This window comes from Mongoliitalea sp. (genome assembly GCF_054166905.1).
In genome coordinates this window covers 1-57671 of sequence record NZ_JBSZCK010000028.1, presented here as the reverse complement: position 1 = coordinate 57671, position 57671 = coordinate 1, and the positions used below count along the sequence as shown (strand labels likewise).

At 40.1% G+C, this 57671-nt stretch carries 52 protein-coding genes (1 of these 52 running past the window's edge); 33 read left to right on the top strand and 19 right to left on the bottom strand.

All coding sequences use genetic code 11. The features are described from left to right. Window positions 1–1465, top strand: partial view of an acyl-CoA dehydrogenase family protein gene (locus ACXIUD_RS10630; RefSeq protein WP_458052615.1) — the 3' portion only. 860 nt of this gene lie to the left of the window's left edge; 1465 of the gene's 2325 nt are visible here — the last part of the coding sequence; the start codon falls outside the window, past its left edge; its stop codon occupies window positions 1463–1465. Window positions 1466–1841: 376 nt separating this feature from the next. Here the strand turns inward: ACXIUD_RS10630 and rlmH are convergent, their stop codons facing one another. Then, entirely contained in the window at window positions 1842–2315 is a 474-nt protein-coding gene (gene rlmH, locus ACXIUD_RS10625) for a 23S rRNA (pseudouridine(1915)-N(3))-methyltransferase RlmH (RefSeq protein ID WP_458052614.1), read from the bottom strand. Between the two features lie 186 nt (window positions 2316–2501). Between rlmH and ACXIUD_RS10620 the strand changes: the two genes are divergently transcribed. Continuing rightward, a complete protein-coding gene (locus tag ACXIUD_RS10620) occupies window positions 2502–3002 on the top strand; it encodes a fasciclin domain-containing protein (RefSeq protein ID WP_458052613.1) in 501 nt (166 codons plus the stop codon). 260 nt (window positions 3003–3262) lie between these two features. On the opposite strand, the gene ACXIUD_RS10615 is transcribed toward ACXIUD_RS10620, so the two are convergent. After that, the gene (locus ACXIUD_RS10615) at window positions 3263–3736 is read right to left on the bottom strand and encodes a YcxB family protein (protein ID WP_458052612.1); all 474 of its coding nucleotides are present in this window, start codon (window positions 3734–3736) and stop codon (window positions 3263–3265) included. Between the two features lie 154 nt (window positions 3737–3890). Between ACXIUD_RS10615 and ACXIUD_RS10610 the strand changes: the two genes are divergently transcribed. Next, window positions 3891–4118, top strand: a complete 228-nt coding sequence (locus ACXIUD_RS10610; RefSeq protein ID WP_458052611.1) for a hypothetical protein — start codon at window positions 3891–3893, stop codon at window positions 4116–4118. Between the two features lie 7 nt (window positions 4119–4125). Here ACXIUD_RS10610 and ACXIUD_RS10605 read toward each other — a convergent pair whose 3' ends face one another. Together ACXIUD_RS10605 and ACXIUD_RS10600 are read right to left on the bottom strand one after the other, a co-directional pair. Continuing rightward, window positions 4126–4545, bottom strand: coding sequence for a Fur family transcriptional regulator (locus ACXIUD_RS10605; protein WP_458052610.1), 420 nt, complete (start codon window positions 4543–4545; stop codon window positions 4126–4128). A gap of 90 nt (window positions 4546–4635) precedes the next feature. Further along, a complete protein-coding gene (locus ACXIUD_RS10600) occupies window positions 4636–7167 on the bottom strand; it encodes a zinc-dependent metalloprotease (protein WP_458052609.1) in 2532 nt (843 codons plus the stop codon). A 19-nt stretch (window positions 7168–7186) separates the two neighbouring features. Here ACXIUD_RS10600 and ACXIUD_RS10595 point away from each other — a divergent pair, with 19 nt between their 5' ends. Then, window positions 7187–8401: an NAD(P)/FAD-dependent oxidoreductase gene (locus tag ACXIUD_RS10595; protein ID WP_458052661.1), complete on the top strand. Its 1215-nt coding sequence runs from the start codon at window positions 7187–7189 to the stop codon at window positions 8399–8401. Here ACXIUD_RS10595 and ACXIUD_RS10590 read toward each other — a convergent pair whose 3' ends face one another. Beyond that, window positions 8402–9295, bottom strand: a complete 894-nt coding sequence (locus ACXIUD_RS10590; RefSeq protein ID WP_458052608.1) for a UbiA family prenyltransferase — start codon at window positions 9293–9295, stop codon at window positions 8402–8404. It abuts the gene before it with no gap. A gap of 82 nt (window positions 9296–9377) precedes the next feature. Here ACXIUD_RS10590 and ACXIUD_RS10585 point away from each other — a divergent pair, with 82 nt between their 5' ends. The 3 genes from ACXIUD_RS10585 to ACXIUD_RS10575 are packed head-to-tail and all read left to right on the top strand — an operon-like array spanning window position 9378 to window position 12037. Beyond that, window positions 9378–10454 carry a type III polyketide synthase gene (locus ACXIUD_RS10585; RefSeq protein WP_458052607.1) on the top strand — a complete coding sequence of 359 codons (1077 nt, stop codon included), beginning with the start codon at window positions 9378–9380 and terminating at the stop codon, window positions 10452–10454. Next, window positions 10451–11164, top strand: coding sequence for a methyltransferase domain-containing protein (locus tag ACXIUD_RS10580; RefSeq protein WP_458052606.1), 714 nt, complete (start codon window positions 10451–10453; stop codon window positions 11162–11164). The genes ACXIUD_RS10585 and ACXIUD_RS10580 overlap by 4 nt, the downstream gene beginning before the upstream one ends. Before the next feature lie 30 nt (window positions 11165–11194). Next, window positions 11195–12037, top strand: a complete 843-nt coding sequence (locus ACXIUD_RS10575) for a mechanosensitive ion channel family protein (RefSeq protein ID WP_458052605.1) — start codon at window positions 11195–11197, stop codon at window positions 12035–12037. Window positions 12038–12064: 27 nt separating this feature from the next. On the opposite strand, the gene ACXIUD_RS10570 is transcribed toward ACXIUD_RS10575, so the two are convergent. Both ACXIUD_RS10570 and ACXIUD_RS10565 read right to left on the bottom strand, forming a co-directional pair. Further along, window positions 12065–12241 carry a hypothetical protein gene (locus ACXIUD_RS10570; RefSeq protein ID WP_458052604.1) on the bottom strand — a complete coding sequence of 59 codons (177 nt, stop codon included), beginning with the start codon at window positions 12239–12241 and terminating at the stop codon, window positions 12065–12067. A gap of 1 nt (window position 12242) precedes the next feature. Beyond that, complete coding sequence (locus tag ACXIUD_RS10565; RefSeq protein WP_458052603.1) at window positions 12243–12686, bottom strand: hypothetical protein; 444 nt, start codon at window positions 12684–12686, stop codon at window positions 12243–12245. Window positions 12687–12869: 183 nt separating this feature from the next. Between ACXIUD_RS10565 and ACXIUD_RS10560 the strand changes: the two genes are divergently transcribed. Genes ACXIUD_RS10560 through purE form a run of 3 tightly spaced genes read left to right on the top strand, consistent with a single transcriptional unit; the run spans window position 12870 to window position 16339 of the window. After that, window positions 12870–14627: a MutS-related protein gene (locus ACXIUD_RS10560; protein WP_458052602.1), complete on the top strand. Its 1758-nt coding sequence runs from the start codon at window positions 12870–12872 to the stop codon at window positions 14625–14627. A 48-nt stretch (window positions 14628–14675) separates the two neighbouring features. Beyond that, window positions 14676–15827 (top strand): 5-(carboxyamino)imidazole ribonucleotide synthase, encoded by a 1152-nt coding sequence (locus tag ACXIUD_RS10555; RefSeq protein WP_458052601.1) that lies wholly within the window; start codon window positions 14676–14678, stop codon window positions 15825–15827. Beyond that, a complete protein-coding gene (gene purE, locus ACXIUD_RS10550) occupies window positions 15824–16339 on the top strand; it encodes a 5-(carboxyamino)imidazole ribonucleotide mutase (protein WP_458052600.1) in 516 nt (171 codons plus the stop codon). Before ACXIUD_RS10555 ends, purE begins: the two co-directional genes overlap by 4 nt. A 244-nt stretch (window positions 16340–16583) precedes the next feature. On the opposite strand, the gene ACXIUD_RS10545 is transcribed toward purE, so the two are convergent. Both ACXIUD_RS10545 and ACXIUD_RS10540 read right to left on the bottom strand, forming a co-directional pair. Beyond that, window positions 16584–17036, bottom strand: a complete 453-nt coding sequence (locus ACXIUD_RS10545) for a hypothetical protein (protein WP_458052599.1) — start codon at window positions 17034–17036, stop codon at window positions 16584–16586. A gap of 70 nt (window positions 17037–17106) precedes the next feature. Beyond that, window positions 17107–17463, bottom strand: coding sequence for a DUF3127 domain-containing protein (locus ACXIUD_RS10540; protein ID WP_458052598.1), 357 nt, complete (start codon window positions 17461–17463; stop codon window positions 17107–17109). Window positions 17464–17617: 154 nt separating this feature from the next. Here ACXIUD_RS10540 and ACXIUD_RS10535 point away from each other — a divergent pair, with 154 nt between their 5' ends. Then, window positions 17618–18220 carry an RNA polymerase sigma factor gene (locus tag ACXIUD_RS10535; RefSeq protein ID WP_458052597.1) on the top strand — a complete coding sequence of 201 codons (603 nt, stop codon included), beginning with the start codon at window positions 17618–17620 and terminating at the stop codon, window positions 18218–18220. Then, entirely contained in the window at window positions 18195–18428 is a 234-nt protein-coding gene (locus ACXIUD_RS10530) for a hypothetical protein (RefSeq protein WP_458052596.1), read from the top strand. The genes ACXIUD_RS10535 and ACXIUD_RS10530 overlap by 26 nt, the downstream gene beginning before the upstream one ends. Before the next feature lie 86 nt (window positions 18429–18514). Here the strand turns inward: ACXIUD_RS10530 and ACXIUD_RS10525 are convergent, their stop codons facing one another. Both ACXIUD_RS10525 and ACXIUD_RS10520 read right to left on the bottom strand, forming a co-directional pair. Continuing rightward, entirely contained in the window at window positions 18515–18739 is a 225-nt protein-coding gene (locus ACXIUD_RS10525) for a hypothetical protein (protein WP_458052595.1), read from the bottom strand. Then, a complete protein-coding gene (locus ACXIUD_RS10520) occupies window positions 18736–19596 on the bottom strand; it encodes a prolyl oligopeptidase family serine peptidase (protein WP_458052594.1) in 861 nt (286 codons plus the stop codon). Before ACXIUD_RS10520 ends, ACXIUD_RS10525 begins: the two co-directional genes overlap by 4 nt. Before the next feature lie 94 nt (window positions 19597–19690). Between ACXIUD_RS10520 and nth the strand changes: the two genes are divergently transcribed. From nth to ACXIUD_RS10505, 3 genes are read left to right on the top strand one after another with little or no spacing between them, the layout of a single operon-like run. After that, on the top strand, window positions 19691–20368 hold the full coding sequence (gene nth / locus ACXIUD_RS10515; protein ID WP_458052593.1) for an endonuclease III: 678 nt from the start codon (window positions 19691–19693) through the stop codon (window positions 20366–20368). 1 nt (window position 20369) lies between these two features. Continuing rightward, window positions 20370–22151 (top strand): asparagine synthase (glutamine-hydrolyzing), encoded by a 1782-nt coding sequence (gene asnB, locus ACXIUD_RS10510; RefSeq protein WP_458052592.1) that lies wholly within the window; start codon window positions 20370–20372, stop codon window positions 22149–22151. A 2-nt stretch (window positions 22152–22153) separates the two neighbouring features. Next, window positions 22154–23362, top strand: coding sequence for a glycosyltransferase family 4 protein (locus tag ACXIUD_RS10505; protein ID WP_458052591.1), 1209 nt, complete (start codon window positions 22154–22156; stop codon window positions 23360–23362). Here ACXIUD_RS10505 and gldB read toward each other — a convergent pair. Then, window positions 23331–24326 (bottom strand): gliding motility lipoprotein GldB, encoded by a 996-nt coding sequence (gene gldB, locus ACXIUD_RS10500; protein WP_458052590.1) that lies wholly within the window; start codon window positions 24324–24326, stop codon window positions 23331–23333. The two genes, ACXIUD_RS10505 and gldB, sit on opposite strands and share 32 nt — an antisense overlap. Window positions 24327–24447: 121 nt before the next feature. Between gldB and ACXIUD_RS10495 the strand changes: the two genes are divergently transcribed. The 11 genes from ACXIUD_RS10495 to ACXIUD_RS10445 all read left to right on the top strand — a co-directional run bounded on the left by ACXIUD_RS10495 (window position 24448) and on the right by ACXIUD_RS10445 (window position 38606). Further along, the gene (locus ACXIUD_RS10495) at window positions 24448–25797 is read left to right on the top strand and encodes a fasciclin domain-containing protein (RefSeq protein WP_458052589.1); all 1350 of its coding nucleotides are present in this window, start codon (window positions 24448–24450) and stop codon (window positions 25795–25797) included. A gap of 1 nt (window position 25798) precedes the next feature. Then, window positions 25799–26809 (top strand): radical SAM/SPASM domain-containing protein, encoded by a 1011-nt coding sequence (locus tag ACXIUD_RS10490; RefSeq protein ID WP_458052588.1) that lies wholly within the window; start codon window positions 25799–25801, stop codon window positions 26807–26809. A 189-nt stretch (window positions 26810–26998) separates the two neighbouring features. Beyond that, a complete protein-coding gene (locus ACXIUD_RS10485; protein ID WP_458052587.1) occupies window positions 26999–29605 on the top strand; it encodes an SLBB domain-containing protein in 2607 nt (868 codons plus the stop codon). Window position 29606: 1 nt separating this feature from the next. Next, a complete protein-coding gene (locus ACXIUD_RS10480) occupies window positions 29607–30674 on the top strand; it encodes an exopolysaccharide biosynthesis protein (RefSeq protein ID WP_458052586.1) in 1068 nt (355 codons plus the stop codon). Between the two features lie 18 nt (window positions 30675–30692). Further along, the gene (locus ACXIUD_RS10475; protein WP_458052585.1) at window positions 30693–32009 is read left to right on the top strand and encodes an oligosaccharide flippase family protein; all 1317 of its coding nucleotides are present in this window, start codon (window positions 30693–30695) and stop codon (window positions 32007–32009) included. Next, on the top strand, window positions 31966–32904 hold the full coding sequence (locus ACXIUD_RS10470) for a glycosyltransferase family 2 protein (protein ID WP_458052584.1): 939 nt from the start codon (window positions 31966–31968) through the stop codon (window positions 32902–32904). Before ACXIUD_RS10475 ends, ACXIUD_RS10470 begins: the two co-directional genes overlap by 44 nt. Beyond that, window positions 32895–34292: an O-antigen ligase family protein gene (locus ACXIUD_RS10465; RefSeq protein ID WP_458052583.1), complete on the top strand. Its 1398-nt coding sequence runs from the start codon at window positions 32895–32897 to the stop codon at window positions 34290–34292. The genes ACXIUD_RS10470 and ACXIUD_RS10465 overlap by 10 nt, the downstream gene beginning before the upstream one ends. Further along, on the top strand, window positions 34289–35410 hold the full coding sequence (locus ACXIUD_RS10460; protein ID WP_458052582.1) for a glycosyltransferase family 4 protein: 1122 nt from the start codon (window positions 34289–34291) through the stop codon (window positions 35408–35410). The genes ACXIUD_RS10465 and ACXIUD_RS10460 overlap by 4 nt, the downstream gene beginning before the upstream one ends. A gap of 4 nt (window positions 35411–35414) precedes the next feature. After that, entirely contained in the window at window positions 35415–36317 is a 903-nt protein-coding gene (locus tag ACXIUD_RS10455; RefSeq protein ID WP_458052581.1) for a class I SAM-dependent methyltransferase, read from the top strand. Next, window positions 36310–37464 carry a glycosyltransferase family 4 protein gene (locus ACXIUD_RS10450; RefSeq protein ID WP_458052580.1) on the top strand — a complete coding sequence of 385 codons (1155 nt, stop codon included), beginning with the start codon at window positions 36310–36312 and terminating at the stop codon, window positions 37462–37464. Before ACXIUD_RS10455 ends, ACXIUD_RS10450 begins: the two co-directional genes overlap by 8 nt. Beyond that, complete coding sequence (locus ACXIUD_RS10445; protein ID WP_458052579.1) at window positions 37446–38606, top strand: DUF1972 domain-containing protein; 1161 nt, start codon at window positions 37446–37448, stop codon at window positions 38604–38606. Before ACXIUD_RS10450 ends, ACXIUD_RS10445 begins: the two co-directional genes overlap by 19 nt. Before the next feature lie 33 nt (window positions 38607–38639). On the opposite strand, the gene ACXIUD_RS10440 is transcribed toward ACXIUD_RS10445, so the two are convergent. Next, the gene (locus ACXIUD_RS10440) at window positions 38640–39203 is read right to left on the bottom strand and encodes a 2'-5' RNA ligase family protein (RefSeq protein WP_458052578.1); all 564 of its coding nucleotides are present in this window, start codon (window positions 39201–39203) and stop codon (window positions 38640–38642) included. 127 nt (window positions 39204–39330) lie between these two features. Here ACXIUD_RS10440 and ACXIUD_RS10435 point away from each other — a divergent pair, with 127 nt between their 5' ends. Then, complete coding sequence (locus ACXIUD_RS10435; protein WP_458052577.1) at window positions 39331–40242, top strand: universal stress protein; 912 nt, start codon at window positions 39331–39333, stop codon at window positions 40240–40242. Here ACXIUD_RS10435 and ACXIUD_RS10430 read toward each other — a convergent pair. Both ACXIUD_RS10430 and ACXIUD_RS10425 read right to left on the bottom strand, forming a co-directional pair. Beyond that, window positions 40239–41171, bottom strand: coding sequence for a class I SAM-dependent methyltransferase (locus tag ACXIUD_RS10430; protein ID WP_458052576.1), 933 nt, complete (start codon window positions 41169–41171; stop codon window positions 40239–40241). The genes ACXIUD_RS10435 and ACXIUD_RS10430 overlap by 4 nt on opposite strands. Further along, window positions 41161–42531, bottom strand: a complete 1371-nt coding sequence (locus tag ACXIUD_RS10425; protein WP_458052575.1) for an exopolysaccharide biosynthesis polyprenyl glycosylphosphotransferase — start codon at window positions 42529–42531, stop codon at window positions 41161–41163. Before ACXIUD_RS10425 ends, ACXIUD_RS10430 begins: the two co-directional genes overlap by 11 nt. Before the next feature lie 182 nt (window positions 42532–42713). Between ACXIUD_RS10425 and ACXIUD_RS10420 the strand changes: the two genes are divergently transcribed. The 4 genes from ACXIUD_RS10420 to ACXIUD_RS10405 all read left to right on the top strand — a co-directional run bounded on the left by ACXIUD_RS10420 (window position 42714) and on the right by ACXIUD_RS10405 (window position 47582). Continuing rightward, on the top strand, window positions 42714–43385 hold the full coding sequence (locus ACXIUD_RS10420) for a class I SAM-dependent methyltransferase (RefSeq protein WP_458052574.1): 672 nt from the start codon (window positions 42714–42716) through the stop codon (window positions 43383–43385). A gap of 216 nt (window positions 43386–43601) precedes the next feature. Next, window positions 43602–45326 (top strand): single-stranded-DNA-specific exonuclease RecJ, encoded by a 1725-nt coding sequence (recJ, locus tag ACXIUD_RS10415; protein WP_458052573.1) that lies wholly within the window; start codon window positions 43602–43604, stop codon window positions 45324–45326. Window position 45327: 1 nt separating this feature from the next. Beyond that, on the top strand, window positions 45328–46065 hold the full coding sequence (gene lptB, locus ACXIUD_RS10410) for an LPS export ABC transporter ATP-binding protein (protein ID WP_189582160.1): 738 nt from the start codon (window positions 45328–45330) through the stop codon (window positions 46063–46065). Then, window positions 46065–47582 (top strand): GH3 auxin-responsive promoter family protein, encoded by a 1518-nt coding sequence (locus ACXIUD_RS10405; protein WP_458052572.1) that lies wholly within the window; start codon window positions 46065–46067, stop codon window positions 47580–47582. The genes lptB and ACXIUD_RS10405 overlap by 1 nt, the downstream gene beginning before the upstream one ends. 70 nt (window positions 47583–47652) lie before the next feature. On the opposite strand, the gene ACXIUD_RS10400 is transcribed toward ACXIUD_RS10405, so the two are convergent. From ACXIUD_RS10400 to ACXIUD_RS10385, 4 genes are all read right to left on the bottom strand, one after another. Further along, window positions 47653–49476 carry a phosphoenolpyruvate carboxykinase (GTP) gene (locus ACXIUD_RS10400; RefSeq protein WP_458052571.1) on the bottom strand — a complete coding sequence of 608 codons (1824 nt, stop codon included), beginning with the start codon at window positions 49474–49476 and terminating at the stop codon, window positions 47653–47655. Window positions 49477–49669: 193 nt separating this feature from the next. After that, on the bottom strand, window positions 49670–50842 hold the full coding sequence (gene solA / locus ACXIUD_RS10395; RefSeq protein ID WP_458052570.1) for an N-methyl-L-tryptophan oxidase: 1173 nt from the start codon (window positions 50840–50842) through the stop codon (window positions 49670–49672). A gap of 233 nt (window positions 50843–51075) precedes the next feature. Beyond that, window positions 51076–54111, bottom strand: coding sequence for a histidine kinase (locus tag ACXIUD_RS10390; protein ID WP_458052569.1), 3036 nt, complete (start codon window positions 54109–54111; stop codon window positions 51076–51078). Beyond that, window positions 54104–54814 (bottom strand): LytR/AlgR family response regulator transcription factor, encoded by a 711-nt coding sequence (locus ACXIUD_RS10385; RefSeq protein ID WP_458052568.1) that lies wholly within the window; start codon window positions 54812–54814, stop codon window positions 54104–54106. The genes ACXIUD_RS10390 and ACXIUD_RS10385 overlap by 8 nt, the downstream gene beginning before the upstream one ends. 273 nt (window positions 54815–55087) lie before the next feature. On the opposite strand from ACXIUD_RS10385, the gene ACXIUD_RS10380 reads away from it, so the two are divergent. Then, window positions 55088–56230: a DUF4221 family protein gene (locus ACXIUD_RS10380; RefSeq protein WP_458052567.1), complete on the top strand. Its 1143-nt coding sequence runs from the start codon at window positions 55088–55090 to the stop codon at window positions 56228–56230. A gap of 24 nt (window positions 56231–56254) precedes the next feature. Next, window positions 56255–57412: a DUF4221 family protein gene (locus tag ACXIUD_RS10375; RefSeq protein WP_458052566.1), complete on the top strand. Its 1158-nt coding sequence runs from the start codon at window positions 56255–56257 to the stop codon at window positions 57410–57412. The last annotated feature ends 259 nt before the right edge of the window (window positions 57413–57671 follow it).

Sequence of the window (57671 nt, the reverse complement as noted above, 5' to 3'; positions counted from 1 at the left end):
AGGCTTGGAAACTACCGCAACCTATAATCATGATACAAAAACCTTTACCATTCACACCCCCAACCCCGATGCACGAAAGGAATACATCGGCAATGCAGCATTGCATGGTCAGATGGCTACTGTTTTTGCCAAACTGATCATCGATGGAGAGGACTTTGGAGTGAATGCCTTTATTGTTCCTTTGAGAAATGCGGAAGGAAAACTACATGATGGTGTTCGCATTGAGGACTGCGGACGAAAGATGGGGCTCAATGGGGTAGATAATGGAGTGATTTATTTTGATCAGGTTGAAATCCCGAAGGAAAATATGTTGGATAAATTTTCTTCTGTTAATGAGTCAGGGGAATTTGAAAGTCCAATCAGCTCTGACAATCGACGGTTTTTCACCATGTTGGGAACCTTGGTTGGCGGTAGAATTGGAATCCCACGATCTGCCTTGTCTGCTACTAAAACAGGTTTGACAATAGCCATCCGTCACGGTGAAAAGCGAAAGCAGTTTGGGCCTGAAGGAGGAGAAGAGGTGTCTATTTTGAACTATCGCATGCATCAGCGTAGATTGATGCCGCCTTTGGCCACTAGTTATGCGCTTCATTTTGCTCTGAGGTATCTGACGGACCGTTTTATGAAACGTGAGGAGGAAGATGCGCAGGAGATCGAGGCCTTGGCTGCTGGATTGAAGGCTTATACTACCTGGTTTACCACAGCCACTTTGCAGGAGTGCAGAGAGACCTGTGGAGGTAAAGGGTATCTATCAGAAAATAGGATTGATGCGCTCAAAAATGATACAGATGTGTATACCACCTTTGAAGGTGATAATGTAGTCTTGATGCAATTGGTAGCTAAAAATAGATTGACTGAATTCAGACAGGAGTTCAGTGATATGAATTTGTTTACGGTTTTCAATTATGTGAGCAAACAGGCGAAAACGAGTATTACGGAAAAGAATCCACTGATTATTAGAAGTACTGAAAAAACACATTTGTTGGATTTCGATTTTCATCTCAGTGCCTTCCGCTATCGGGAGCGGGCAATTTTAGCAAGTGCTGCCAAACGAATCAAAAGGCATATTGATGAAGGAATGGACTCCTTTGATGCCTTCAATGTCGTGCAGCACCACCTAGTCAATGTGGGTCAGGCATATATTGAGCGTGTCATTTTAGAGGAGTTTCAAAAAGCGGTGATCGGAGCGCATGACAAAGGTGTGCAAGATGCCTTGACGCAGCTTTGTCAATTATACGCTTTGCATACCTTTGAGAAAAACAGAGGTTGGTACTTGGAACAGGGCTATATGGAAGGTGTTAAAACCAAGGCTATCCGGAAGGAAGTCAATCAGCTTTGTTGGGAGATCAGAAAAAATGCCTTAGCCCTTACCGATGCTTTTGACATTCCCGAAAGTTGCATCGCCGCTCCTATTGCTCACAGAAAACACAGAAGCCACGGAAGTGTTATTAAAGCCACTGATTAACACAGATTTTTTTGCTGACGCAAATTGGTAGGTTAAGCACTATCCAATATTTCCCTTTGTTTCAAGATTATTTCCACTTTATTTCGCTCAACCGCTAAGAAGCCAAGTTCACGCAAAGCACCCAAAGTTTTGCTACATCCTCGGTGCCCTCAGCGTCAATCTTTGTGTCCTCTGCGGTTAGCCTGCGACGAATAAGCATTTATTCTTCATTAAAACATTTGTCTCAGTAGTGCTGGAATTTCATCCTTCATCCCTCATCCTTCATTTCCACCATATTCCAATTCAGCCGATAATCATACTATCCACTAATATCCCAATATCTCAATATCCCAATATCCCAATATCTCAATATCTCAATATCAACAAATATCCCTACCTATTGATGATGATAAGGCTCATTTCTTAAGATGGTATGTGCCCGGTAGATTTGTTCCACGAAAAATAGGCGGACCATCTGATGTGAGAAGGTCATGGCTGAAAGTGAAAGTTTGCCGTTGGCACGTTTATAAACCTCATCCGAAAAACCATATGGACCTCCAATGACAAAAATTAAGTTCTTTAATCCAGCATTCATTTTTTTTTGAAGGTATTCCGAGAATGCAACGGAACTGTACTGCTTGCCCTGCTCATCAAGTAAAATCAAGTCATCGGATTGCTGTACCTTTTTGAGGATAAGCTCTCCTTCTTTTTCTTTTTGAGCAGCCTCGCTTAGGTTTTTGGAGTTTTTAATATCAGGAATGATATCCAACTCAAACTTCGTGTAGAAGCCCAAACGCTTGACATATTCCTGAATCAATTGTTCCAGTGCTTTACTGTCTGTTTTCCCGATGGCGATCAGCTTGATGTGCATGCTACAAAGGTACAACTTACCAATCATATAAAAAGAAAACCCAAAGGGGTACATCAACCCGTCTATTTTGACAACCAACGGTCTACATGCGTCAATAAATTATAAACTGCTCATATTCATCACTTTTATGTAAACAAAAGTCTAGTTTATCGTCTTGTAACGGTACTAACCAAATCTATATTTAACATGAAAAAATTATTGTCTTTCGTGGCTCTAGTTACATTTTTTGTGACTTCCGCATTTACGCTTAACAACAACTCAGAAATCTATGCTGATGAAGACATCGTAGATTTAGCGGTAAAAACTGAGTTTCTTTCTACATTGGTAGCAGCTGTGCAAGCTGGTGAACTAGTAGACGTTTTGAAAAGTGATGGTCCTTTCACTGTGTTTGCTCCCACTAACGAGGCTTTTGCAAAATTGCCTGCTGGTACTGTAGAAAACTTGTTAAAGCCTGAAAACAAAGCTCAATTACAAGCGGTATTAACTTTTCACGTAGTACCTGGAAAAGTATATGCTAAAGATCTTTCAGATGGAATGACTGCTAAAACAGCTCAGGGTTCTGAAGTAACTTTTAAAGTGTATGATGGTAAAGTGAAGGTGAACGGAGCAAAAGTTACAACAGCTGATATCGAAGCGAAAAATGGTGTTGTGCATGTGATCGATACAGTGATCCTGCCTGGAATGTAATTAGTTGTCTGTCTATTTTGAATCTAAAGCCTCAGAAGTTTTTTGGGGCTTTTTTTAATGTCCACGAATGGCGCCAATTTCACGAATCTTAATTCTACCTTCTAAAAATCAATAAGTTCACAGATTTACACTGATGAGTCTTGTTTATTCCCTCCGTTCACCTTCATTCTAAATACTCTTCCCCTGCATACAGCAGGCAAGTCTCGCTTCTCATTTCTAAAAAAAGTCCCTCCATTTCTGAAGGGACTTTTCTTGCAATCTTACTTGATAAATCCTTTTCGCTTCAGGATTGTTTCGACAAACTTGATGTCATTGTCGGAATAAAAAATCGTGAAAGGGAGGTAGATGAACTGTGCTTTTGATATGGTTAATACATAAGCATCTTTTTTTATTTCGGCAGTTTTGATCATACCCCAGTTGATAGGCATTCCTTGTTTAGCATTAAGCTTCATCAATACCTGTCTGCTATCAATTTCATAAGCCATTTTTTCAAAGATCACTTTGTTTTGTTCCATTTGGGAAACACCTGCAAATTGAATTACCCAGAAAAGAAGGTACAGCACATAAGCCAAGATAGCCATGCTGATCCACCACCAAGAAGGAATCCAAAAATAACCGCAGGCAATTGCTACAGCAATCAAGACTACCCACCACTGCTCTTTCAGCACATTTACAAGACCCATTTTGATATAGGTACCAGTGTCTAATTTGTATTTTTTCGTTTTAACTATCATTCGCTTGATTTTTCAGGACGCAAATATCCGATTATAAGTCCTATTTCACAAATTCTTAGGTTTTTTGCTCCAGATTTCAACAAAAAAAAATAAAGGATGTTAAAAAAATTGACATGCTTTTCAAATGTTGTTAAATTAAAGCAAATTTCAGAATATGAGTAGTTTAGTAGTAGACTTGATGTTATGCGGAATGGCCTATGTGGTGTTGATATACTTCATCGCTACGCTAACAAAGGCAAGAATCCCTCGCAATAGAGATAATGGGGATGACGGAGATGGAGGTGTAGAAGATCTGACTCCTCCCAAAATCGATTTGCCTCCTGGAGTTATTTGGCCTGCTGATGGTCCCGTTAAGCGTATCAAAGACCCGGTTGACGCGTAGTCTAAGTTTAATTACATTTATCGCAAACCCCTTGGACCAATAGAGAAATCTCTTTTTTTGAATAACCTTTGGGTAATTCTATAGATGGTAAGCTAATTTCATCAATACAAGTAGTATCTCCACACTTTTCACACTTGAAATGCACGTGTTCATGATGATGAGGTGTCTTATCTTCATGGGAATGTGTGCACAAGGCATATTTGGTTGCCCCGCTGTCATCTAATACTTTATGCACGAGATCTGAATCCAGAAAAGTTTTTAGCGTACGATAGATGGTCACCCTGTCGAAATCATCCTTTAATTTTTCTTCTAGGTCAGCATGTGTCAATGCCACCTGTCTATCCAAAAAAGTTTTTAATACATCCTTTCTGCACTTTGTGACACGTAACTGATGCTGCTGTAAGAGTTGAAGTGGAGTTTTTCCCATGGGTTCATTGTGATTACTGCGCATTCAAAAATAGGAAAGAAAATCAGGGAAGACAAAAAAGCCGGCTCAATTGTGAGCCGGCTATAATCCTTATTTGGGATCTAAGATTTTTTTGATCCTTGCAAGTGCATCTTCCAAATGCAATCTGCTAGCTCGATCAGACGTTCTTCCGATAGCAGCAGAGATCTGTCTCTCCAAGGTTTTCAGTTCACCACGTGCCATAGGACGGATGTCTGATTGGGAAGCGTTGATTTGAGGTCCGGCAAATGCTCTAAAATTAGCCGGCAAGTTTGGTTCATTGCCTGTTAACAACAGTTCTAAGCGCTCGATGTGCGCACGCTGTAAGCTTCTTCTATGAACATCGATGGTTCTTCCGCTGCTTAGTTCGGTCCAAATGCCTGCTCTCAAGTCATCAAATAGCTCGAACATGGTGTATGCGTCCTTACCGTTGAGCGCTTCATTTTCGATCATACGACCTAAGCGACCCCACTCTAATATGCCATTTAAGGTTCCTACTTGTACACCACGGATTCTTTCTAAGGCCCCAAAATCACCTGTTCTGGAGATAATTTTCTCATCCATCAACCAGGTCGGTGTAGCAAAAAGCTCTTTGTTGATAAACTGAACAGCACTTTTTTGCTTGGCTTTGTCCACATGTACATATACTTCTTCTCCTTGACCGGCAGATTTATAGTATTCGTAAACCCCACCTACATTGGTACGTACGTGACCCATGTAACGGTTGTACTGACCGATTACCTGACCGTACATTTCATTTAGGTCAGCATAATCTTTGAATGGCTTATCTTCTTCTGCTGTCCACTCCATCAAATTAGGAAGGATGATTTTCAAGTTTTTGATACCATAGTCCGAAGCTTTCATCGCATCATCTCCTAAGTCTTCGCTCTGTGTACTTGGATCATAATTATTTCCCTGTCTACCAAATCTGTAAACCGGATCACCAGCCTTTTCCAAAATCCATTGATTCAAGATTGGTTGCTCATCTTCTGGGGTTTTGGCATCTAATATTGGCTTATATCCCCACATAATGGAGTATTTATCATATGGACCTACATCCGGCATCAAACTTACATCCTTATCACCTGGCTGAGCGATGTAATTGAAGCGAGCATAATCCATAATAGATGGAGCTGTTCCAAATTCCTTAGTAAAAGTTGCAGAGCGCAAAGAGTCCACAGGATAAGCATGCGAAGAAGCAAAATTATGTGGTAAGCCCAAGGTGTGCCCTACTTCGTGCGCAGACACAAATCGGATTAATCGACCCATTACTTCCTCTCTGAATTTTACACCTCTAGCCTCAGGATTGACTGCTGCAGTTTGAATGAAGAACCAGTTTCTCAACAAGTTCATCACATTGTGATACCATCCGATGTCAGATTCGATGATTTCACCGGAACGTGGATCAGATACGTGTGGTCCGTATGCGTTCTGTATGTCAGAAGCAAAGTAACGAATTACTGAATACCGGGCATCTTCCGGACTCCAGTCAGGGTCTTCTTCAGGACTTGGAGGATCCATTGCAATGATGGCGTTTTTAAATCCGGCTTCTTCAAAAGCTGTCTGCCAGTCTTCTACACCCTGCTTCAAGTATGGTCTCCATCTGTCTGGAGTTGCAGGGTCAATATAAAATACGATTGGTTTTTTAGGTTCTACTAATTCACCTCTTCTGAACTTATCATAATCCTCTTCTTTCACTTCCAATCTCCATCGGTCCAAGAAAGTTCTTCTAGTCGCCTTTTGTTCATCCAATCCATAATCCACTACAGATCTACTAAACCAACCTACACGTCTGTCTGATAAACGTTGCATCATAGGCTCTTTTGGAAGAAGTACCATGGAGGAGTTCATTTCCAAAGTAATCAACCCTGTACTTGAATTGGAAGGAGGGTTAGTCGCCGCATAGGTCATTACATAGCGGGCTTCGATATTAATTGGATAAGGAGAGATTCTATCGATGTAAGAACGCTCATTGTCTAATCTTGTGACACGAAACTGTTCTCTTCTATTTCTCGGAAGTCCGATGGCTTGTACATCTTTAGAAAACAAATCCGTCACTTCTATTACCACACCATTTCCATCTTTGGCTTTTGCTTTAATATCAAATTTTTGAAGGATAGGCTCCAAGTTGGAGGCCTTTACAGCTGTGAAAATAGGTAGTGAGTCAGCAGCAGTATTGCTGTAAGAAACCACCTTTAGAAGGACATCATTCATGTTTTTATCCCATCTCACCAAAAGTGTATTGGTACGCTCCCCTCCGTAACCAATGCCATCAGCAGTTTTGGCAATGGTGGTTACGATTAGCATTTCCCTTCCCAATAAGGAATCAGGGATTTCGTAGAAATACTTGCTGTCAATTTCGTGAACCTTGAATAGACCTTCTTTGGTCTTGGCTTTGTCAGTAATGACTTCGCCATAAGGTTTTGGCCCAGGTCTGTTTGCCTGAGGTCTTGGGGCAGGCGCTGCCGCAGGTGCCGCTGCCGGAGTATTTTTGGCATCCTTTTTCTTTCGTTGAGCAAAAGCATCCTCTGCAAAGAAGAATGCTGTCAGCACAAGAAGTAAAGAAAGCCCCTTTCGGCAATAATCGATTGTAAACTTCTTCATGTAAATTTTGGTTGACTAGATAATAAGCTTTGAATTAACTCACTTCGGAGCTATTTTCTTAAATTTCCTCCATACAATTTTACAAGCGGTTACACATACAAATAAAAGGTTCAACAAAACGATGCAGTACAGGGATATAATCATCATTGGCGGAGGATTGGGAGGGTTGATAGCTGCATGCATGTTGGCAAAAAAACAACGACAGGTTTTGGTAATTGAGAAAAAGGCCTATCCTTTTCATAGGGTCTGTGGGGAGTATATTTCCAATGAAGTAAGGGCTTTTCTTCAGCGTGAAGGGTTATTTCCCGCTCATCTGGAACCGGCTGAGATCAACACCTTTCAATTGTCTTCCATTGATGGAAGTCTTGCTGAGTTGAAACTTGGACTTGGTGGATTTGGAATCAGTCGCTATGCTTTGGATTTGTTTTTGTATGAAAAAGCCAAGTCCTTGGGAGTGGAGTTTCTCTTACAAACTCAGGCAGAGGAACTTGTTTTTAATGCAAAAGAAAATAGCTTTACTATACACCTGCAGCATGGACAAGTATTCACTGCTACTCATGTAGTAGGAGCATTTGGAAAGCGCTCTAAAATTGATAAAGCGATGAGCCGGGAATTTATGAATCAACGCTCTCCTTACATAGGTGTAAAGTATCATATCCGTACAGATTTTGATCCTCATACAGTAGCTTTACATAATTTTGAAGGAGGATATTGTGGTGTCAATAGGGTTGAAAATGATGTTTATAATTTGTGTTACTTAGGTTCTAGGGATTCGCTAAAGAAGTATGGAAACATCCCCGATATGGAAGCAGCTGTCTTGCATCAAAACCCACATCTTAAAAGGATTTTTAGCGAATCTGAATTTTTATTTGACAAAGCAGAGGTCATCAATGAAATCAATTTTGAACCGAAATTACCCGTGGAAGGGCATGTTTTGATGGTAGGAGACGCTGCAGGCTTGATAACGCCTCTGTGTGGTAACGGAATGGCTATTGCCATGCATACAGGAAAGTTGGCTGCTGAGCAAATTATTCACGGAGGAGCAAGAGTAGTGATTGAACAGAATTATTCGAATGCTTGGAATGGCTTGTTTAAGCAACGATTATGGGTTGGTAGGACCGTTCAAAAGCTATTTGGTGCCCGTTGGGTTTCTTCGCTTGCGGTAGGTCTAATAAATAGTTCCAGGTTTTTGGGCAATCAGATTGTCAAGCAGACACACGGCAGACCCTTTTAATCAATAGAACACTTGCATGATTTGGGTATTTTCGAGAAAGTACCAAATGAAAAAAGTATTTAATGCAATGCCTGAAATTCTGTTCATCCACATGGCCCAATCGTAGTTGATGTATTTTTCTGGGGATTTTTTGGCAAACATGAACCAAACCAAGAAATATACCATCACCGGAGCTAAAGCCCCTAAGAAAACAAAGAAAGCCTGATCTTGATTTCTGCTCAAGAAGTACCAGCCAAAGGAGGCGCCGGCTATCAAAAACCAAATCGCTGAGAAAGCAAAGGTTCCTTGTATACCTAATTTTAAACTGAGGGTTTGGTCTCCTCTTTTGGCATCTTCTTCATGTTGATAGATTTGTGTCAAAGGATAGGAGCCCCAAAGCATTACCGAAGTCAACATTCCCGGAATCAAAACATGACTTTTGGTGAAAATATCCCAACCAAAATCACTTAAGCCAGCATAAGCCATGCAAAAGGTAAAACAGCCCTGAAAGAATCCTGCAATTATCCAGCTTCCGTAGGCATACTTTTTCAAACGGATGGAAGGATGGGAATAAGCCATGGAAACTAAGCTGTAGACCAATAGCATGCTGGCAAACTGCCAATTGATCATTGCTCCCAACCCAATTGCTATGGCAGTAAAGATTAAGGATAAAAAGTATAGGCCTTTGCTAACTTTTGGGGGATTTCTTAAGCCCCCGATACTTTTTTCATCTTTATCAAAATAGGAGTTATATCCATTGCTTGCGGGATATAAAAACAAGTGTAAGCCAATGAATACCAGCAGTAATCGCTCGGGATTATGGTTTGGGGTAAGAGCCAAGGCGAAAAAAAATACAGGCATTAAGTAGAAGGAAAAAGGAATGCGGAGATGTTTCCAGCTTGCTAAAGTGAACATAAATCTATTTTTATTCTTAACTTTTGTCCGATGCTCTTGTTTTAACTGAGTTGTCGAAGATAGCGATAAAAAACGATTTTAAATGAATAATAGCATAGTGAGCATAGGTACGGCGAATCCAGGCTCTGGAATTCCCCAAATGAGGATAGCCGATTTTATGAAAATGGCTCACCGGTTAGATGACTTGGATGCTCGAAAGCTGCAATTTGTATACAGACAATCTGGGATTGAGAAAAGACACAGCGTACTAGAGGATTTTAATTATTCAGATCCACAAAAGTTTACCTTTTTTCCATCCAATGAATCTTTGACCCCCTTCCCAAGCACAAAAGCTCGGATGGAAGTTTTTCGTCAAGAGGCACTTCCTTTGGCAAAAAAGGCTGTTGCAGAATGCCTGATTGGAGGGGAAACTTATCCTAATGAAGTTACGCATTTGATACTGGTTTCCTGTACTGGGATGTATGCACCGGGTTTGGAAATTGATATTATCCAAGAGCTTGGACTCCATTCATCTGTGGAGCGATATGCCATTCATTTTATGGGCTGTTACGCGGCCTTCAATGCCATACGATTAGCGGACCGTTTGTGTGATGCTAGCTCGGATGCTAAAGTATTGATTGTCTCTGTGGAATTATGCACCATTCATTTCCAGCGGGAGTTTACGGAAGACAATCTATTGGCTAATGCTATATTCGCAGATGGAGCAGCTGCGGCATTAGTGTCCAAAACAAACGAAGGATTGAAAATTAAGGACTTTGATTCTAAATTATTTCCAGAGGGTGCCTCCGATATGGCTTGGTCTATTGGAGACTTTGGATTTGAGATGCGCTTAAGTAAATATGTTCCCGAGCTACTGAGTAAAGGGCTTCAACAAATCAACGATTATTTGGAAAGTACCTTTAAACTCTCATCCATTCGCCATTTTGCCATCCACCCTGGAGGCAAACAAATCCTTCAAAAAGTTGAGGAGGCTTTTGGTATTGAGGTATCTCAGGATAAGTTTTCTCATGAAGTTTTGAAAGAATTTGGAAACATGTCATCCACCACCATTTTATTTGTTTTGAACAAATGGTTATTGGATGAAAAATCCGAAGGAGATATTTTAGCCATGGGTTTTGGACCTGGATTGACTTTGGAAACCTTATTGCTGGAAAAATGAAACATGATTTCAAGCATAGAAGTACCGAAAAAGAAATCATGGATGACCTAGCGGTCGGTGGAGAGGTGCTGGATCAAACACTTCATGAGCTTCGGGTGATCAATAGACTTTTGGGAGGCAACTATGTTAGCACTTCTGGCTTGGAAAAGTTAATGAAACAGGTACCCCAACCACATTATTCCATTGCCGACTTGGGTTGTGGAGGAGGAGATATGATTCGGGTAATGCATAATTGGGCAAAACTAAATAAATTAAACTGCTCATTTATTGGGATTGACGCCAATCCCCATACCATTGCATTTGCAAAGGAGAACCTCAAAGATCTCAAAGGAGTAGATTTTGAGGTGATGAATGTGTTTGATGAAAGTTTTTCTGATGGACAAGTAGATATCATTACCTGTACCCTTTTTACCCATCATTTCACCGATGAGGAACTAATTTCAATTTTTAAGGCTTGTAAAAAGAAAGCAAAAATTGGTCTAGTAATCAATGACTTGCATCGTCATCCGCTTGCTTTTTACAGTATTTCTTTACTGACCCGGTGGTTTTCAAAATCACCCATGGTTAAAAATGATGGCCCCCTTTCTGTCAAAAGATCCTTTAAAAAGAAGGATTGGGAACGGGTTTTGCATGCTTCCGATATATCAAATTTTACCTTATCTTGGCATTGGGCTTTTCGCTGGAGAGTGATTATCCCGATTATCCAATAATTTTATAACCATTAAATTTTATAAGCTACTATGGAAACAATAGATCTGCAAGAAATCAATGTTTGGAAAGATAAAGCCATAGATATGGCCTTTCAGTTGGGCCCTGTTTTACTGAAAGCAACAATCCTGCTTTTGATTGGTAGATGGGTTATTCGGTTTTTACTAAATATGCTAGGAAGAACTTTAGATAAATACGAAATCGATGCATCCCTAGCTACCTTCTTTAAAAGCTTTTTATCTGCTGTTTTATGGGTGGTTTTGTTGATAAGTGTAGCCACTACCTTGGGTATGCAAATGACTTCCTTTGTTGCTATTCTTGGTGCAGCAGGTTTGGCTGTTGGTTTGGCCTTGCAAGGCTCCCTTTCAAATTTTGCCGGAGGAGTGTTGATACTAGTTTTCAAACCCTTTAGAGTTGGAGATGCTATAGAGGCTCAAGGACACTTGGGAGCTGTGGAAAGTATAGATATCCTCTACACCAAAATCAGAAATTTTGATAATCGCGTGGTAACCGTTCCTAATGGGGCATTGGCTAATAACAGTATTGTTAATCTTTCACAAAAGCCAACAAGACGTGTGGAAATGAAAGTTGGCGTAGCTTATGGTACTGATTTAACAAAAACAAGAGAGGTTATTTTGAATGTCTTGAAAAAGGATGATCGCATACATGAAGATCCCGCTCCTAGTGTTCATTTCATGAGTTTTGGGGATAGTTCATTAGACCTGACGATTCGTTGTTGGGCGGATGCTGCAGATTTATGGCCTGTGTATTGGGATAGCATGGAAGCAATTAAGATTGCCTTTGAAGAGCATGCTATTGAAATTCCTTTCCCACAAAGAGATGTCAATCACTATTACCCGGAGGGGAAAAAATAAAAAAAGGGAGCAATTTGCTCCCTTTTTTTATTCTGCTTCTTTCCACTTTTTCTCTTGTGCTTTCGACTTTGTGTTTGAAGCACAACCAATATTCTTGGTCAATGATATGTCCGAAGGCAAACCGCCAAAATCAAAGGTGATTTCCTCTTCAAGGGAAGAGTTTTGTTCACTGTTTTTCGGAGGGTTTTTTTTCTTGGATTCCATATCAGTTTACGAATTCAGCATCTACAAGGATAAAGTTTAGCTCTTCAATATCTTCTTCGTTGAGTTTGAGCTTTCCTCTGATTTTTACAATTTCATCTGTCTTGAAACGCTTGTTGGGTTTGTTTTTTAAGTAACCTACTACAATACTTTCAGGACCTGCACCACCACAGAAAAAGCACTCTGCCATCGGGAATTTAGATACAATGGCTATATTCGAATTATTCATATCCAATGGAATATAAAAGCCTGATACCGTAACCGTTTTTCCTTCAATTTCTTTTAACTCATCCGGGAATCGTGGATACAGGAAATACATACCAAACTCCCGATTAAGTTTTTCGACGAAACGTGTTTTGGAAAAGAGTGCCCACATATCCGGGTCCTGATTTACCGTCGCTCCCATTAATAAGACAGAAGCCAAAGCCGCAACTAGTAATTTTCTCATCATTTTCAGTTTAATGAATAAAGACTCCGCAATATACGGAGTCTTCTTGTCAACCACCATCATTCAGATGAAGAGAACACTACATGAATGAGATAGTTCAAAGCTAGCTGTAAATTTTAATAAATGCAATAATGTTGCATAAAAATTAACTAGATGCCGTCGAGGGATGCTTATCTTTGTACCATGATTTCATCTTTTGATTCTGCGTATCTCCGTTCCTTAAAGAAAAAAAGCAACCAAAAAATAGCATTCTTGGCCATTTTGAGATTGTTGTTCTTTATTTTACTTATCACATTCTTGATTTTAGCATTTGCTGAGCACCCGTTGTACATCTTGGCGGTATTGGCGACTTCTTTTGGATTTGCCTACCTCATTAAGTTATTCAATAGCGAGCAGGACCTGCAAGGCCTGATTCGAGCATTGTTACAGATGCAGGAAGAACGTGTATTGAGGGCAGCACGCGATCTTTCCAGCTTGGATGCTGGGGAAGAGTTTACAGATAAGGAGCACCCTTTTGCAAGTGATTTGGATTTGTTTGGTAAGCATTCTCTTTTTCAATTGTTAAATCACACCGTGACCAAAGGAGCAAGACAACTCCTCGCGAGCCGCTTACGCATGCAGCAACCGGATTCTGATTCCTTGTCAATTCAGCAGGCTATTCCCGAATTAAGTCAGAAGTCAAACTTTCTCCAATTATTTGAAGGCTTGGGAAAAGCACATCACCAAGATGCGCGTGATTTTCAGCTTTTTGAAAAGTGGTTAGGTAAAGAAGAGCATTGGAAGGCCTTTTATTGGCTACCCATGGTACTTGGTCCGCTTGGTGGAGTTGCTGTATTGCTTGCAGCGGTTTTTGGTTGGATGCCGCCTGCCTTAGTGGGAATATGGATTCTGCTTGGTGTAGCTATGATGGGGGTTTCGCATAGCTATTTGAAGGAGGTTGCAGCGTTACTGCCAAGTTTTTCACAGACAAAAATGTATCGCTTATGGGCTGAGCAAATTCACCAAGAGCCGTTCACAGACTCCTACTTAGTAAACCTTTCTCAAGAATACAGAGCCAAAAAAAATCCGATATCCAAAGGACTTTATTCCTTGGAACAGTTGACATTTTTGATTCAAAACCGCTTCAATTTGATGTACATTGTACTCAATGCTTTTTTTTGGTTGGATTTTATTTTGGTCAGGAGGATTTTTAATTGGAAGCAAGTTTTTGCTTCTGGCTTGGGTGGGCTCAGGGAAAACCTGGATCGTTGGCAATTATTGGTTTCCTATGCCATTTTTGTTAACGAAGAAGGCCTGACTTGTTTTCCTACATGGATTAATGAATCAAGTTTACAGGTCACTCAATTGAAACATCCATTGATTGGAAAAGATGTTGCAGTGGGCAACGATTTTTCTATAGATTCGAGCACCCGGACCATCTTACTTACCGGAGCCAATATGTCCGGGAAAACCACCTTTATGCGAACCATAGGTATCAACTTGGTCTTGGCTAATCAAGGTTTACCTGTTTTTGCCTCCTCATTTCAAGCCTATCCTTTTCAACTGTTTACCAGTATGCGCAATTCTGATAATTTAGGAGAAAGTGTCAGTTCTTTTTATGCAGAGCTTGCACGGATCAAAAAGATTCTATCTGAAAGTGAACGGGCTAAACCTGTATTTTTCCTGATGGATGAAATCCTAAAAGGGACCAACACCACCGATCGAATTATGGGTTCTGAAGCGTTGATTGAACAGCTCGCAGCCACTTCCGCCAAAGGTATTATTTCTACCCATGACATAGAATTGAGTGCTTTGGAAGAAAAACATTCGTATTTAAAGAATTTCAGTTTTCACAGCGATATTCAAGATAATTCCATTCATTTTGACTATACGATCAAAATGGGTCCATGTCCTGCCTTCAATGCTAAAAAACTGATGCAATTGATGGGGATACGACTGTGAGGCTGAGTTCTGAATTTTTATCGTATTTTTGAGCTTTCAAACCTGTCCATGAACCAGCAAAACTATCAGCAGCAGACCTTAGGTATTCTTGGCGGAGGCCAATTGGGACGCATGGTGATCCAATCTGCCATTTCTTATAATATCGATGTACACATCTTAGACCCAGATGAAAATGCACCTTGCAAAACCATTTGCCAAAAGTTTGTACATGGGAATTTGAAGGACTTCGATACGGTCTATGCATTTGGTAAGGATTGCGATGTGATAACCATTGAAATCGAGCATGTCAATACGGAAGCATTGGAAAAGCTGGCTGCCGAAGGCAAAAAAGTGTATCCACAACCGGATTTGATTCGGTTGATCCAAGATAAGCGAGTTCAAAAGACCTTCTATCGGGCGAATGGTATTCCCACCGCTGATTTTATCCTGACAGACTCTAAGGAGCAGGTTTTGGCAAATGCAGATTTCTTACCAGCAGTCAATAAATTAGGTAAAGAGGGCTACGATGGTCGTGGTGTGCAAATTTTACGTTCATCGGAAGATTTACAGAAGGCATTTGAAGCACCTAGCCTATTGGAAAAGTTGATTCCTTTTGAGCAGGAGTTGGCAGTAATCGTTGCAAGAAACGAACGAGGGGAATTGAAGGCTTACCCACCTGTGGAATGTGCCTTTCATCCAACAGCAAATCTTGTTGAGTTTTTATTTGCTCCCGCCGCTGTATCGGATGTGATTGCAGAAAAGGCAAAACAGGTAGCCATACAGGTGATAGAAGCGCTGGGCCTTATCGGGATTTTAGCAGTGGAGCTTTTTGTTACCAAAGAAGGAGAAGTACTTGTCAATGAAATAGCTCCCCGCCCACACAATAGCGGACACCATACCATTGAGGCCAACTTTACCTCACAGTTTGAGCAGCACATGCGTGCAGTGATGAACATGCCATTGGGAAATACTGAATTACGAATGCCTGCTGCCATGGTCAACCTATTGGGAGAAGAGGGTTTTTCAGGAGATGTTTTGGTAGAGGGTCTGGATGAGGCAATGGCAGAGAAGGGAGTGTATGTGCATTTATATGGTAAAAAGACCACCAAGCCATTTCGTAAAATGGGCCATGTGACCGTTTTGGATGAAGAAGTGGATCAACTCAAACCACGTGCATTGGCAATTAAAAATCTCATAAAAATAAAATCTACAAAAGCATGAACCCTCAGGTTGGAATCATCATGGGCAGTCAGTCAGACTTGCCGGTAATGGCCGAAGCGGCTGCATTTTTGGAAGAAATAGGCGTTCCATTTGAATTGACAGTGGTATCTGCCCACAGAACCCCGGAGCGTATGGTGGATTATGCTACTACTGCTCGTGAAAGAGGTTTGAAGGTAATCATCGCCGGAGCGGGAGGAGCAGCACATTTGCCTGGAATGGTAGCATCCATGACTTCATTGCCGGTGATCGGTGTTCCTGTCAAATCATCCAATTCCATTGATGGTTGGGACAGTATTCTATCCATCTTACAAATGCCTTCGGGGATACCTGTAGCAACGGTAGCATTGAATGGAGCGAAAAATGCTGGAATTTTGGCTGCTTCTATCGTAGGTGCTTATGATCAGGAAGTTGGCAAAAGGATGGATGATTTTAAAGCAGGACTCAAGAAAAAAGTTGAGGATTCCGCTGAAGAAATTGAAACTAAAGGCTGGAAGGCCTCGTTAAAAAAGTAAGATTGTAAAGAAAGTTTACTAGATTGATTGGTGGGGCGGATCTCTTCGGAGGTCCGCTTTTTTTATGAAAGTGTGTACCTTTGGGAAAAAGACAGATGGACTTAAAGAAGAATATTAAATTCAAAATAGGATCTGAGGATTGGGAGATGCCCCTAGGAACATTACTTTTGCTAGGTGGCATCACTTTATTGCTGATGATTGGAGGTGGCTATATGGGTTTCAAGTTAGGTCAAAGCCTTCAACCTTAATCCTCAAATATTCCCCAACCATCGGGATATTTTTCGAACTGTTCAAAACTTTTAACCCAAGGCAAAAATAAGAGCCTGATTTCTTCTATTCCATCCCGCAATAACTCCAAATGATCTTCGGTATCTGTTTTATTCAATACTAGTTTGAACGATGTTGCATACATTTTTTTAGCAGTGATTTTAAAAAGCACAGCATAGTCCATTTTTTCCACAAAGTTTTCATTGGCCTCTACTTCATGATAGGTTTTTTCCAAGGTATCACAGCAGTCTAGGAGTTCTATTCCATAGAGTTCTCTGCGCGCTTTATCCAAAAGGCTCACCAAAAACTTGGTGAGTATTTTAACCTCTTGGATTTTTGCTGGAAGTGGATTCATAGGCACTCCTTGTACAGGGTCCACAGAAATTGGAGTTGTTGCTCGTTGTTCCGAAGGGCTAATTCTTTCTTCCATAAAAACTAAAATTTAAACAATACAGGGATTCAATTAGAGATAAAATGAGGGCTTAGCCTTTGACTACATGTTAGAAAGGTAACACGTCGTCTGCACTATCATCCGAGAAGGATGTCACGTCAGGACCACTACTTTTGGTAGCATTCACAGCCTGTTGTTGGGCAGATCCTTTCTGCACTTTCCATGCTTTCACATCGGTGTACCACTTACCATTATACTCTCTACTTTCTACATCAATAGAAATAGTCACTTGCTCGCCATTTTGTAATGAAAACGAATCAATATTATCTCCCCATACAGTTACACATACTTTTTTAGGATATTGTGCATTGGTTTCCAGAATGTAGTCTTGTTTCTTCCAAACTCCATTTTTCCCATTACCGCTCTGTAAGGGCATAATTTGAATGATTTTTCCGCTTAGTTCCATTGAATGTTTTTATTTATCTACGAAATTAATAAAAAATTCGCTGAACTATTGCACGTAGACAAGGGATTCAATACATTTGGTTTTAATCTTTTCATCTTTCACACAAACAATATACTATGGCATAAACCTCTACGTTATTTAACAGTCATTAAATATGAATAAGAGGATTAGTCCCAAAGACTCTGACCTAATCAGACAGTATAGAAGCGGTTCTGAACACGCATTTGAACAATTAGTAAACAAGTATAAGTCAAGAGTGTATACTACAATCTATCTGATTGTCAAAGATCAGGCGATTGCAGAAGATTTACTTCAGGATGTATTTGTTAAGGTAGTTCAGACCTTAAATGCAGACGGATATAACGAGGAGGGGAAATTTCAGCCATGGTTGATGCGGATTGCACATAATCTAGCTATTGATCATTTCCGAAAACGTAAACGCTACCCTACCATTTTGATGGAAGATGGCAGCAATGTTTTCAATACCATGGAGTTTGCCGAACGAACCATTGAGGAAATCCGTATCCAAGAAGATACGACCCAGTTGGTACGTAGACTCATTGATGAATTACCTGAAACGCAAAAAGAGGTATTGATCATGAGACATTACATGGATATGAGTTTTCAAGAGATTGCCGAGCAAACCGGCGTCAGCATCAACACAGCATTGGGCAGAATGCGTTATGCTTTGATGAACTTGAGGAAAATGATGAAACAATTAAATGTTGCCTATGATAAAACCTTTTACCCCAAATGACCTGGTACGATACATCTATCAGGAAATGAGCGAGGGAGAAACAGAATTGCTAGTGCAGGCCTTACACAGAGATGAAGTACTGATGGAAGCGTATATGGAATTGCTGAGCACGATGCAACATCTCGATCAAGCCATGATTACTCCCTCGGACGTTGTAGTAAAGAGCATTCTCAGGAAAGCTAAATCTACCGGACTTGAAAAAGTTTAATGTAATTTAAACATGGTAAGGAGCAGATAACCTCCTTAAAATCAAAGGCCAATCTGAAAAACAGATTGGCTTTTTCTTTTATGATTTTAACCTCTCCTTCGTCTTTTCATGTAGATAAAATCTCTAGTCCTAGGCTTGTTGGTAACACTGAAATAAATTAATGGTCCAATTACCGGCACCGCAAGTATTACCCAAAACCAATAGAATTCATGCTTGCCTAAGTTCCCGTGTTTGATGGCTAACCATAGATGACCAATTCCATACAAAGTGGCAGAGATGTAAAGGGTCAAGATAAACAATTCTGTAATCATGGTATATGCTGTTTAATAAATGCTTCAGTATCTCTCAAGAGCTCAAGATACGTTTGATCACTGAATCCATGACCCTTGCCAGGGAAATATTGTACGAGTTTGGAAACGTTATTTTCACCAAGTACCCGCTCCAATTCTTGACTTTGGGATACAGGGACAACCGTGTCAACCGTGCCATGAAAAAAAGCTGTTGGCACTGAATTGTTGGTTATAAAATTAAGCGGGGAGCTGTTGATATACAATTGTTGTTGGGTATTTATATCTCCAATCATACTGTTAAATAATATTCCTGCAAAAGCATTGGTCTGAGCTAGCATGATCAAATCTGTCGGTGGAAAAAGTGCTACGCATACGTCTACAAAGCTGTTATCATTTTTATAACTATGTAGCAAAGCTAAATGACCGCCAGCACTGGCACCTGCCAAGACTACCTTGTCAGATAGATTCCATTCCCTCAATTTGGATTTGATAAAATTGATGGCAGCTTTCACATCTTCTTCCTGAGCGGGAAATCTATTGATATTTCCAATCAAATTGAACAGGCGATAATTGATAGCGATGTAGGCATAATCCTCCTGTACGGATTCAAACAATGGTTTGAAGTCTCTAAATTCTGCTTTGTCACCATCGATCCATGCACCTCCATGAATCCAAATCAGCACTTTGGTTCTGTCTTGTGAGCGATTGGCAGGCAAATACACATCCATCTTTTGGCGATCAGCCATCCCATAAGCTAAATCTGATAGTTCTATCGCTACCGATGGGTCCAATACAGGCTCAGAATCTTGTTGACAACTACTGAATACAAAAGCTATCAAAAAGCCAGCAAACAGAGATCGAGTGAAGAATTTTTTCATGAACAAAGAATTTAAAAACCACAATTTACAAACGTTGCTGAGAAAAACTTGTTATTAAATTGATAATTTGCTTTCCAAAATAACTGAGTAGCCCATGCTGAAGAAAGAACGATACGCCGCCTTTATCAATTATTTTTCTGAAAATATGCCCGTTGCAGAAACTGAATTGGAATATGACGATCCATTTCAGCTGTTGGTAGCCGTCGTCTTGAGTGCACAATGCACCGATAAGCGAGTGAATATTGTCACTAGGAAACTCTTTCCGGCTTTTCCCACACCGGAACATTTGGCTTCATCCAATTTTGATGAACTATTTCCATACATTCGATCGGTCTCCTATCCAAATAACAAAACCAAGCATCTCCTGGGTCTAGGGAAAATGTTGGTGGAGGATTTCAACTCGGAAGTACCATCAACTGTGGAGGACCTTATCAAATTACCGGGGGTGGGGAGAAAAACAGCTAATGTAATTACTTCGGTTGTTTGGAACCAACCCAACATGGCGGTAGATACACATGTGTTTCGCGTTTCTAAGCGCTTGGGATTGGTACCTCAAAAATCCAAAACCCCGCTTGAAGTAGAAAAACAGTTGGTGAAATTTATTCCTAAGCAGCACATTCATGTAGCACATCATTGGTTGATTTTGCAAGGACGTTATGTTTGCCTTGCCCGAAGACCTAAATGTGAGGAATGTAAAATCACACACTTCTGCAGGCATTTTGAGAAAAATGTACAGCCCAAAATGCTAGAAAATCCAGAAAACCAGGGTTGAGATGTGTGGGATTAATCTGCTCATTCGAAAAAATAATCTGACAGAAGGTATTCAACACATGATGCAGGCCACAGCTCATCGTGGTCCTGACCATTCCGCATTTCATGTGCATGCGCAACAATTAGCTTTCGCAGGTAATCGCCTGAAAATATTGGATATGAGCGATGCTTCCAATCAACCTTTTTGGTCGGAAGATCGACAGCAGGTGTTGATTTGGAACGGTGCTTTGTATAATTACCAAGATCTAAGGAATCTTTTACTGGAAGCAGGGTATACATTCAAAACCAACTCTGATACAGAAGTACTGCTCTATTGGTTGAGCTTCAAAGGAGTAGATGGATTGAAGGCCTGCAAAGGGATGTTTGCACTAGCATTTATTGATTTTCGTTCTCAGCAAGTGATTATCTTACGGGACTTTTCGGGTGAAAAACCACTATACTATTGGAATGAAAGGGACGAGTGGATTTTTTCATCGGAGCAAAGAGGGATTGTAGCTGCACTCACAGAGCAGCCGACAATTGCTTTGGATCAATTGGAGGCATTCTTTACTTTGAGGCACACAATTCCTAATCAAGGGTTTTTTAAAGGAATTGCTCAGGTATTGCCTGGTCATGGATTGGTATTGGATTTTGATGGCAAAGTCATTCAATCGGTACAACTCCCCTTACCTACCTTTGAAGGTCAACGAACACAAGAGAATTTTGAAGAGCTACTAAAAGATGCCGTTCTTCACAATTTTCATACAGAGCGAGCCGTGGGAATGGTGTTAAGTGGAGGAGTAGATTCATCCTTGCTCTATGCACTGTGGTATGAGGAAACCATGCAACCCATGCCGACATTTACCGCTACTTTTGAGAAGCGATACCAAAAAAAATATACGGATCCAGGTTTTGTAGAAAAATTGCAAGGGCTGTATCCCAGTCTCCATCATCCAGTTTTTATTTCATTATCAAAGGTTCAGGAATCGTGGGATCAATATATCGAAGATTTGGATATGCCAATTGGGGACAGTGCAAGTTTCCTTACTTGGATGATAGCCAAGGAAGCCAAACAAGAAGTTCAGGTGCTCATATCTGGAGCTGGAGCAGATGAATTATTTGGTGGTTACAATCGACATGCTGCTTATGCAAAATATCTAAGAAACTCTTCATTTTATAGCTCTTTGAAATGGACACGTCCACTTTTGGGAAAAATTCCTTCGGTACACAAATTTCTTTCAGCTGTAGATTCAAACCCTTCTAAAACTTTCCTGCGAATGGCTGCTTTAGAAAATCCAACAGCTGATTTTGAGGATAGGTTATTGGAATTTTATCCCAAAGAAATGAGTCCATATAAGGCAGCCTTGGAATGGGATCGAACGGTTTATCTAGTGAATGATATTTTAAAAATTCACGATAATGCCTGCATGGCCCATGGCATCGAAGGAAGAGCTCCATATCTTTCTCAAGACTTGATTGCCTTAAGTCAACGAATGAATGAAGAAGAGCATTTGAGGCTCTTAGGCAAGCAGTGGTTAAAAGAAGCATTGATCAAACGAGGGTTAGGAAGGACTGCTAGGCGGAAAAAACTGGGTTTTGGCCTTCCTTTGCAGGAATGGCTGCAAGAGGGGGAGTTTAGAAATTGGGTATTTTCTGAAATTAAAAGATTGGCCCCAGCTTGGGAAGCGCATTTTCCTGAACAAATTCGTAGGTTTGTACATGAACCGGAGCGAATAGCAAACAGGCAGTTTTTGCAGGTTTGGAATTTGTTCTTGATCCTTTCATGGCTTGAAAAACACAGCTAATTATGCGTATTTTCTATATCCACCAGTATTTTGTGACTCCTAAACAAGGGGGAGCTACCCGCTCTTTCCACCTTGCTAAAGGTATGGTGCAGCATGGTTTGGATGTGGAAATGATTACCTCCCATTCGGAAGATTTTTATGATTTTAAAATCATTGATGGGATCAAAGTTCATTACCTTCCAGTGGCTTATTCCCAAAAAATGGGGTTTGTTAAACGAATATGGGCATTTCTAGGATTTGTTCGTCAAGTCAAAAAGTTGATTTTAAAGATTCCGCGTCCAGACTATTTGTATGTCACCTCTACTCCGCTGACTACTGGTTTGATTGGATTGTGGGCCAAACAAAGACTAGCCATTCCTTACATCTTTGAAGTACGGGACCTTTGGCCAGATGCTCCTATTCAGGTGGGTGTTATTAAAAATCCTTTTCTGAAAAGGTATCTATGGGCCTTGGAGAAAAAAATCTATCGACAAGCACTAAGGATTGTGGCATTGTCTCCAGGAATAGCTAACGCTATTCGTGGAAAAGTTCCCTCAGCAGAGGTTTCAATTATTCCCAATTTTGCAGATTTATCCATTTTCCAAGTAGCTTCCAAAGCACCGGAGATTCTTCAAAAATTTGATATACAGGATCAATTGACCATCATCTATGCAGGCGCCATTGGTAAAGTAAATGCCTTGCCTGAATTATTGGAGTTAGCCTCCCGCACTCCCCATCAATTTCTGATCATGGGCGAAGGTTCAGAGTTAAACTCCCTGAAGCAACAAGCAGCCAATAGAGGCCTGAAAAACGTCCGTTTCTTCCCCTTTGGATCCAAGCAGGAAGTGCAGGAATTGATGACCTGTGCAGATGTTGCCTTTATTTCATTTGAGAGATTGCCTATATTTAAAACCAATAGCCCGAACAAATTTTTTGATGCCTTGGCTATGGGAAAAGCCATGTTGATCAATCAAAAAGGTTGGGTGTGGGAATTGGTCAAAAACCAAGAGCTAGGCTTTTATCATGACGCTGACAACCTTGATAAAACAATCCGCCAATTGGAAGAATTATCCCAAAACCCTGCTTTGTTAAAGAATATGCAAAGGAATGCCCGGCAGTTGGCGGAGGCTTACTTTAATTCGGATATAGCTATTGCAAAGGTCTTGCACGTCATTGACTCGCAACAGTTCCCGGCATCTTTCAACGACGAGGTTTATATCCGGACTGCCTGAAAATCTTATTTTTGTCAGACTCTCGCATCAGGTCTGGTAAAGACAACTTATTATTGAAGCGGTAATCATCTACAATATTCCAGCCTAGCCAACGTCCGATTCTTCCGGGTGCATCTGGACTGATTTCATCAGTGAAAGGAGCCTCACCTGTATATTTTCTGATTTCAAATGGATTGGTTTCAAAGAATAAGTCATTCTCTACAAAATGCGCCCAAATAAATTCTTCATTTGCCCAACACGCGGCAATTTCCTCAGGTGTGTAGCCAATGATATAATCATCTGATGTACAGGGCAATATGCTTTTGGTAAAATGATAGGCTTTGCCATAGAAAATCATTTCAGCCAAAAGAGAATTTTGGCTCATGTCTGTCTCATTGAAAAAGGAAGAAATTGCTGTGACAATGTTAGGAATGATATATTCTTTTTGGTAACGCTTACTGATATATTGGGGTAAATCTGGTGGTTGGAATCTATGGGTAAATGGTAAATAATAATCCAAACCAATGACCAAAAGATCATCCGTAACTACCAAATCTGAGCTGAATCCACTTACAAAGGTGTATACTTTTGGGATTTTGAATTCGGGGAAATAAAAGCTGATGTATGCAAATGCTTTCTCCAATTCACTTTCTAGATCCTCAATGTCTCCAAACTCCTGTTGTACTTCCTCATACAGCTCCATCATCAAGGAGTCCTGATGAATCATCCACAGTTCGGCAGCTAACTCCTCTTTGGAATTGTAACTATTGATTAGCAAATATTTTTCGGCGAATAAAGGATGTTCTTCCAGTAGGTATAGCAACTCGGCCTCATCTTTTGCTTGAAAAAAGGAATTTTCCAAGCGTTCGATCATGATGGAAGGCTTGACAGCCAAAATTTCTGCATCAAGCTCACAAGATTTCTGTCCTTGTTTGCAGGAAAAGAGTAAGAAAAAAAACAATGCCCAAATCCAAGTTTTTCCCATGTTTTGTGGTTTTTGCCTTCAAATCTACACTTTAACGATGATAAATCAGCAATAAGTTTAGGAGTGTACAATTTTCTCACGAGATTTGTTACCTTCAACCATTGGGTAATTGATCATGTTCATGCGTTTTTCCGCTGCCTTTATTCGCTTTACGGGCCTTTTCTTGGTAATTAGCATGCTTTTTTCATGCTACAATGAAGACCTGCCACCAACTCAGGAAGGCTCGCTTTGGGAAATTATAGAAGTTGATCCAGAATTTTCTTTGTTGCGGACGGCTGTAATTCGTGCTGGCTTGGATTCAGCTTTGAGAGCTGTTGGTCCGATTACATTATTTGCTCCTGATAATGCTGCCATGCAACAAACTTTGCAAGAACTGGGTGTGCCATCCATCAACTTGGTACCAATTGATTTTCTGCAAGCAGTTTTATTGTACCATTTGATTCCAGGGAGGAATTTAAGAGCACAACTTAACACTGGTCCGAGGGAAACATTTCTGCCTGGCTTTGTTTTGAATATTCGTGTGGAGGGCTCTGCGATTACCTTGAATGGGGAATACCAGGTAACTACTCCTAATCTTGATGCAAGGAATGGGGTCATGCATGTGATCGACCGAATGATGATTCCGCCTACCAATACGCTTTTAGATGTAGCTCAGGATAATGGTTATACAGCTTTTATTGCAGCAGTAGTAGCAGCAGGTTTGGAAGATCAGCTGGTACAAGGGGGACCATTTACCGTCATGGTACCTACCAATACGGCAATTAATGCATACTTGGCAGCCAATGACCTGACTATAGAGGAGTTTCTAAGTTCTCCTCAGCTCCAATCTATTATAGGCTATCATGTGATTCCGGGTCTTCTGCAATCTTCTGCTTTCCAGCGAGGACAGCGCAATACCCTGACGGATATACCTCTTTATTTTAGTCAAGCTCCAAATGGAAACTTTTTCTTGAATGGAAACAGTCGCATAGTTCGTACCAATTTGACGGCGGACAATGGCATCATCCATGAAATAGATCAAGTGCTTACAAGTCCTACACAAAATATTGCGGAAATTTTGGAGTCAAGTGCAACTGCCGCTAACGCAGAGTTCACCTTATTGCGAAGAGCAATTTTTCATGCAGGACTTTTGGAAGCTTTTCAGGGTAGGTTTGAGGATAATCTGACTGTTTTTGCTCCAACGGATGAGGCTTTTGAGACCTTATTGGAAGAGCTAAACCTGCCAACTGTGGAAGATATTCCCTTGGAGACGCTTACTTCGGTCTTGTTGTATCATGTGATAAATGAGCGCATTTTTACCCCCGATCTGCGGGAAGCATCCAGTATCTCCACCTTATTGGAAGGGGAATCAGTACTCGTTAATTTGGCAAATAACCAGATCAATGACGCTTTACTTATTCCAAACAAGCGCAATATTTTGGCTCAAAATGGTGTTATTCATGGAATAGATCAAGTGCTTATCCCAGAGTAGTATGCAATTGTCCAAGAAAAGAGTTCAATGGTTGGGGTACTGGCAGCACCTAAGTTTTTCCAAAGTATGGAACCTTAGTCAGCTCTACCTTTCTTTTCAAGTTTCCCGCTTGCTTCAAAAACCTATCATGTGGGGAAGGCCTGCAACCTTATCCATTGAGCCTACGACAAGTTGCAACCTTCGCTGCCCGGAATGCCCAAGTGGTCTGAGGAGTTTTACCCGTCCTACCGGAATGATTCACATAGATTTATTTGAGAAAATCATTCGAGAAAATCACCCCCATCTACACTATTTGCATGTTTATTTCCAAGGAGAGCCTTTTTTACATCCTCATTTTACCAAACTAATTGAAATTGCCCACACGTATCAAGTGTATACGGCAACTTCCACCAATGCCCATTATTTGACAGCAGCCAATGTAGATAAAACCTTAGATTCAGGGTTGAGGCAATTGATAGTTTCGGTGGATGGGATTACTCAGGAAATTTATGAAAACTACCGTGTAGGAGGGAAACTTGATAAAGTGGAGCAAGGAATCCGACGGTTGATTCAAACCAGAAATGAGCGGAATCTTCGCTACCCCTATGTCATTCTTCAATTTTTGGTGACTGGGGTCAATGAACATCAGATTCCTGCTTTACAAGAATGGTGTGAAAATTTGCAGGTGGACGAGTTACAGTTAAAGTCAACGCAAATTTATAATTATGAAGAAGGGTCTCCCCTTATTCCCAACAACTTGGAATATTCCCGATATTTACCAGATGGCAAAGGAAAGTGGAAATTAAAAAAACAACCCGAAAATAAATGTTGGAGAATGTGGCAAGGCTCGGTGATCACTTGGGATGGGCGTGTAGTTCCCTGCTGTTTTGACAAGGATGCTTCTCATGTTTTTGGATCTATAAAAGAAGATTCTTTGGCATCCATTTGGAGGAATACCACCTATCAGGCATTCAGAGGACAGTTGTTATCAGATCGGACACAGATAGAAATTTGCAGCAATTGTACCGAATAGACGGACAGTTGATGGACATTTCCAAGATAAAGAGGCATTTTTGACCAAGTATGCAGGCTTATCTTTATATTTACGGCTGTTTTAAGAGGTTTTTTTCGGAATTTAGCCTTAAACTGGATTCTGAAACGCTTTTTCATCAGCGTTTTGCTGAGAAAGCGACGAATCATCTGATCGATCCATAGAATTAATATGTTCATGCATTTGAATAAACTACTACTTTCCCTTTTATTTTTGATTGCGTCAAGTTTGTTTGCCCCTCAGGTTGTGCAGGCACAGTCCATGAATGATATTGCTAACATCAAGGTGGATGAATTGTCGGATGATCAGCTACAGGAACTCATTCGCAGAGCTTCTGAAGCAGGGCTTTCAGAAGCACAATTACTTCAAATGGCTAGACTACGAGGTGTTCCAGCAGGGGAATTGGAAAAATTACGCAATCGTTTAGAGCAGTTGGATGGAGCCGGATCCGTAAGAACAGGCGCAACCGCATCCAAAAGAGATCCTCGTAGACAAATGGATTTTAATGAAATTTCCCAAGGTCTATTTAAATTTCAAGAAGACATTGATGGGTTGACAGCTGAGTCGCTTTCTTCATTGATTTTTGGAATGGATTTGTTTTATAATCGAAACCGCAAATTGACTTTTGAGCCGAATATCAATCTCCCTACTCCAAAATCATACATATTGGGGCCTGGAGATATGATTTACATAGATATTTATGGGCAGTCCGAACAATATTATGAGGCTACTGTAAATCCTGATGGATTTGTTTTATTGGATAATATCGGACCCATTAATGTTTCTGGAAAAACAATTGAAGAAGCCACAGGAATAATCAGAAACCGGGTAGCTAACTTTTATACAGGTTTGAGAGGAAGCAATCCCAATACTTTTTTACAAATTACTTTGGGGAATGTCCGCACAATCAAAGTTCATTTGGTGGGTGAGTTACGATTACCGGGGACATTTACATTGAGTGCCTTTTCATCAGTTTTCAATGCGCTCTATGCTGCTGGCGGTCCTAGCGAAAATGGCACCTTCAGAAACATCAAGGTGATGCGTAATGGGAGGCAGGTTGCGGGAATAGATGTGTATGATTTTTTGGTTAATGGAAAAGCTAATTTGGATTTTCAATTGCAAGATCAGGATGTAGTTTTGGTTGAGCCTTTCCTAGCAAGAGTACAAGTAAATGGAGAAGTAAAAAGGCCAAAAATTTTTGAAATCAAAGATGGAGAAACCTTTGAGGATGTATTGAAATTTGCAGGTGGTTTTACGGATGAAGCGTATAAGGATAGAATTGCCGTTAGCAGGGTTTCAGGAAAAGAGCGTGCTGTCTCTGATATATTTTCGAATCAGTTGAACATGTTTATTGCCAAAGGTGGTGACGAATATGAAGTAGGAAGAATATTGGCCAGATATCAAAATCGCGTCCAAATCAAAGGAGCTGTTTTCAGAGAGGGAAATTTTGCACTTCAGGAAGGAATGACCTTGAAGCAATTAATTTCCTTGGCCGATGGACTCAGAGGAGATGCTTTTATTGGCAGAGCGAGTATTTTACGGACTTTTGACGACTTGAGCACAGAGGTGTTGACCGTAGATTTGCAAGGTATTATGGCTGGAAGTGCTTCTGACATTCCATTAAAAAGAGAGGATGTTATCAGGATTTCTTCCGTTTATGATTTGCAAGATGAGTTTTATGTACAGATCAATGGGGAGGTAAAAAATCCGGGCACTTATCCCTATTCCAAGCATATGAGTGTGGAAGAATTGATTTTGATGGCGGGTGGCCTGCGAGAAGCTGCAAATTTGAATGCAGTAGAAATTGCCCGTCGATCCGAGCAAACTGGCACGGGTACTTTTGCTGACTTGATCCAAGTGCAAGTTACACCTAATCTTTCCATAGCTCCGGATGGAGAAGTGCTACAACCATTTGATCGGGTGATTGTCAGAAGGAAACCCAATTTTAATTTGGATAAGGTGGTACAAGTGGAAGGTCAGGTGAATTCACCAGGATACTTCGCTGTACAGTCAGCTGAAGAGCGGATCTCTGATTTGGTGAGAAGAGCTGGAGGCCTTACGCCCTTTGCCTATGCTGAAGGCGCTACCTTAATTCGTCGAACGGAGTTTTTTGAAACAGAATCCGAGCAAATAAGAAGGAACCGTAATCTGCAGGATTTACAAGACCGATTGCTGGCAGATCCTTCTAATACAGAAGCACAGGAATTATTAATAGATCGTCTATTTAGAGATTTGGGGAATAGACCTGTGGATTTGACTGAGGGCAGTAGAGCCGCTGAATCTAAACGTGAATCCATTACTTCGATTACTGAAACCAAAGCAGATATTGCACCTATCCGAATTAGACAGACGGAAGCAGTGGCGATTGATTTGGCCGCAATCATGCGTAACCCGTATTCAGATGTAGATTTGATTTTGGAAGAAGGCGATATTTTGTCTATTCCTAAGCAATTGCAAACGGTACGTATGAGAGGAGATGTGGTATACCCTGCCACCGTAAGGTACCAAAGTGACCGTGGGGCAAGTTATTACATCAACAGGGCTGGAGGTTTTGATATTAGAGCCAATAGAAAACGAACGTATGTTGTCTATGCTAATGGTGAAGTGGCCCGAACCAAAAACTTCTTGGGTATTCGAGCCTATCCACAGGTGCGTCCAGGTGCTGAAATCATTGTACCTACCAAAGGACCACGTGTTCCCGTAAGGCCAGGTGAATTGGTTGGGATTGCTACAGGGTTAGCTACATTAGTATTGGTGGTCACTCAAATCAATCCTTGATATGGCAAGTAATAATCACTTTGTGGACGATAAAATTACCTTTCGGGAATTGATTTTACGCTTCCAGTTTTGGATAGGGTACTTCATGGGCCAATGGAAAATTCTTTTATTGGCAGGAGTAATTGGAGGCTGCTTGGGGGTGCTCGCTTCCATTATCAAGAAGCCGGTATTCCACGCAAGCACCTCTTTTGTGCTGGAAGAATCGGACATGTCTGGAATCGGTCAAATGTCTGGTTTGGCTTCTTTGGTTGGTGTAAATTTGGGTTCGTTGGGAGGCTCATCCGGGCTTTTTCAAGGGGATAATATCATGGAGTTGTACAAGTCTGACAATATGCTAGCCAAGACGCTCTTGAGCCCTTTTGATGATGAGCAGCTGCTAATTGATCGATTTATTGAATTCAATGAGTTGCAAGACAAGTGGAGAAAAAAAGTGGATCTTAGCCAGCTTGATTTTACGATACCCAGAGAGACTTTTACGATACAGCAGGATTCTGTGGTGAAGGAGGTTGCCCAATTGATTCGAAAGAAGCAGCTATCTATAGAAAAGCCTAATCGAAAGTTGACGATCATCCAGGTAAACGTATCGTCAAAGGATGAAAAGTTTGCTAAAGTCTTTAATGAGCACTTAGTAGAAAACGTCAATAGTTTTTACTTTGAAACCAAGACTAAGAAGACTGCGGAAAACCTTCAGATATTGCAAGCGCAGGCTGACTCTGTACGGAAAATTTTAGATGAAAGCTTGGTTCAATTTGCTTCCTTTTCAGATCGTGTGCCCAATGCTAATCCTTTGATGCAAACAGGTACAGTTGAAGGCCGAAAGAGACAAATTGATATTCAGGCGACCTCTGCGGTATACTCTGAAGTGGTCAAAAACCTCGAAATAGCAAAAGTTAATCATCGGAACAATTCTCCTCTGATCCAACTGGTAGATGCGGCAAGTTACCCGATTCCTAGATCGGAGTTGAAATTAAGTAAGGGCATCGTATTGGGAGGCTTGATTGCTTTGTTTTTGGTCTTCATTTTGCTGTATGTGCGTAAAATCTATGAATTGCATGTGCAACATGGATGAACCCGATAACCTATAAGCATGCTGGAGAAACTTTCTTCCTTTCCTGTAGGGTCTTATATCCGCAATAAATCCATTCAGAATTTTATTTTTCTGGTGGTGATCCAAGCATCCAATATGTTGATCTCCATCATGTCTATGCCCCTATTATTGAGGTCCATAGGTGTAGATCAATTTGGTTTGGTCAATCTGGCATTATCGGTAATCATTTTCACGAATATTATTGTTGGTTTTGGGTTTAATATCAGTGCTCCGCGTGAGATTGCTATTTTTCATGATCAATCTAAGAAATTATCGCGAATAGCCTCTCAAGTGCTGTTTACTCGTCTGGCATTGGCTGCTTTTACAGCTTTGTTCCTTTGGATTGCCGCTTATGCTTTCAACTTCTTCAGGGATTATAAAGAAATCCTGATGTTTTCTACTATTCTGCTTTTTTCTGAAGCCACCCTACCATTGTGGTTTTTTCAGGGTATGGAAAAAATGAAATTGATTTCGGTGACCAACATTTTCAGTAAGCTACTATTTTTATTTGGCATCGTATTATTTATCCATGCGCCCGAACAAGCGAAGTGGGTAAACTTTATACTCGGCTCTTCTGCGCTACTTTTGAATATTTTTTTGTTACTATACATGCGTTATGCCATGCATATCCATTTTTTCTGGCCCACAATCAAGGCTATTTGGCATTCCTTGCGGGATAATGTTTATCTTTTTCTGTCGAATATTGCTGCACATATATCTGTAAATGGAGGCTTAATCATATTAAGTTTCTTTGGAAATGACACCACCTTGGGGATGTTTAGCTTGGCTGAAAAAATCACCATGGTCCTGAGAATGTTTCCTACCTTGATCATACAGGCAATTTATCCCAATGCTTCAAAGCTCTATCAAACGGATCAGCAGGCATTTATTCGATTTGTTTCAAAAACCTATCTGATAGGAATGTCATTGGGATTGATGGTCTCTGTTGTTACGTTTATTTCTGCGGGGTTTGTTGTGGAGTTATTAGCAAAAAACCGGCTGGAAGAGTCTATCATATATCTTAAAATTTTGGCCTTTATTCCTTTTTTAGCTTCGTTAAACATAATTAATGGGGTTGTTCTTTTCGTAGCTAATCAAAAAGAGTTGCTCTTTAAAGCTTCCTGGCTAATGTGTGTGTATGTGGTTGTGGTGGCTTCATTGTTGACTGCCTACTATGGTGGTATTGGTCTTTGTTTTGCACTCTTATCCTCAGAAGTTATTATTTTCATCATATATTCTTATCTCATCTATACCCGTAATCAATCTTTAGTACATGCCTTTGCACAACGAATCTTCCGTCGCGATCATCATTCTTAATTGGAATGGATATGAGCATTCGCGGAACTGTCTAGATTCCTTGGCTAAGCTCAACTATTCTAACTATCAAATTATACTAGTGGATAATGCTTCTGAGGATCGCTCTGGATGGCGCCTGAAAGAAGAATTTCCATGGATTGTCCTACTTCAAAATGACCAGAATCTGGGATTCACAGGTGGAAATAATGTTGGCATAAGTTATGCGTTGGCAAATGGGTTTACGTATGTGATGCTTTTGAACAATGATACTTTAGTGTCATCTGATTTTTTAACACCAATGGTGAATATGTTAGACAATGATGCGACGGTTGGGATTGTGCAGCCTTTAATTTTATTGCTAGAAGATCATAAAAAGATCTGGAGTGCAGGAGGTAAGTTTAATTCTTGGCTTGGGATTTCTACGACCCGAGGAGATCGAGCGACTTTGGCCTCATACACCTTTGGCTCCCATGCTTTGGATTGGGTAACGGGATGTTGTATGTTATTGCCAAGTAAGGTTATCCAAGAGCTTGGACCTTTGCAGGCTTCCTTTTTTGCTTATTTCGAAGATGTGGACTGGTCATTGAGAATACGGAAAGCAGGTTATAAGCTCCTGTTATCCAAGGAAAGTGTCATTTACCATGAAGGAAATGCATCCTCCAAAAAAGAAAGCAAAGAAGGAACACTTAGTCCTACCGTTTTTTACCTACATACCAGAAATCAGTTGTTTTTAATTAAAAAGCATCTTTCGTATCCAGCTTTTCTACTTGCTTTCGGTTATCATTTGAGCAAGTATTTTGCTTGGATAGTGTATTTTTGTCTTAGAGGTAGATTCCAAAAAGCCAAAGCTGTTAGTAAAGGCATTAATGATGGATTGGTTTTGGATCATCACATTAATCGACCACTATGTCCTTGATTATTTTTATTCTACTGGCTATTTTGACCGTTATCCTGACTACATGGGTAATGCGAAAGATCGTATTGGAAGGGAAATATGAGTACGCTATCTTTTTTGTCTTGTATTATTTGCCTTTTTATGTGACGGGCTTAGGGATAGTGTATTTGGCCACACAGTCTATTCTAATCGTAAATATTTTTCAGTATCTGAAAGAATTGGTGCTATTCACGGCAGTATTGAGTTTCGTATGCTACCAAAAGAGTCTTTTAAATTATTCTTTTCGGTTACACAAAGTTGACATACTGTTCTTGGCGTTTACAGGCTTGGGATTTTTATATATCCTCTTGCCCTTGGGTGAAGCGAGTGCATTAGCTAAAGCTGTGTATTTTAAAAACATGCTTATGCCCTCATTAGTATATTTTCTTGCGAGAAATACAGAAGTTGACTCCATTAATATCTCGGCTTTATTTAAGGGAATATTTATTATAGCTATTCTAGCATTTGTTGTAAATGTTGGAGAGAAGATGGTAGGAACCCACCTCCAATCGCACACGGGTTTTGCACTATTTTTTCAGGAAGTGCGTGATATTGAGCCTACGGGTCACTACGATTTAGCCTGGACATTTGAGACCCAATCTACTAGCCGTCGATTGGCATCTTTTTTTGCAGATCCTTTAGAATTGGCAAGCTCAGTTTTGTTAGGCTTTTCTGCGGGATTGATTTGGTATTTGACGAGTAAGCGAGAAGATTGGACCTTATATGGGATTGTGATGGGAGCGTCTTTTGCTAGCTTATTGTTTTCTGCATCAAGAGCTGCTTTTGCTTCTTTTTTTGTGATGATTTTCTTTATTGCCGTTATTTTCCGTTTGTATCGCTTGATCTTGGTTGGTGCATTTTTGTTCTTACTCTTTGTGATATTTGTACTATTTTTTGCGACCGAAGACTTCTACTTTTTTGTTGTTGATACAATTACTTTTGAAAACACTTCTTCCGTGGGTCACTTGGTAGAGTGGTTGCTGGCGTTGGAGTCCATGGTTGCCAATCCTTTGGGTATCGGTTTAGCCATGAGTGGAAATGTGGGGGTGGTAGATGAGGAACTCCGGGTAGGTGGAGAAAATCAGTACCTGATTTATGGGGTGCAGTTGGGTTGGATTGGAATGTTTTTGTATATCTTGATCTTAGCCTATGGTATCAAAACATGCATTCAGGTGTTCCGACAGTCCGATAATGTTATGACGGCTCGTATTGCTTTTGTTGGCGCGACGGTGAAGGTGGGCCTTTTATTGCCTTTGTTCACAGCCAACGCTGAGTTGTATAGCTATGTAGCATGGATGTCTTGGTGGATGGTTGGTTATTCCGTCAATGCATTTCAACGAATCCGATATCCTAAACCTGTGGCCGCATGAAAAAAAAGGTATATGTGGATTTATTCTATTTGAATACAGCTTTGACTGGAATCAAAACCTATATGCTGGAGTTTGTAGCCTCCGTGAAGACTTATCCACATCCTAATATTGAGTTTATTTTTTCTCATGATCCTGATCAACAATCGCAAAAGAATTTTTTTCGTGGGAAGCAACCCAAATGGAAAACATTATTGTATCATGTGTACTACTTTTTATGGAAGCAAATTCTATTACCTTGGAAGGCTTGGATCTCGGGTGCTGATTGCATCATCAATTTTGATTTTGTTGGACCTGCTTTGACAAGTAAAAAAAACTTTACGGTGATCCATGATGCATTTTTTTGGCAAATGCCCCAAAATTATAGCTCTTGGTGGAGAAAGTACTTTATCCACATGATTTATGGTGGGTTGAAAAAGCAAGATGTGATAATTACAACCTCAGAAGTTGCTAAAAAAGCCATTCAAACATATACGTTGATTGGACAAATACCACATGTAATCTATCAATGTCCTAATTTATATGAAGGTAATGGTGACGAAAAAATTTTATCCCAATTTGGCTTAAAAGAAAACGGCTTCTTTTTTCACTTAGGCAGTTTTGACAAGCGTAAAAACCTTCCAATACTGATCCATGCATTTGCACAATTCTTGAGAGAAAATTCTTCAGAAATAAAATTAGTGTTAGCGGGTGAGAGAGGGTTGGGAAAAACCGTAGATGATTGGGAAACTGTGGAGGACACTATTCGATCATATGGTTTAGAAAATAAGGTGATCTTGCCTGGATTTATTTCTGATGCAGCTGCAAAAACACTCTATGAGACTGCCTTGGTCTATGTATTTCCCTCTCAAAATGAGGGATTTGGAATTCCTGTGATTGAGTCGATGCGTTTAAATACTCCAGTGCTAATTTCTTCTCAAGAAGCCTTGGTTGAAATCGCTGGAGGAGCTGCCTTGATACATCAAACAGGAAATGCTGTGGATTTAAAAGAAAAAATGGAATCTTTGTATCGCGACCCTGAACTGAGAAAGCAATTGATTGAGCTGGGTAAGGCCCGAAAAGAGGTCTTTGGCAGAAAAGCTTTTGCAGATGCCTATCATCGCTTGATACTAACCAACTAATGCTATGAGGCAGCAGCAGTGCCCCAATTGTACAACACCCCAAAAGAGTCATGAGCATTTGACAAAAGTGCACTGTGTCACCTGTGGGATTGAATGGACTTATCTTTCCGAGGATATTCAAGCAGAAGTGCTTTACGAGGATGAGGTTTATGCAGTTGTGGATAACCGTAAATCTGTCTTTGAACGCATTATTTTTTCAGAAGCAAGCAAAGTTATCCACACAGCCCAACAACTGTTAGGTCTTTCAGAAAACGTATCTGTCTTGGATTTTGGTTGTGGAAAAGGGCAGTTTTTAGCCCGAGCAAAAGAACAAGGTTGGAAAACTGTTGGGGTTGAAACTGCTCAGGCACGAGCTACTTTTGCCAAAGAAAAATACGGGATTGAAGTTATTAATGAGTATTACAAGGGAGGGAAGGTTTCAAAAGGCTCTTTTCAGGTAATTACGCTTCTACATGTCTTGGAGCATTTGCCCCAGCCTATGCAACTATTGAGTGAATTGGTTGACTCCAATCTTGAAGAAGGTGGTGTTGTTGTCATCGAGGTTCCCAATGCTGCTAGTTGGCAGGCCCAACTAGCCGGAGATGACTGGATGCATTGGGATATACCCAAGCACCTGAGTCATTGGAATGAAAACAGCTTAACTCTTGCCCTTAAAAAGATTGGATTAACTACAGCAAAGACTCAATATTACTCCCTTCACTTGGGTGTTTTGGGGATGCTGCGTGCCCTTATGGGTAAGGTTGGCTATCGCGGAAATATCATCGTAGACTTGAAGGGGAAGAAAAAGATTGGGACTTTAGTGATGGTAGCTGCATTATTACCATTGGCGTGGATATGGGAGATATTGGCAGTTGGCTTTAAAAAGGGTGGGGTTTTGAGGATGTATTTGAAAAAGGAGCATGGATAAGAAGGGGACGATTGTTTTTTTGCATAGTTCTTCGGAGCTTTATGGAGCTTCCAAGATATTAATTTTTGTATTGGAGATAGTTCGTAAAATGGGCTTTTCCACAGTGGTAGTTTTACCAGGAGATGGTCCATTAAGAGAGGAGATGGAATCGTTAGGGATGGATGTGCGGATCATGAATTTGGGCATTCTTCGTAGAAAGTATTTTTCACCATTGGGTATCATCAACCGGGGAAAACGCTTGTTGAAGGCTTATCAATTTTTGAAAGAATTGCATCAGCAAGAAGAAATTGTACTCATTTACTCCAACACCTTAGCAGTTATTATTGGGGCAATTTTTGCTCGGAAGAACAAGATCAAACACGTATGGCATATCCATGAAATCTTACCTGGGCCAGAGTTTTTGATCAAGTTTTTGGCTAGGCAATTGGACCAAAGTACCCCACATCCCTTGGTTGTATCTAAGGCAGTGGCTCAACATTGGATGCCGCATTTGAAAGTAGCGCAGCCAAAGGTTATCCACAATGGGATGGATTATCAGGAGTTTATTAACGCTGATAGGCAATTAAGGGCTCAATTCGGAGTCCAAGATCATCAGCGTATCATTACCATGGTGGGAAGAATCAATCCAGGTAAAGGGCAGCTGTTTTTTCTTCAAATGGCTCAATCTTTAGTCAAGACTTATCCACATACAATATTTTGGATGGTGGGAGACCCGTATCCAGGCTATGAACCTATTCAGGAAGAGTTACATGCTTTTATAGCGCATCATGGATTGTCCAATCATGTTGTGGACTTAGGATTTCGAAGAGATATCCCAGCAATATTGAAGGCTTCGGACATTTTTGTTCTTCCTTCTATTCTGCCAGATTCCTTTCCTACTGTAATTTTAGAAGCTATGGCAGCTGGATTACCAGTGATAGCTTCTGATTCGGGTGGAGCAAGGGAGATGGTTGTTCATAATCAAACAGGTTATATTTTTCCTATCGGAGATGAAAAAAAGGGTGTTTTGTATCTCAGCAAATTACTAGATAACCCTGATCAAGCGGTCCAAATTGGATTGGCTGGCCAAAAAAGAGTGCTTGATTCATTTTCTTACCAACAGTTTTCCACATCAATAGAAGCATTTTTATGGGAGCAGATCAATTGAAAGTAGCCATTTTAGGAGCCAAAGGCTATCCTTATGTGTATGGAGGCTATGATACCATGGTCCGGGAATTGGGAGAGCGTTTGCAAAAAAAAGGTGTTCAAGTGACCGTGTACTGTCACAGTGCATTGTTCAAAGAAAAACCAGAGATTGTCAATGGTATCCGTTTGGTTTATTTGCCGGCGATTGAAAAAAAGAGCTTGACTCAACTGACGCATTCTTTTCTCTCCATGATTCATGCCTGTTTTTCAGATGCGGATGTGATTTTTGTAGTCAATAGTGGCAACGGCCCATTTGGAGTTATTTCTAGACTTTTACGCAAACCAACAGCTATCAATGTAGATGGTTTGGAGTGGTTGAGGCCCAAATGGAAAGGTTTTGGTTCTAAATATTTCAAATGGTCCTCTCGGATGGCAACTCGCTGGTTTGATAGAATTATCAATGATTCCGATGAAATGAGGAGGGTGTACTTAGAAGAATTTCATACAGATTCCACAGTAATAGCCTACGGAGCAAATCCTTCTAAAGGTGCAGATGATTCCCTCTTAGCAAAATGGGATTTAAAACCTCAGTCTTATTTTTTGATTGTGGGAAGATTGGTGCCTGATAATAATGCCGATTTGATCATTTCAGGTTTTCTTAAATCAAATTCTCAAAGACGATTGGTAATTGTAGGAGATGTTCCTTTCCAAGACGCTTACGCCGAAGGTTTGAAAAACCTAAAAGATCCACGTTTGTTGTTTACAGGATATGTGACTGACCCAGAAGAGTTGAAGTCATTGTATCATCATTGTTATGCTTATTTTCATGGACATGAATATGGGGGCACCAACCCGGCCATGTTGAAAGCATTAGGTTATGGCTGTGCTATTTTGGCTTTGGATACGCCTTTTAATCAAGAAATGCTTCAGCAAGGAAAGCATGGGTGGTATTTTGAAAAAAATGATGAATCCGTCGCTCAAGTTGTGGATAAGTCTGAGGCAGAAGAATCTCAAATGGAGCAATTGAGACAGACTGCATACGCAGGATTGACTCAACGCTACAACTGGGATTTTGTGACAGAACAGTATTTACAGGTATTTTTAGAATTAAAACAGGAAAAAAAAGGTGCGATAAATGCAATTGCCTCAGGGTTAAAAAGTTGATAAACAAACTAAGGAAGAGGAGCTATAAATTATTTATTCAGTACTATTCGCATGTAATGGAAACTTATTGATGACCACCCATCTGCCCTCAATTCGCTTGAGTAAGGCAGCCTCTTTTACTAGAAAGGGATGATTAAATGACTGTTTTTTAATAAAGCTCCAATAATCGTCAAACTTGGGGATTTTGAGATCTTTGAAGGCGATGGTCATGTGTGGATGGAAAGATGTGTCGCTGAGCTCCAAAGGTAGCTTTAAGATAAGCTTTGAAAATGAGCCTAGCTCTTGTTGTAGTTTTTCAAGTTTTTCGGAGGGTTTTACTGCGATAAAAATGACTCTCTTGCCAAAGCGATCAAAGCCTTTAAGCCGAAGATCAAACGACTGTTTGTTTTTAAAAAAGTCCCCTAGAAGCAAAGCTAACTTGTCTTCTTTCAACTCATTCCAATTGAAGGGCATTTTAATTGTAATATGCGCCGGAGACTTGAGCGCATACTTGATTTTAAAGCTTTCCTTAAGGACTTCTTTTATTTGGGTAGCTTCTTCCTGTATGGTTCCTTCTGGGACAAGCGCAATAAAATACTTAGCGATTGATTTTGCCATTTGACACAAATATATTGGTTTTTGTAGGATGAAATGTTTTTCTTAGTGTCAACAAACAAAAATGAGTCTTCTTTTTTTGGATGTTTTTTAATTTGTAAATTGAGACTGAATTCAGAAATAACAGCATATGAAGAATTTTGAAAGGGCTATGGTTGGCCTTGATTTATCAGAGATGGATGAAATCATCCTTCCGAAAGTTTTTGCATTAGCCAATTTGCTAGGCCTAAAGAAATTGTATTTCGTTCACATAGCAAAGGACTTTGTCATCCCTGAAGAAATCAAAAAGAATTATCCAAATCTAGCGGTTCCTGTGGATGAGACTTTGGAAAAAGAAATACAGCAGTCATTAAAGTCTTTTTCTATTCCCGAAGGATTAGAATATGAGATTATAATTTTGGAAGGTAAGGCCATGTTAAACGTCCTAAAGACGGCATCAAATAAGGACGTGGATTTGATCATCATGGGGAGAAAGGAACGCTTGGCAGGCTCTGGATCATTGGCAAAAAGTATGGCTCAAAAAGCACCATGCTCTGTATTGTTTTTGACAGAGGATACTAATGTTGATGTGCCTAAGAAGATTTTGATACCAATGGATTTTTCATCCCACTCGATCCTCACCTTGCAGTTTGCAGAGCGGGTATCTAGTGAACTAGGCGCTGCTGTGCTTGGACTTCATATCTATGAAGTGCCTATCGGTTACTACAAAACAGGGAAATCTTTTGAGGAGTTTGCTCAGCTCATGAAAAAACATGCTGAAGATGATTTTCAAGCCTTCTTAAAGAGAAATAATCATCCAGCCATAGATTGTGTTTTTGAGTTGAAAACGAACATTGGTAGAGCAGAGTTGATTATTCAATCAGCAAAAAACAACAACGCAGATATGGTGATGATGGGTAGTAGAGGTAGGACAGGATCTGCTGCGGTGCTTTTAGGAAGTGTTTCCGAAGACCTAGTCCAAAAAAACAATCAACTACCAATGTTGATCGTCAAGAAAAAAGGCGAAACTATGGGCTTTTTAGATGCTTTGTCTAGGATCTAGGGTAGCTTTCTGAGATAAAAGCAAGCTTGGTCGCCTTTGTTTTGTTTGTTATACAGAAGAGCTTTTTTCTTAAAATGAGAAAGCTCTTCTTTTGTAAATACCTTTTGTGGGTCAGATTGATTTAGAGGGATACCCTTTTTATAAAGTTCTGTACCCCAAAACTGGAATTCACTGCTATCAAATACAACAGTAGTAACCTCGAATCCTAATTTTTTGGATAAGCTTTTTAGTCCATTGACACTTGGTATATGGAGGTGTCTTGGCGCATCAAGTTGTACCCAGTTTACTCCTTCTTCTTTCCATACACTAGCGTCAGCTACGGGTATTCTGATGAGCAACTGTCCATTAGGCTGGAGGAGTTGAAGCACTTGATTCAACACTTGTGCTGGGTTTGGCATGTGTTCAAGAGCGTGATGAAACATAATCAGATCAAATTTACTGCTGATGTCACCAATTTCTTTTTTTTGAAGTGAAAGACCTTCATCCACTCTTTCTTCACTCATAAATGGATCAAAACCCCAAAGGTTGGTATATCCTGCCGCATGAAGTTCATAAAGAAGCTGCCCATTTCCACAGCCTATATCTGCTATTTTGGCATTTTTGCTTGGCTGCAATACTTGCCACCAATCCCCATAAATGGGCTTAAATAGCCTGTAATTACTTAAGCGAAAGATTGTCTCTCGTACTTTTTTGAGCATTGTTTTCCACGATGGACTGCTTACCAAAGGGCTCAAACTATAATAATCTGATGCATAGTAATTACCTAGATCCTGAGGGACCTTTTCCAAAAACAGACTATGGCATTGATTGCAAGAGCTGTAGGTAAACTCTTCTTTTGTACCAAACATCATCTCCCGGGCTGTATACCTTTTGTTGTCTGGAGAGGAAAAACCGCAATAGGGGCAAGCTGGATTTGGATTAATAGGCATTTTCCCGATTGTGTATCAATTCATATACCGTACGGAAACAAATGCTCAAATCCATCCAGATAGACCAGTTTTGGATATAAAAATAATCAAGTTTAACTCGAGACCTGATTTGGTACGGGTTTTCGATTTCACCTCTAAAGCCTTTAACTTGAGCAAGACCAGTGATGCCTGGTTTGATTTTGTGTCTGGAATTATACTTTTCAATTTGGGTTTTAAAAACCTGATTCATAGGGATTGTATGTGGTCTTGGACCTACGATTGACATATCTCCCATCAGTACATTTAAAAATTGTGGCATCTCATCCAAAGAAGTATTTCTCAGAAATGCACCGATTTTGGTAACTCTAGGATCATTTTTTGTTGCCTGATGTGTGTCGGCATAATCATTGGGTGTCATAGAGCGAAACTTCAAACACTTGAATACCTGATTATTCACACCATTTCTCTCTTGAATAAAGAAAACAGGTCCTTTGGACTCTAGTTTGATAAGAAGGCCCACCAAGGGAATAAGCCAACTCAGGATAAATACAGTCACAAAAAGTGAAAAAACAAGATCAAACGTTCGCTTAAAGAAACGGTTGAGTAAGCTATCCAAGGGGATTTCGTTGACGTTGATTACAAAGAAATCACCATAGCGGGAGAAAGATAGATTCTTTTCCAGTTGAAGATTCCCTCCTGGGATTATTTTCACTTTAATATAGTGCTCATCTGCGTAATTGATGATTTTTTGTACCAGACTTTCTTTTAGACTTTCATTGATGTAAATGACGTCTAAGTCCAGATTGCTTGCATCATTAAAAAATGCTTCGACGGTTCCTTTGGTTTGATTACAGGTCGATAGGTCATCATAGTATCCAAGAAACTGAATACCAAAATCTTTCCGTAAACTGAACATACTTTCCAATTTGGAGCTGCTGTTGCCTTTTCCGATGATGACTGCTTTTCGATTGTTGAAACCAAAAGTTCGGGTTTTTCTTAAAATCAAGTGTACCCCAATACGGTAGGAACCTATAAATAGGAACAAAGCACTTGCCAATGTTATGAAATATACTAATCGAAGTGCATCAGAATACACCGGCATCCACACAATAGCAACAATGGCCAGGAACCATACCAAAGAGCCAAGTAATTTATTAAGGGTTTGTTGTGCCTCACTTGTCCTACCGTAGCGATAATCTTTCCTCAGAATGGTGATGACCAACCAAACCATAATAAATATGGAAAAAGTAGAAAATTCAGGATGGGATACAGCGCCGTATTCTTGCAATAGTGTTCCTGTCAAGAAAAAAGAAAGTACTACTACTGCAACATCGCCTACGACAAAAAACCAGGGGAAGTATTGATCAAATTTTTTTTCCATAAAAATCAATTTCAGCTTATATACGTAACGACCATCTAATCAGGATGAATCTTTCTAAATTTTTTTACGATAAACAGCTAAATTTTAAATTGTTCGTAAAATTACGAAAGAATCCCAATGGTCTATTAATTTTGTCGGATTAAATTTGATTTTGTACCAAAGCTGTAACTAGCTCAGCCCTAATGATAAATTTCTTCCAAGCCTTATTAGCTTCTTCTGACCAACCTCATTCCTTAGGCTACAAATTGCGAAATAAGCGTTTTGTAGACTTCGTAAACTTACTCAACAAACATTTTGCCAAAAGTCAGACGATTAGAATTCTAGATGTAGGTGGAACTGCTTATTTTTGGGAGGATAAAGAAATTTTCCAATCAGGAAGATTAGAAATCACCCTGCTCAACCTTTCAGAAGAGAAAAACCTTCCGAAAGGAATGAGGAGTGTCGCCGGCGATGCCACTCAAATGCCAGAGTTTGATACCAATAGTTTTGATTTAGTCTTTTCCAATTCTGTAATCGAGCATTTATACACTTGGGAAAATCAGCAGAAGATGGCTAAGGAGTGCATGCGGGTAGGAAAATACTATTTTATCCAAACCCCCAATAAGCATTTTCCTGTAGAAGCTCACTATGTGCTGCCATTCGTTCAATACATACCAAAATCTTGGACCTTTACTGTATTAACTAAAACGAAGTTGAGCAGAGGCATGCAATGGAAAGCGGCTGACGCAAAGCAATACTTGGATGAAATTCGTCTTCTTTCTTTGCCTGAAATGAAGGCGTTATTTCCTGGAAGCGCAATTTATTTGGAAAAATTTTTCGGTCTGAATAAGTCCCTTACCGCCCATAACTTGTGATGGCCATTTTGAAAACCTTGCGGATCGATTGATCTACGATGATGTTGAATTAGAAGTACGTTTGGTTGCAACAGCTTCCTGAAAAACCATTCTTTTTTAAATTCTAAAATCAGTTCTTGGAGTCCCCTTCGTTAGGCTATAGTGAAGGGGACTCTTTTTTTTGTAAAATATGTTAACGAAACATCAAAAAGCCCCATTGTTTAGTAATTTAGCCTTATGGAGTATAAATGGATGATTCGAGAGAAGGCCGACGAGTCGGTCGTTCAATCCTTGAGTAAAGATATCAATGTCAACCCAACTTTGGCCAATATGTTGGCCAATAGGGGGGTGCATAATTTTCAATTGGCGAAAGAGTTTTTTAGACCTGACCTTGATAAGCTCCATGATCCGTTTTTGATGAAAGACATGGATCGAGCGGTAGAAAGACTTCAGCAAGCCATTACGAAAAGGGAAAAGATTTTGGTATATGGAGATTATGATGTAGATGGGACGACTTCTGTCGCACTGATGTATGGTTTTTTAAATCGTTTTTATTCCCGCTTGGAGTTTTATATTCCCGATCGATACAAGGAAGGTTATGGTATTAGTGAGCGCGGTGTGCGCTACGCTGCCGAGAATGGATTTACCTTGATCATATCTCTCGACTGTGGTATAAAGGCGATACAGAAGGTGGCCCTGGGCAAGGAGCTTGGGGTAGAATTTATCATCTGTGACCACCACACCCCAGGGGAAGAACTTCCAGCGGCAGTCGCTATTTTGGATCCAAAGCGAAAAGATTGTGCCTATCCATATAAAGAGCTTAGCGGCTGTGGTGTTGGCTTCAAGTTGATTCAGGCTTTTAGTATGGTCAATAATTTAGAAGTGGCCGAAGTCATGAGTTATCTGGATTTATTGGCAATCAGTATTGCGGCGGATATTGTTCCTATTACAGGTGAAAATAGAATTTTGGCCTATTACGGCCTAGAACGTCTCAATAATAATCCTCGCCCGGGAATCAAGGCTCTGATGATCAAGAGCAACATCGAAAAAGAGATGGGTATTGGCGATATTGTTTTCAAGATTGGTCCTCGGATCAACGCTTCGGGACGCTTAGAGCATGCCAAAGCTTCTGTTGAGTTGCTGCTCTCCAAAAATCTGGATGACGCTATACAAAGGGCTGAACTTGTTGATACGGTCAATTCAGCACGTAAGAATTTCGATGAAAATATTACCAAAGAGGCTATTTCCATGATTGAAGAAATGGAAACTGTGCGAGAAATGAAGTCCACGGTACTCTTCAAAGAAGATTGGCACAAAGGGGTAATCGGTATTGTGGCATCGAGATGCATAGAAAAGTACTACCGACCTACGATCATATTGACGGAATCCAACAATAAAGCTACTGGGTCGGCCCGATCAGTCTATGATTTTGATATTTACGAAGCTATTGCCGAATGCAGTGATTTGTTGGAGCAGTTTGGAGGACATAAATATGCTGCCGGATTGACCATGTCTGTGGATAAAGTAATGGCTTTCCAAGCAAAGTTTGAGGAAGTAGTCTCCAGTAGAATTACTGATATTCACATGAAGCCAGTGTTGGAAATTGATGATGAAATTTTGCTGGATCAGATCAATTATAAGTTTTATAATATTTTAAAGCAGATGGCACCTTTTGGTCCGGGCAACCCTGAACCTATTTTCACCGTCTCTCAAGTGTATGCCGAAGAAGTGCGGATTTTGAAAGATAAACATTTACGATTCAATGTGGTCCAAGACGGTCAGGTCACTAAGCCAGTATGTATAGCTTTTGGGATGGCAGATAAGTCAGTATATCCGGATGAAATTATTTACAAAATGCTCAATAGAAAAATGCGATTTGATTTGGCTTTTGAGATCAGAGAAAATACTTTTAGAAACAACAGTAGCTTGCAGCTATATGTAAAAGACATCAAATTTGATTAAGATGAAATTACGAGCCGAACATTTGGTCAAAATATACAAAGGAAGAAGGGTGGTCAATGACATCTCTGTAGAGGTCGAGCAAGGTGAAATTGTAGGTTTACTTGGCCCTAATGGTGCAGGGAAGACCACTTCATTTTATATGATCGTAGGGTTGATTCAGCCTAACGAAGGTGAAATCTACTTGGAAGATCAAAATATTACCAAACTCCCCATGTATAAGCGGGCCAAATTGGGTTTAGGCTATTTGGCACAGGAAGCCTCAGTTTTCAGAAAGCTGTCAGTAGAAGAAAATATCATGGCTGTTTTGGAAATGACCAATAAAAACAAAGCTGAGCGCAAAGAGAAAGTAGAAAGCTTATTGGAAGAGTTTAGCTTGACACATGTTCGCAAAAATTTAGGAATGGTCCTTTCCGGTGGAGAGCGAAGAAGAACAGAGATTGCGAGAGCTTTGGCAGTTGATCCTAAGTTTGTGTTGCTCGATGAGCCATTTGCAGGTGTAGATCCGATAGCGGTAGAAGAAATACAGACAATCGTAGCCAAGTTGAAAAACAAGAATATCGGCATCTTGATTACCGATCATAATGTGAACGAAACCTTATCGATTACTGATCGGGCTTATTTGATGTTTGAAGGAAAATTATTGAAAGCAGGGACAGCGGAGGAATTAGCAGCAGATGAGCAAGTTCGAAGAGTGTACCTTGGTCAACATTTTGAACTCAAACGAAAAACTTTTAGCTAATGGAAGTTATCAACTCCTTTATGACCTGGATACTCAAGTACCGCATAGGTCAGATTGAAAATTTCAAAAAAAACCCCATTGCAGTGCAGCAAGACTTGTTAGAGGATTTACTCGATAAAGCTAAGCGTACCAGTTTTGGAAAAAAGTATGGGTTTGCCGACATCACCTCTTATGAGGAGTTTGACAAGCAGGTTCCCGTGGCGGATTATGAAAAGTATCAACCAACCTTTGAGCGGATACTGAAAGGTGAACAGGAACTCCTGTGGCCTACTGACATAGAGTGGTTTTCCAAGTCCTCCGGTACTACATCAAGCAGAAGCAAATACATACCTGTATCTCAAGAAGCATTGGAAGAGTGTCACTTCAAGGCAGGAAAGGATATGTTGTCCCTTTATATCAACAATTATCCCGATACAAAACTTTTTACAGGAAAGAGCCTCAGCATAGGCGGAAGCTTAAGTAAAAATCCCATGGATGCTGCTAGCTCCATACAAGTAGGAGATATCTCTGCGGTAATTATGGAGAATTTGCCTCTATGGGTGCAATTTGCCCGTACGCCAAGCTTGGATGTTGCGCTTATGTCCGAGTGGGAGGCCAAAATCGAGGCAATGGCTAAGGAGTGCATGCAAGAAAATGTCACAAGCATTGCCGGCGTGCCTACCTGGACTATTGTATTGATCAAAAAGATTCTAGAGCTATCTGGAAAATCTAATATTTTGGAAGTCTGGCCAAATTTGGAAGTTTTCTTTCACGGAGCAGTGGCATTTGGACCGTATCGCAAACTTTTTGAATCCTTGATTCCATCTCCAAAAATGAGATATATGGAGACCTATAATGCCTCCGAAGGCTTCTTTGCTATACAGGATCAAAAAAACTCTGAAGAGCTCCTATTGATGTTGGATTATGGGATTTTCTATGAATTTATTCCTATGGAAGAATGGGAAAAAGAAAATCCTACCTTGATACCATTGGAAGGTGTGGAAATTGGTAAAAATTATGCGGTAGTCATCACTACCAATGCAGGACTATGGCGCTACAAAATTGGTGATACAGTCAAATTCACCAGTATTGCTCCTTATCGCCTGAAAATTTCCGGGCGCACAAAACACTACATCAATGCTTTTGGGGAAGAGGTAATTGTAGAGAACGCAGAGCAAGCGGTGGCTAAGGCGTCCGATTTGACAAATGCGATTATCAAGAATTTTTCAGCAGCGCCCGTATATTTTGGAGATTCCCAAGAACAGGCGGCTCATGAGTGGATCATTGAATTTGAGCAAATGCCTGATTCTAAGGAAAGATTTGCAGAGATCTTGGATCAAACCTTACGAGAGATTAATTCTGATTATGATGCAAAGCGATATAAAGATCTAGCACTAGTTCGTCCCAAGATTCATTTTGTGGAGGAAGGTCTTTTTGAAAAATGGCTAAAATCCAAAGGTAAATTGGGCGGACAAAATAAGGTGCCTCGTTTGTCCAATACACGTGAGCACTTAGATGAACTTCTTCAATTGATTTAATCAAAAAGCCGTCGGAAGACCAAATTCAAAATGGTTTCCAACGGCTAGTATTCGTTAATTCAAGTGGGGATTAACCAACCTCTGGTGCCAAGCCAACGCGCTCAGGAGACCTCCATAGCGCAGAAAGCAATAACTCTCTCATAAATAGAAACTCTTTTGGTATCTTGTCATAGGACTGTTCGAATAGCTCACTGTGTCCAAGCAGTTCTTTTTTCCAAGGTTCACGTTCAATCACCATGATGCTATCAAAGTCTTCTTTCGGGAAGTCCAATCCAGACCAATCCATGTCTTTGTAGCGTGGTCTCCAGCCAATCGGACATTCTACAGCAGATATTTTACCTTTGCATCGGCCGATAATCCATTTCAAAACACGCATATTGTCTCCGAATCCAGGCCAGATAAAGTTTCCATCTTTATCTTTTCTAAACCAGTTGACACCGAATATCCTTGGAGCATTTTGAAGGTCTCTGCCAAACTGTAGCCAATGATTGAAGTAATCACCCATATGATAGCCCATGAACGGAAGCATGGCAAATGGATCTCTTCGTACCTTTCCAACTTCACCAAAGGCTGCTGCGGTCATTTCTGAACCCATTGTGGCCGCCATGTATACACCAAAGTTCCAATTAAAGGCTTGGTATACCAAAGGAACGGCCGTACTTCTTCTACCTCCAAAGATAAATGCTAAGATTGGAACACCCTCTGGGTTTTCCCATTCAGAATCAATCACTGGGTTTTGCTCAGCAGGTGCAGTGAATCTAGAGTTTGGATGGGCAGCAGGTTTACCTGAATTTTTGTCGTAAGGTTTACCATGCCAGTCGATCAATCCGTCTGGAACTTCCTTGCTCATGCCTTCCCACCATACATCTCCATCTGGTGTAATGGCTACATTGGTGAAGATGGTATTTTCTTTCACACTTTCCATAGCTGATGGATTCGTGTGGTAGTTGGTTCCAGGCGCTACTCCAAAATATCCCGCTTCTGGATTAATCGCATGTAGTTTTCCATCTTTTCCTTTATGAATCCATGCGATATCATCTCCGATTGTTGTGATTTTCCAGCCTCCCATTTCTTTTGGTGGAAGCATCATGGCAAAATTGGTTTTTCCACAAGCACTTGGGAATGCAGCTGCTACATAACTTTTATCACCTTCTGGGCTTTCTACACCCATGATGAGCATATGTTCCGCTAACCACCCCTCTTCTCGTGCCATGGAGGAGGCAATTCTTAGTGCAAAACATTTTTTACCCAACAAGGCATTACCTCCATATCCAGAACCATAAGAAATAATTAATTTATCTTCCGGGAAGTGAGAGATGTATTTTACAGTTGGATTACATGGCCACTTGACGTCTTCTTGTCCTTCTTCCAAAGGAGCGCCCAACGTATGTATACACTTAACAGTGTTATCATCCAAATATGGAAGTACTTGATTACCAATGCGGGTCATTATTTTCATGTTGACCACTACGTATTCGGAATCTGTGATTTCTATGCCATATCTCGATAAAGGAGATCCAACAGGGCCCATACAGAAAGGAATCACATACATGGTGCGTCCTTTCATGCTTCCTGCTGTCAAGCCATCCAAGATTTCTTTCATTTCCGCAGGGGCCATCCAATTGTTGGTGGGACCTGCATCTTCTTTTCTTCTGCTACAGATATACGTTCTATCTTCTACCCTTGCTACATCTGAAGGATCAGAGAAGCAGGCAAAGCTGTTTGGTCTTTTTTCAGGATTTAACTTGATAAATGTACCTTTATCAACAAGCATCTGACACATATTGTCATACTCTTCTTGGGTGCCATCACACCAGTGTACTGCGTTTGGTTGGAAGTGAGCGGCCATTGCATCAACCCAGGCCTTTAATTCGGTTTTTACTTCAGCTATCATGGCTATCAGTTTATAATGAAACAAAAGTTAGTTCAATAGTTTCTTTCATCAATGAAATCTCTCAATAAACCAATGGCTTATTGACTTTTCATCATCAAAATTAACTTTTTAATCTAGGAAAATAGGCTTAGGCTTGATGATATAAATTTGAACAAAAGATGATTATTCTCATAGGATTTTTGCAAAAAGGTTGTTAAAAATCTATAGCTGGCCAATGAAATGGTTTCAATGAAGCCGTAGGTTCTTGATGTAGTAGTTCTAGAGCTATTGCCTCTCCCAATCCGGCGGAATGCTTAAAACCGTGTCCGCTGCATGCAGAGGCCACTATTACCTCCGGAAAGTCAGGCAAGCGATCTACAATAAAATAAGAATCGGGGGTTACCGTGTAAAGACAGGTTTTGGATCGCAAGACACCTCTTTTAAGCCCATTGAATTTTCCTTGAAGCTTATCTTTTATGAAAGCATTTTGCTCTTCTTCGGAAATTATCCTGTGGACTGTGTCTGCATGATGGCTTGCAATAAAGGATTCAGAGGCCATTTTTACAGATGAGCCATCTAAGGAAGGAAAACCATAAATGAAGTCTTCGGGATTGGGGCCAAACCCCCACATATAGACAGGGCAAGCTCCTGTTTTATAATAGCCTGAATCAATTGGCAGCCAATGAAGGATTTGTCGACAAATTTTGAAGTGGGATTTATAGAAACTGGGTATAAAATCCTTAACCCAAGCTCCTGCACTAATACTTACCTGCCCTGCTTCTATTATTCCATGATTGGTTTCGATGAGTACCCCCCCACCTGGAATTGGTTTCAATCCAAGTACTTTTGTGTGGGTTTTGATGGCAGCCCCATACTTGGTAGCTAAAGCTAATTGGGTTGAGACCGCGAGCTCAGGTAGAACATATCCTGCTGATGGTTCATAGTAAACTTGTCCAGTACTCTCCAAGTTGAATTCCTCGAATCGTTTTTTTAATTCCTTAGCATCAAAGACTTCGTGTGGCACACCGGATTCGATTGCAAAATTGACAGTTCGATCAAAAAAACCTTCCGACCCGTGTTTAGCCCATGCTTCATTGCCCGAATCCATCAAAATGCCTCCAACTTGGTAGAAAAGTTTTTCCCCAGTAGCTTGGTAGATTTCATCCCAAATCTCGTGTGATCGCCTTACAAAAGGAATGAAATCAAATCCTTCACCGACTGCCAATCTACTGATACGGGTTTCTCCATGGGTGGACCCCATGTCATGAGGAGGTGAAAATTGATCAATTCCCAAGATCTTTTTTCCATGTTTACTGAGTTGATATAAGGTAGCGGCACCTATGGCTCCGAGACCTATGACAGCGATGTCTACGTTTGTTCGATTCATGGATCATAAGATAAAAATAATTGGTACAATCTTGTTGAGAAAAGGGCATAAAAAAAAACCGGCCTCGTCTTCACCCTGAACCCAGCCGGTTTTAAAAAAATAAAGGAAACAAAGAATAACCTTATTTCAATCCAAAGATAAAAACAAAAAAAATAAGAAAATGGCAAATTGAGTAAGTGTAGAAAATTAGCATAAAAGTGTCGATTTTTGTAAATAAGCGTTCAGCAACCTTGCTATTTTTGGGTGTATTTCTGCATAGGACCATGTGTACTGACGGGGATTTTCACCCGAATTGTGGTCCCCATACCTTCCTCACTTTGAATGGAAATTGCATCGGGAAGTGCATTGGGTAATAAGGAAATCCTTTCAGCAACAAGTTCGAGACCCCTGCTTCTATGGGACTTATTGGCCTTTACAGATATGCCAATTCCATTATCAGAAATCAAACAGCTTATATTCCCTTGCTCTATAGCCTCAAATAAAACTGTAATTCTTGGTTCATTTATTGACGAAGGAAATGCATGTACAAATGCATTCTCAATAAAGGGTTGAATAAACATGGGAGGTATTTCAATAAACTCAGGATCTAAACTCGAGTCTAATCTCACATCCCATTGTACCCTGTTGGCCATTCGTTCGTTTTCTACGGCCATGTATGTCCGCAAGTACTCTGCTTCTTGTGATAGTTTGATGCTGTTGCTTTTGGAGTTATCCAGTGTTTTGCGGATTAGCTTAGAAAACTTTGATAAAAACTGTACTGCTCTATCGGTATCGTTTTTTAAAATAAAGTATTGGATAGAATTGATAGCGTTGAATATAAAATGAGGATTCATTTGGCTTCTCAAGGCCTCTAGTTTTGTTTCTGCGATTTTTCTTTCTACTGCCTCAGCTTCTTTGATTTGGTTAATGCGTAACCTGAAAGTGCTAAAGATGATGATAACGGCTAGGAAAACAGCAACTATGATAAACCAATTCTGTAAATAGACTGGAGGTAGTACTTTTATCTCCAAGAGATTGAAGTATTCCGTTTTTCCAGAATGCAAGTCAAAGACCTCCACTTCCAGGGTATAATCACCATAATTTAGATAAGATAAATAGATTTCGTTATCTGTGCTAAAAGGTGTCCAATCCTGGTCTTCGCTCAAGCGATACCTGTACTGAAGTTTTTCTGGATACAAGAGACGACTTGGTTGTAATTGTATGAGAAGGGATGAAGGGGATTTTTTGAGAATGATTTTTTCAGGAATATAGCTTAGCCACTCCATTTCATCCCTATTGTAAGGCTTAAAATCTACTAAGAGCTTGGTGATTTTCAATTGATAAGATTGATAGGCATCACTTAATATAGATGGCAGATCGATTTTAATGTAAGCGTCTTCGTAACCTAAGTATAGATCCTCTCCGATGATTTTGTAACTCTTGATGATTGTTTTTCTTAGACCTTGTTCTGCATCAATCAACTTGATGTTTCCATCTTGGTAAATGTTGAGACCTTTTTCTGTTATGATGAGAATAGCATCTCTAAATGCTTTTACACCTATTATAGAGCTGCCATAAATAGAGCTTTTAGAAATTTTCAAGACTTCCTTAAATACTTCCTCGTCCTCGATTAAAAAAACATCTCCAAACTCTGCACCTACAATTAGCTGATTTCCTCCGGTAGGATAGATGCTTTTGATTTTTTCTACACTCCAAGTTCCTGATTCTTTGAATGAAAAAAACCCATTTTCATCTAATCGAAACAAGCCTGAGAAAACAGATGAAAAGTATGTCTTAGTATTTTTACTGACAATTTGGGAAAGCATATCAGGTGTTTCCGGAACCTCATGATTGTAATACTGGTAATTTTTAGGGGTGGATAGATCGGGATAAATCCGCAATCCACCGTAAGGGTTACTCTCAATAAGGTAGCCTTCTGGGGTAAATCCTATGACAAAGCTATGAAGTGGGAGATAGCACATGATATCCCCTGTTATTGATACCTGAAAAATACCAATATTGCTATTTATCCAAAAAGTGTTTTCATGCTTAATAAGTCTATAAAAAATGATTTCATCTTCAGTTAAACGTGGATTAAATTCATAAAAATCATCTTCCAGTCGAGGTATCCAAGCATTAGGATTATTAAAATATCGCTGTTGAACAGTTTTAAACGCATTTAATGAAAGTTTTTTGGATAGTAAAGGTAAGTGTAAACCATCGCTTCTAAGTATGGCTTCCAACTCATCGTCTCCGCAAAATCCTAAGACTTCTACTCCCTGCGTATCAAATAGAAGAATTCTATCCGAAAGATTGACTTCATATAGACCCTTGTCCAAACTACCTAGGTATAAGGTTGTAGAGGAAGTATGATATGCCATCGACCAAAGGTTTTTGCTATCTATCTGAAAGCGCTTGTTGAGGGAAATCAAGTTATTCGGTGAAACTTCAAAAATTCCACCATTAGGACTGTAAAGACCAGTAGCAGTACCAACTAGACCATAAGCCGTTTCTTGGAAATTGTAAAAATTAGAACTTGCCTCTACTCTGTCAGGTTCAGGATTCTTGGAAATAAGGACCTCAAGATTGAAATGTAATAATTCTTCTCTTCCTGATATAACAATATGATTTTCCTGCTGATGAAGGCTGTAGATGTATTCCAATTCATTGACTTTTTCAGCAGTATATGTATCTCCTGAAATTTTCACTTCAAATATTCCGTTCCTATAAGTCGTATAAAACAAACGATTTTGAAACGTGAAGAAACCTGAGATGAAATTGCATGCCTCATTTCCTTGGCTGCCTTGGACTTTTAACACCGAAAGATTTTTACTATCAATAAGGTTAAGTCCATTCGTTGTGCCGACCAAAACATAATCATCAACAATATGTAATGTTCTGATAAAAGGGTTGTACAATCCTTCTTGGATCTTGTGGAAGCTTTTACCATCAAACATGCTAACCCCTCCCCCGTAACTGCCAAACCACATCTTTCCTTCTTGGTCTTCTGTAATTGCCCAACAGGAATTAAATGCTAGACCGTCTTCCGTAAAGAAGCTTAAAAATTCCTGATTACGCTTGATTGCAATCCCGTTTTCGGTTCCAATCCAAAGCAGTTCTCTGGAGTCTACATAGAGAGATCTGATGGAATTATTAGGCAGGCCATCTGCAATCGAATATTTTTTTGTGATTTGTTGCTGCGCCGGTGTAGCTGCAGTATGACCTATCCAACAGGCAATACTCATGAGTAGCCGGACGATAACTTTCAAAGGTCTTGATGCCTTACTCAAAGTTAAAAAGGAGATTTTTTCGTCGAATAGATACATTCAATTCCTTTCCTGATCGTAGCACAAGTTTATTTTCAGTTCGAATGTAACGTTGAATTTCTTTGAGATTTACCAAATAAGACTGATGCACACGTGCAAAGACTTCTTTTGGCAAAATTTCCTCCACAGCTCCCAATGTTTTGGTCAACGTAATATATTCTCCACTCAATTTATACACAATGGTATAATTTTTCTTTGCTTCACAATACGAGATTTCATCATGTTTGATAAACTCCAACCCGTAAATTGTTGCAAAGGCGCTTACATTGAGCAACTCAGACTGTTTGGATATTTTTTTCTCCGAGCTTTGTCTACTAAGGAACTTGAAAATTGTTTTCTGAAACTCCACGCCATCAAGTGGTTTGAGCAAATAATCAAAAGCATCTTTTTTGATGGCTTCTATCGCGTAATCTTCATGAGCAGTAGTGAAAATTACCTCAAATGATCGCTCTCCTATGATGTCTAATAATTCTATACCCGTTTGGTCGGGCATTTGTACATCTAAAAAAACTAAATCAGGTTCTTCTTTGTGAATAGCTGTTAAGCCCTCTTCTACGTTGGAGCATTTGGCGACGACTTTCACAATTTTACTGAAATGCTTACTAATAAACATTTCCAAGTTCTCTTGTGCATGGAATTCATCATCTATAATGATGGCTTTAATCATGGTGACTGGAATTGGGTGGGTGACTTTAACGATTTAAAATTACATTAGCTCCAGACAGCAAAAAATACCCTGTTTTGGGTATTTTTTGCCCTTTTTTCACTAATAAGTTAGCCAACAAAGCGTTTTTTATAATTTTTTCAATATGAAAAAAAAATAAGATTGAAAAATTCATAAAATCAAACCAGCGTTTGCTTCCTGAGATTTTAATTTTCCGTTGGAGTTGTTTGATGTAACTAAAAATATTTTTAGTTTTAGAGAAGCCTTTTAGGACACATGAAAAACCTAACTTATTTACTCTGTTCGCTTGCATTGTTGCTAGCTTGCAATTCTGCCACCAAAGACAATATACAAGGAGATTTTTCTTCATTTAATCTTGCGATAGATACCGTTCTTGTAGACTCCAAAGACGAAATCCTCATGGCGGCTGTCAATGCCTTTTCCCACGCTTATACTGAGGATTCCAAAACATTGATTAATTGGTCTTTTGATGCAGGTGAACTGGAAATAGTGGACTTGGATAAAATGGAATTGGTCAAAAAGATACCCATAGAAAAAGAAGGTCCTGATGGTGTCGGGCAAAATGCCTATCAATTCCAGCTGCTATCGGATGGACGAATGGCTTTTATCGGTTGGGATGATAAAATAGTGATCACAAACTCAGAAGGAAAAGTGCTTGAGCGATTGAGTTTGGATAAGCCATGGATGTTGGAGCAAAAGGGTGAAAAAGAATCGCTTTCTTTTTTGGGATTTTCTGAAGATGGAAATACGATTTATTGCAAGTTTTTAAACTTTGAAACGCTTAATCCGGATGTGTTAGTATTGGATTTGGTCAATGAAAGTAGCCGAATCATCCCAATGCCTGCCTTCCAAATGATGGATAAATACAAAGTGAAGTGGACCTCAGATGATGGCAGAAGCATGTCCATGTGGCATCCCTCCCATGATATGCTTCCTTGGAAAAGTGAGCTGTTATTTTTTACCAATGCAATGAACGGAGTATATAAATATACAGTAGCATCTGACTCTTTGCGGTTATTGTCATACAACAATCAGCTGACCGCTAGCAGCAAGACGGGCTCCTACAAAAATGAGACTTCAAGCATAGAAGAAATGAGGGCTGAAACAGCAAAAATCTATCAGGAAGTTACTTTTACGCAACCGCTGTGGGATGAGCAAAAGCAGGTGTTTTACAGAATTAGCTATATGGACCTTCCCAAAGTAGGAGAGGAACCAATAAAAAAGCGAGTCTTCCTAAGCGTGTTGAGTGCTAACTTTGAACTATTGGGAGAAAAAGAGCTGACCATGGGTTCATTTGATAAGACTCCTTCACCCAAGTTTGTAAAGGATGGAAAGCTGCATTTGTTTCTCAACTTAGACGATGAATTAGCGTATATGCGCTTGTCTATCAATCAGTAATCTTATAAACTAACCTTCTACCATATGAACAAGTTTTTCAAATCTCTTTTCTTCCTTCTAGTGCTAGGATTCCTAGCTTTTGCTTGCAATACCAGTGAGCAACGGGGCGAGCAAGCATTGGCTGAATTGACTTTTAGCATGGATACAGTCATGGTCGATCCGGGAGATGATGTTATTTACCTCAATGATAATTTATTCCTATCGGATGTATCCCCCGATGGGAAGTTTTTATACAACTTTAACAGGCGGGAGAATATCCTAGAAACCATAGATTTGGAAAAACTAGGCTTGCTTGGAAAAACCACCTTTGAAAAAGAAGGGCCCAATGGCATAGGCGCTTTTCTAAGTGGGTTTTCCGCAATAGGAAAAGGTAACCTGCTGCTATGGAGCTATGGACTGACAGCTGAATTTTCGGATGATGCCGTAAAAGTGAAGGATTTCCCCTTGTTAAAGGCTTTAGGTATTTCAGAGGACGACCGCTCTGTCTATCCCACAAAATTGTTGAAAGTAAGTGGGTCTGAAGATAGAGTGATTGGCATGTTTATAGAGTGGAGTACTCAACGGTACTTTTTGGTGGATTTGGACGGCGAAAATGCCGAAGTAATCGAGTTGCCTGCACTCAATAAGCTGAAAGAAGTATCAACAGACATTTTATATGATGGGCAATGGATGGGAAGTTTTGGGTCTGGTGTGGTTTCTTCTGTTCAGGGGGATAAACTGTTGATTGGCAACACGGTTTTCAATGAATTGTATATCTATGACCCTGCCTCACGTACACTAGTCGAAAAATCTTGGGATGGCCCAATAGTTGGTAAGCAGCGGACGTATATGGGGCCCAAAAGTGTAGAAGGTGAAAGCCCGCAGCAATACGAGGAAATGAAAAAAGTAGAGGAGGATTTTACTTTTTTGAGTTTCCATTGGGATGCTCAGCATGAGCGGTACTATCGTTTTGTATACAAAAAGACCTTTGGAGAAGAAAAGGAAGAATGGGGTTCGTATAAAGCGACTGGGATGAAGCTATACCTGAGTGTGTTTGATAAGAATTTTGAATTGCTAGGAGAAACGTTGGTACCCCTTTCCCTTAATAGGTTAAGTAAGGTATTTGTGAAGGATGGACAGATTTGGATCTATCAAAATATGGAGGATGAGTTGGGTTTTGTGAGGGTGAAGGTGGGCATGTAACTTTAACCGCAGAGGTCGCTAAGTTTTTTCGCAGAGCTCGCAAAGGCGAAATTATGTCTTTCTTAGAGTTCTTTGGGTAACTTTTGGATCTTGGTGGTGGAGGTTAACCGTGGAGTTTGCTAAGTTTTTTCGCAGAGTTCTCAGAGTTGGAATTGCGTCTTTTTTAGGGTTCCTAGGGTAACCTTTAGATCTTGGCGATGAAGATAAACCTCAGAGTACGCTAAGTTTTTTCGGAGAGTTCGCAGAGGTGGAATTGTGT

Excerpts from the sequence above, each read along its gene's own strand:
- rlmH (WP_458052614.1), bottom strand. The coding sequence starts at position 2,315 with ATGCACATCAAGCTGATCGCCATCGGGAAAACAGACAGTAAAGCACTG.
- ACXIUD_RS10620 (WP_458052613.1), top strand. The coding sequence starts at position 2,502 with ATGAAAAAATTATTGTCTTTCGTGGCTCTAGTTACATTTTTTGTGACT.
- ACXIUD_RS10615 (WP_458052612.1), bottom strand. The coding sequence starts at position 3,736 with ATGATAGTTAAAACGAAAAAATACAAATTAGACACTGGTACCTATATC.
- ACXIUD_RS10610 (WP_458052611.1), top strand. The coding sequence starts at position 3,891 with ATGAGTAGTTTAGTAGTAGACTTGATGTTATGCGGAATGGCCTATGTG.
- ACXIUD_RS10605 (WP_458052610.1), bottom strand. The coding sequence starts at position 4,545 with ATGGGAAAAACTCCACTTCAACTCTTACAGCAGCATCAGTTACGTGTC.
- ACXIUD_RS10600 (WP_458052609.1), bottom strand. The coding sequence starts at position 7,167 with ATGAAGAAGTTTACAATCGATTATTGCCGAAAGGGGCTTTCTTTACTT.
- ACXIUD_RS10590 (WP_458052608.1), bottom strand. The coding sequence starts at position 9,295 with ATGTTCACTTTAGCAAGCTGGAAACATCTCCGCATTCCTTTTTCCTTC.
- ACXIUD_RS10585 (WP_458052607.1), top strand. The coding sequence starts at position 9,378 with ATGAATAATAGCATAGTGAGCATAGGTACGGCGAATCCAGGCTCTGGA.
- ACXIUD_RS10580 (WP_458052606.1), top strand. The coding sequence starts at position 10,451 with ATGAAACATGATTTCAAGCATAGAAGTACCGAAAAAGAAATCATGGAT.
- ACXIUD_RS10575 (WP_458052605.1), top strand. The coding sequence starts at position 11,195 with ATGGAAACAATAGATCTGCAAGAAATCAATGTTTGGAAAGATAAAGCC.
- ACXIUD_RS10570 (WP_458052604.1), bottom strand. The coding sequence starts at position 12,241 with ATGGAATCCAAGAAAAAAAACCCTCCGAAAAACAGTGAACAAAACTCT.
- ACXIUD_RS10565 (WP_458052603.1), bottom strand. The coding sequence starts at position 12,686 with ATGAGAAAATTACTAGTTGCGGCTTTGGCTTCTGTCTTATTAATGGGA.
- ACXIUD_RS10560 (WP_458052602.1), top strand. The coding sequence starts at position 12,870 with ATGATTTCATCTTTTGATTCTGCGTATCTCCGTTCCTTAAAGAAAAAA.
- ACXIUD_RS10555 (WP_458052601.1), top strand. The coding sequence starts at position 14,676 with ATGAACCAGCAAAACTATCAGCAGCAGACCTTAGGTATTCTTGGCGGA.
- purE (WP_458052600.1), top strand. The coding sequence starts at position 15,824 with ATGAACCCTCAGGTTGGAATCATCATGGGCAGTCAGTCAGACTTGCCG.
- ACXIUD_RS10545 (WP_458052599.1), bottom strand. The coding sequence starts at position 17,036 with ATGGAAGAAAGAATTAGCCCTTCGGAACAACGAGCAACAACTCCAATT.
- ACXIUD_RS10540 (WP_458052598.1), bottom strand. The coding sequence starts at position 17,463 with ATGGAACTAAGCGGAAAAATCATTCAAATTATGCCCTTACAGAGCGGT.
- ACXIUD_RS10535 (WP_458052597.1), top strand. The coding sequence starts at position 17,618 with ATGAATAAGAGGATTAGTCCCAAAGACTCTGACCTAATCAGACAGTAT.
- ACXIUD_RS10530 (WP_458052596.1), top strand. The coding sequence starts at position 18,195 with ATGATAAAACCTTTTACCCCAAATGACCTGGTACGATACATCTATCAG.
- ACXIUD_RS10525 (WP_458052595.1), bottom strand. The coding sequence starts at position 18,739 with ATGATTACAGAATTGTTTATCTTGACCCTTTACATCTCTGCCACTTTG.
- ACXIUD_RS10520 (WP_458052594.1), bottom strand. The coding sequence starts at position 19,596 with ATGAAAAAATTCTTCACTCGATCTCTGTTTGCTGGCTTTTTGATAGCT.
- nth (WP_458052593.1), top strand. The coding sequence starts at position 19,691 with ATGCTGAAGAAAGAACGATACGCCGCCTTTATCAATTATTTTTCTGAA.
- asnB (WP_458052592.1), top strand. The coding sequence starts at position 20,370 with ATGTGTGGGATTAATCTGCTCATTCGAAAAAATAATCTGACAGAAGGT.
- ACXIUD_RS10505 (WP_458052591.1), top strand. The coding sequence starts at position 22,154 with ATGCGTATTTTCTATATCCACCAGTATTTTGTGACTCCTAAACAAGGG.
- gldB (WP_458052590.1), bottom strand. The coding sequence starts at position 24,326 with ATGGGAAAAACTTGGATTTGGGCATTGTTTTTTTTCTTACTCTTTTCC.
- ACXIUD_RS10495 (WP_458052589.1), top strand. The coding sequence starts at position 24,448 with ATGCGTTTTTCCGCTGCCTTTATTCGCTTTACGGGCCTTTTCTTGGTA.
- ACXIUD_RS10490 (WP_458052588.1), top strand. The coding sequence starts at position 25,799 with ATGCAATTGTCCAAGAAAAGAGTTCAATGGTTGGGGTACTGGCAGCAC.
- ACXIUD_RS10485 (WP_458052587.1), top strand. The coding sequence starts at position 26,999 with ATGTTCATGCATTTGAATAAACTACTACTTTCCCTTTTATTTTTGATT.
- ACXIUD_RS10480 (WP_458052586.1), top strand. The coding sequence starts at position 29,607 with ATGGCAAGTAATAATCACTTTGTGGACGATAAAATTACCTTTCGGGAA.
- ACXIUD_RS10475 (WP_458052585.1), top strand. The coding sequence starts at position 30,693 with ATGCTGGAGAAACTTTCTTCCTTTCCTGTAGGGTCTTATATCCGCAAT.
- ACXIUD_RS10470 (WP_458052584.1), top strand. The coding sequence starts at position 31,966 with ATGCCTTTGCACAACGAATCTTCCGTCGCGATCATCATTCTTAATTGG.
- ACXIUD_RS10465 (WP_458052583.1), top strand. The coding sequence starts at position 32,895 with ATGTCCTTGATTATTTTTATTCTACTGGCTATTTTGACCGTTATCCTG.
- ACXIUD_RS10460 (WP_458052582.1), top strand. The coding sequence starts at position 34,289 with ATGAAAAAAAAGGTATATGTGGATTTATTCTATTTGAATACAGCTTTG.
- ACXIUD_RS10455 (WP_458052581.1), top strand. The coding sequence starts at position 35,415 with ATGAGGCAGCAGCAGTGCCCCAATTGTACAACACCCCAAAAGAGTCAT.
- ACXIUD_RS10450 (WP_458052580.1), top strand. The coding sequence starts at position 36,310 with ATGGATAAGAAGGGGACGATTGTTTTTTTGCATAGTTCTTCGGAGCTT.
- ACXIUD_RS10445 (WP_458052579.1), top strand. The coding sequence starts at position 37,446 with ATGGGAGCAGATCAATTGAAAGTAGCCATTTTAGGAGCCAAAGGCTAT.
- ACXIUD_RS10440 (WP_458052578.1), bottom strand. The coding sequence starts at position 39,203 with ATGGCAAAATCAATCGCTAAGTATTTTATTGCGCTTGTCCCAGAAGGA.
- ACXIUD_RS10435 (WP_458052577.1), top strand. The coding sequence starts at position 39,331 with ATGAAGAATTTTGAAAGGGCTATGGTTGGCCTTGATTTATCAGAGATG.
- ACXIUD_RS10430 (WP_458052576.1), bottom strand. The coding sequence starts at position 41,171 with ATGCCTATTAATCCAAATCCAGCTTGCCCCTATTGCGGTTTTTCCTCT.
- ACXIUD_RS10425 (WP_458052575.1), bottom strand. The coding sequence starts at position 42,531 with ATGGAAAAAAAATTTGATCAATACTTCCCCTGGTTTTTTGTCGTAGGC.
- ACXIUD_RS10420 (WP_458052574.1), top strand. The coding sequence starts at position 42,714 with ATGATAAATTTCTTCCAAGCCTTATTAGCTTCTTCTGACCAACCTCAT.
- recJ (WP_458052573.1), top strand. The coding sequence starts at position 43,602 with ATGGAGTATAAATGGATGATTCGAGAGAAGGCCGACGAGTCGGTCGTT.
- lptB (WP_189582160.1), top strand. The coding sequence starts at position 45,328 with ATGAAATTACGAGCCGAACATTTGGTCAAAATATACAAAGGAAGAAGG.
- ACXIUD_RS10405 (WP_458052572.1), top strand. The coding sequence starts at position 46,065 with ATGGAAGTTATCAACTCCTTTATGACCTGGATACTCAAGTACCGCATA.
- ACXIUD_RS10400 (WP_458052571.1), bottom strand. The coding sequence starts at position 49,476 with ATGATAGCTGAAGTAAAAACCGAATTAAAGGCCTGGGTTGATGCAATG.
- solA (WP_458052570.1), bottom strand. The coding sequence starts at position 50,842 with ATGAATCGAACAAACGTAGACATCGCTGTCATAGGTCTCGGAGCCATA.
- ACXIUD_RS10385 (WP_458052568.1), bottom strand. The coding sequence starts at position 54,814 with ATGATTAAAGCCATCATTATAGATGATGAATTCCATGCACAAGAGAAC.
- ACXIUD_RS10380 (WP_458052567.1), top strand. The coding sequence starts at position 55,088 with ATGAAAAACCTAACTTATTTACTCTGTTCGCTTGCATTGTTGCTAGCT.
- ACXIUD_RS10375 (WP_458052566.1), top strand. The coding sequence starts at position 56,255 with ATGAACAAGTTTTTCAAATCTCTTTTCTTCCTTCTAGTGCTAGGATTC.